52 protein-coding genes and 2 rRNA genes (1 of these 54 running past the window's edge) are annotated in these 57,671 nt (G+C 56.0%); 23 read left to right on the top strand and 31 right to left on the bottom strand.

Going from position 1 to position 57,671, the window contains the following annotated elements:
* Both ABRZ26_RS15805 and rrf read left to right on the top strand, forming a co-directional pair.
* Positions 1 to 238 (top strand): 23S ribosomal RNA (locus ABRZ26_RS15805); the annotation flags it as partial.
* 106 nt (positions 239 to 344) lie between these two features.
* A 5S ribosomal RNA gene (gene rrf, locus ABRZ26_RS15810) occupies positions 345 to 460 on the top strand.
* 346 nt (positions 461 to 806) lie between these two features.
* Here the strand turns inward: rrf and argD are convergent.
* The 6 genes from argD to ABRZ26_RS15840 form a co-directional block, all read right to left on the bottom strand.
* Positions 807 to 2,033: a bifunctional acetylornithine/succinyldiaminopimelate transaminase gene (gene argD / locus ABRZ26_RS15815; RefSeq protein WP_319605113.1), complete on the bottom strand. Its 1,227-nt coding sequence runs from the start codon at positions 2,031 to 2,033 to the stop codon at positions 807 to 809.
* A gap of 104 nt (positions 2,034 to 2,137) precedes the next feature.
* Positions 2,138 to 2,728 carry an aminodeoxychorismate synthase component II gene (locus ABRZ26_RS15820; RefSeq protein WP_319605114.1) on the bottom strand — a complete coding sequence of 197 codons (591 nt, stop codon included), beginning with the start codon at positions 2,726 to 2,728 and terminating at the stop codon, positions 2,138 to 2,140.
* Positions 2,729 to 2,903: 175 nt separating this feature from the next.
* The gene (locus ABRZ26_RS15825; RefSeq protein ID WP_319605116.1) at positions 2,904 to 3,665 is read right to left on the bottom strand and encodes an amino acid ABC transporter ATP-binding protein; all 762 of its coding nucleotides are present in this window, start codon (positions 3,663 to 3,665) and stop codon (positions 2,904 to 2,906) included.
* A gap of 8 nt (positions 3,666 to 3,673) precedes the next feature.
* Positions 3,674 to 4,768, bottom strand: coding sequence for an amino acid ABC transporter permease (locus ABRZ26_RS15830; RefSeq protein ID WP_319605117.1), 1,095 nt, complete (start codon positions 4,766 to 4,768; stop codon positions 3,674 to 3,676).
* A 9-nt stretch (positions 4,769 to 4,777) separates the two neighbouring features.
* Complete coding sequence (locus ABRZ26_RS15835) at positions 4,778 to 5,956, bottom strand: amino acid ABC transporter permease (protein WP_319605118.1); 1,179 nt, start codon at positions 5,954 to 5,956, stop codon at positions 4,778 to 4,780.
* Positions 5,957 to 6,024: 68 nt separating this feature from the next.
* A complete protein-coding gene (locus ABRZ26_RS15840) occupies positions 6,025 to 7,050 on the bottom strand; it encodes an amino acid ABC transporter substrate-binding protein (protein WP_319605119.1) in 1,026 nt (341 codons plus the stop codon).
* A gap of 608 nt (positions 7,051 to 7,658) precedes the next feature.
* On the opposite strand from ABRZ26_RS15840, the gene ABRZ26_RS15845 reads away from it, so the two are divergent.
* The 6 genes from ABRZ26_RS15845 (at position 7,659) to ABRZ26_RS15870 (ending at position 14,967) form a co-directional block, all read left to right on the top strand.
* Positions 7,659 to 9,197 (top strand): ABC transporter substrate-binding protein, encoded by a 1,539-nt coding sequence (locus ABRZ26_RS15845; protein WP_319605120.1) that lies wholly within the window; start codon positions 7,659 to 7,661, stop codon positions 9,195 to 9,197.
* Positions 9,198 to 9,268: 71 nt separating this feature from the next.
* Positions 9,269 to 10,186, top strand: coding sequence for an ABC transporter permease (locus tag ABRZ26_RS15850; protein WP_319605121.1), 918 nt, complete (start codon positions 9,269 to 9,271; stop codon positions 10,184 to 10,186).
* Positions 10,187 to 10,204: 18 nt separating this feature from the next.
* Positions 10,205 to 11,089 carry an ABC transporter permease gene (locus ABRZ26_RS15855; protein ID WP_319605122.1) on the top strand — a complete coding sequence of 295 codons (885 nt, stop codon included), beginning with the start codon at positions 10,205 to 10,207 and terminating at the stop codon, positions 11,087 to 11,089.
* Entirely contained in the window at positions 11,086 to 12,765 is a 1,680-nt protein-coding gene (locus tag ABRZ26_RS15860) for a dipeptide ABC transporter ATP-binding protein (protein ID WP_319605123.1), read from the top strand. The genes ABRZ26_RS15855 and ABRZ26_RS15860 overlap by 4 nt, the downstream gene beginning before the upstream one ends.
* A gap of 36 nt (positions 12,766 to 12,801) precedes the next feature.
* Positions 12,802 to 13,623 (top strand): phosphosulfolactate synthase, encoded by an 822-nt coding sequence (locus ABRZ26_RS15865; RefSeq protein ID WP_319605124.1) that lies wholly within the window; start codon positions 12,802 to 12,804, stop codon positions 13,621 to 13,623.
* 24 nt (positions 13,624 to 13,647) lie between these two features.
* Positions 13,648 to 14,967: a CapA family protein gene (locus ABRZ26_RS15870; RefSeq protein WP_319605125.1), complete on the top strand. Its 1,320-nt coding sequence runs from the start codon at positions 13,648 to 13,650 to the stop codon at positions 14,965 to 14,967.
* Positions 14,968 to 15,069: 102 nt separating this feature from the next.
* Here ABRZ26_RS15870 and gutQ read toward each other — a convergent pair whose 3' ends face one another.
* From gutQ to srlA, 7 genes are all read right to left on the bottom strand, one after another.
* Positions 15,070 to 16,035: an arabinose-5-phosphate isomerase GutQ gene (gene gutQ / locus ABRZ26_RS15875; RefSeq protein ID WP_319605126.1), complete on the bottom strand. Its 966-nt coding sequence runs from the start codon at positions 16,033 to 16,035 to the stop codon at positions 15,070 to 15,072.
* Positions 16,028 to 16,801, bottom strand: coding sequence for a glucitol operon DNA-binding transcriptional repressor SrlR (gene srlR, locus ABRZ26_RS15880; protein ID WP_319605127.1), 774 nt, complete (start codon positions 16,799 to 16,801; stop codon positions 16,028 to 16,030). Before srlR ends, gutQ begins: the two co-directional genes overlap by 8 nt.
* Before the next feature lie 100 nt (positions 16,802 to 16,901).
* Positions 16,902 to 17,264, bottom strand: coding sequence for a transcriptional regulator GutM (gutM, locus tag ABRZ26_RS15885; protein WP_319605128.1), 363 nt, complete (start codon positions 17,262 to 17,264; stop codon positions 16,902 to 16,904).
* A gap of 58 nt (positions 17,265 to 17,322) precedes the next feature.
* On the bottom strand, positions 17,323 to 18,102 hold the full coding sequence (srlD, locus tag ABRZ26_RS15890) for a sorbitol-6-phosphate dehydrogenase (RefSeq protein WP_319605129.1): 780 nt from the start codon (positions 18,100 to 18,102) through the stop codon (positions 17,323 to 17,325).
* Between the two features lie 20 nt (positions 18,103 to 18,122).
* Entirely contained in the window at positions 18,123 to 18,485 is a 363-nt protein-coding gene (gene srlB / locus ABRZ26_RS15895; protein WP_319605130.1) for a PTS glucitol/sorbitol transporter subunit IIA, read from the bottom strand.
* Between the two features lie 17 nt (positions 18,486 to 18,502).
* A complete protein-coding gene (gene srlE / locus ABRZ26_RS15900) occupies positions 18,503 to 19,504 on the bottom strand; it encodes a PTS glucitol/sorbitol transporter subunit IIB (protein ID WP_319605131.1) in 1,002 nt (333 codons plus the stop codon).
* A 14-nt stretch (positions 19,505 to 19,518) separates the two neighbouring features.
* Positions 19,519 to 20,067 carry a PTS glucitol/sorbitol transporter subunit IIC gene (gene srlA, locus ABRZ26_RS15905; protein ID WP_319605132.1) on the bottom strand — a complete coding sequence of 183 codons (549 nt, stop codon included), beginning with the start codon at positions 20,065 to 20,067 and terminating at the stop codon, positions 19,519 to 19,521.
* Positions 20,068 to 20,257: 190 nt separating this feature from the next.
* On the opposite strand from srlA, the gene ABRZ26_RS15910 reads away from it, so the two are divergent.
* From ABRZ26_RS15910 to ABRZ26_RS15920, 3 genes are all read left to right on the top strand, one after another.
* A complete protein-coding gene (locus ABRZ26_RS15910) occupies positions 20,258 to 20,566 on the top strand; it encodes a beta/alpha barrel domain-containing protein (protein WP_413556271.1) in 309 nt (102 codons plus the stop codon).
* A 191-nt stretch (positions 20,567 to 20,757) separates the two neighbouring features.
* A complete protein-coding gene (locus ABRZ26_RS15915; RefSeq protein ID WP_319605133.1) occupies positions 20,758 to 21,510 on the top strand; it encodes a response regulator transcription factor in 753 nt (250 codons plus the stop codon).
* Positions 21,507 to 22,865: an ATP-binding protein gene (locus tag ABRZ26_RS15920; protein WP_319605134.1), complete on the top strand. Its 1,359-nt coding sequence runs from the start codon at positions 21,507 to 21,509 to the stop codon at positions 22,863 to 22,865. The genes ABRZ26_RS15915 and ABRZ26_RS15920 overlap by 4 nt, the downstream gene beginning before the upstream one ends.
* Here ABRZ26_RS15920 and ABRZ26_RS15925 read toward each other — a convergent pair.
* The 12 genes from ABRZ26_RS15925 to msrP form a co-directional block, all read right to left on the bottom strand.
* The gene (locus ABRZ26_RS15925) at positions 22,862 to 24,826 is read right to left on the bottom strand and encodes a TonB-dependent receptor domain-containing protein (protein WP_319605135.1); all 1,965 of its coding nucleotides are present in this window, start codon (positions 24,824 to 24,826) and stop codon (positions 22,862 to 22,864) included. The two genes, ABRZ26_RS15920 and ABRZ26_RS15925, sit on opposite strands and share 4 nt — an antisense overlap.
* 213 nt (positions 24,827 to 25,039) lie before the next feature.
* Positions 25,040 to 25,336, bottom strand: a complete 297-nt coding sequence (gene fis / locus ABRZ26_RS15930; RefSeq protein WP_005975342.1) for a DNA-binding transcriptional regulator Fis — start codon at positions 25,334 to 25,336, stop codon at positions 25,040 to 25,042.
* Between the two features lie 23 nt (positions 25,337 to 25,359).
* Positions 25,360 to 26,325 carry a tRNA dihydrouridine synthase DusB gene (dusB, locus tag ABRZ26_RS15935; RefSeq protein ID WP_319605136.1) on the bottom strand — a complete coding sequence of 322 codons (966 nt, stop codon included), beginning with the start codon at positions 26,323 to 26,325 and terminating at the stop codon, positions 25,360 to 25,362.
* Positions 26,326 to 26,703: 378 nt separating this feature from the next.
* Positions 26,704 to 27,444: a carbonic anhydrase gene (locus tag ABRZ26_RS15940; RefSeq protein WP_319605137.1), complete on the bottom strand. Its 741-nt coding sequence runs from the start codon at positions 27,442 to 27,444 to the stop codon at positions 26,704 to 26,706.
* Between the two features lie 232 nt (positions 27,445 to 27,676).
* A complete protein-coding gene (gene prmA, locus ABRZ26_RS15945; RefSeq protein ID WP_319605138.1) occupies positions 27,677 to 28,558 on the bottom strand; it encodes a 50S ribosomal protein L11 methyltransferase in 882 nt (293 codons plus the stop codon).
* Between the two features lie 17 nt (positions 28,559 to 28,575).
* Positions 28,576 to 30,027, bottom strand: a complete 1,452-nt coding sequence (gene panF / locus ABRZ26_RS15950) for a sodium/pantothenate symporter (RefSeq protein ID WP_319605139.1) — start codon at positions 30,025 to 30,027, stop codon at positions 28,576 to 28,578.
* Positions 30,017 to 30,259 (bottom strand): YhdT family protein, encoded by a 243-nt coding sequence (locus tag ABRZ26_RS15955; protein WP_319605140.1) that lies wholly within the window; start codon positions 30,257 to 30,259, stop codon positions 30,017 to 30,019. The genes panF and ABRZ26_RS15955 overlap by 11 nt, the downstream gene beginning before the upstream one ends.
* Positions 30,260 to 30,410: 151 nt before the next feature.
* Complete coding sequence (accC, locus tag ABRZ26_RS15960; protein ID WP_319605141.1) at positions 30,411 to 31,754, bottom strand: acetyl-CoA carboxylase biotin carboxylase subunit; 1,344 nt, start codon at positions 31,752 to 31,754, stop codon at positions 30,411 to 30,413.
* Positions 31,755 to 31,765: 11 nt separating this feature from the next.
* Entirely contained in the window at positions 31,766 to 32,236 is a 471-nt protein-coding gene (gene accB / locus ABRZ26_RS15965) for an acetyl-CoA carboxylase biotin carboxyl carrier protein (RefSeq protein WP_319605142.1), read from the bottom strand.
* Between the two features lie 24 nt (positions 32,237 to 32,260).
* On the bottom strand, positions 32,261 to 32,713 hold the full coding sequence (aroQ, locus tag ABRZ26_RS15970; RefSeq protein ID WP_319605143.1) for a type II 3-dehydroquinate dehydratase: 453 nt from the start codon (positions 32,711 to 32,713) through the stop codon (positions 32,261 to 32,263).
* A 231-nt stretch (positions 32,714 to 32,944) separates the two neighbouring features.
* Entirely contained in the window at positions 32,945 to 33,544 is a 600-nt protein-coding gene (gene msrQ, locus ABRZ26_RS15975; protein WP_319605144.1) for a protein-methionine-sulfoxide reductase heme-binding subunit MsrQ, read from the bottom strand.
* A 32-nt stretch (positions 33,545 to 33,576) separates the two neighbouring features.
* On the bottom strand, positions 33,577 to 34,578 hold the full coding sequence (msrP, locus tag ABRZ26_RS15980) for a protein-methionine-sulfoxide reductase catalytic subunit MsrP (protein ID WP_319605145.1): 1,002 nt from the start codon (positions 34,576 to 34,578) through the stop codon (positions 33,577 to 33,579).
* A gap of 364 nt (positions 34,579 to 34,942) precedes the next feature.
* Here msrP and csrD point away from each other — a divergent pair, with 364 nt between their 5' ends.
* From csrD to ABRZ26_RS16035, 11 genes are all read left to right on the top strand, one after another.
* Complete coding sequence (csrD, locus tag ABRZ26_RS15985; protein ID WP_319605146.1) at positions 34,943 to 36,880, top strand: RNase E specificity factor CsrD; 1,938 nt, start codon at positions 34,943 to 34,945, stop codon at positions 36,878 to 36,880.
* Between the two features lie 318 nt (positions 36,881 to 37,198).
* Positions 37,199 to 38,242: a rod shape-determining protein MreB gene (gene mreB / locus ABRZ26_RS15990; RefSeq protein ID WP_009114770.1), complete on the top strand. Its 1,044-nt coding sequence runs from the start codon at positions 37,199 to 37,201 to the stop codon at positions 38,240 to 38,242.
* A 372-nt stretch (positions 38,243 to 38,614) separates the two neighbouring features.
* Positions 38,615 to 39,592, top strand: a complete 978-nt coding sequence (mreC, locus tag ABRZ26_RS15995; RefSeq protein WP_319605147.1) for a rod shape-determining protein MreC — start codon at positions 38,615 to 38,617, stop codon at positions 39,590 to 39,592.
* Positions 39,589 to 40,077 carry a rod shape-determining protein MreD gene (gene mreD / locus ABRZ26_RS16000; RefSeq protein ID WP_319605148.1) on the top strand — a complete coding sequence of 163 codons (489 nt, stop codon included), beginning with the start codon at positions 39,589 to 39,591 and terminating at the stop codon, positions 40,075 to 40,077. The genes mreC and mreD overlap by 4 nt, the downstream gene beginning before the upstream one ends.
* 8 nt (positions 40,078 to 40,085) lie before the next feature.
* Positions 40,086 to 40,679, top strand: coding sequence for a Maf family protein (locus ABRZ26_RS16005; RefSeq protein ID WP_319605149.1), 594 nt, complete (start codon positions 40,086 to 40,088; stop codon positions 40,677 to 40,679).
* On the top strand, positions 40,669 to 42,138 hold the full coding sequence (gene rng, locus ABRZ26_RS16010; RefSeq protein WP_319605150.1) for a ribonuclease G: 1,470 nt from the start codon (positions 40,669 to 40,671) through the stop codon (positions 42,136 to 42,138). Before ABRZ26_RS16005 ends, rng begins: the two co-directional genes overlap by 11 nt.
* 222 nt (positions 42,139 to 42,360) lie before the next feature.
* The gene (yhdP, locus tag ABRZ26_RS16015) at positions 42,361 to 46,185 is read left to right on the top strand and encodes an AsmA2 domain-containing protein YhdP (protein WP_319605151.1); all 3,825 of its coding nucleotides are present in this window, start codon (positions 42,361 to 42,363) and stop codon (positions 46,183 to 46,185) included.
* 113 nt (positions 46,186 to 46,298) lie between these two features.
* Positions 46,299 to 47,744 (top strand): metalloprotease TldD, encoded by a 1,446-nt coding sequence (gene tldD, locus ABRZ26_RS16020; RefSeq protein WP_319605152.1) that lies wholly within the window; start codon positions 46,299 to 46,301, stop codon positions 47,742 to 47,744.
* A gap of 449 nt (positions 47,745 to 48,193) precedes the next feature.
* Complete coding sequence (locus ABRZ26_RS16025; protein ID WP_319605153.1) at positions 48,194 to 48,481, top strand: hypothetical protein; 288 nt, start codon at positions 48,194 to 48,196, stop codon at positions 48,479 to 48,481.
* On the top strand, positions 48,474 to 50,072 hold the full coding sequence (locus tag ABRZ26_RS16030) for a methyl-accepting chemotaxis protein (protein WP_319605154.1): 1,599 nt from the start codon (positions 48,474 to 48,476) through the stop codon (positions 50,070 to 50,072). Before ABRZ26_RS16025 ends, ABRZ26_RS16030 begins: the two co-directional genes overlap by 8 nt.
* Before the next feature lie 142 nt (positions 50,073 to 50,214).
* Entirely contained in the window at positions 50,215 to 52,428 is a 2,214-nt protein-coding gene (locus ABRZ26_RS16035; RefSeq protein WP_319605155.1) for a bifunctional diguanylate cyclase/phosphodiesterase, read from the top strand.
* Between the two features lie 100 nt (positions 52,429 to 52,528).
* Here the strand turns inward: ABRZ26_RS16035 and yjgA are convergent, their stop codons facing one another.
* Complete coding sequence (yjgA, locus tag ABRZ26_RS16040; protein WP_319605156.1) at positions 52,529 to 53,077, bottom strand: ribosome biogenesis factor YjgA; 549 nt, start codon at positions 53,075 to 53,077, stop codon at positions 52,529 to 52,531.
* 222 nt (positions 53,078 to 53,299) lie between these two features.
* On the opposite strand from yjgA, the gene pmbA reads away from it, so the two are divergent.
* Positions 53,300 to 54,640 carry a metalloprotease PmbA gene (gene pmbA, locus ABRZ26_RS16045; protein WP_319605157.1) on the top strand — a complete coding sequence of 447 codons (1,341 nt, stop codon included), beginning with the start codon at positions 53,300 to 53,302 and terminating at the stop codon, positions 54,638 to 54,640.
* Positions 54,641 to 54,682: 42 nt separating this feature from the next.
* On the opposite strand, the gene npr is transcribed toward pmbA, so the two are convergent.
* The 5 genes from npr to rpoN all read right to left on the bottom strand — a co-directional run.
* A complete protein-coding gene (npr, locus tag ABRZ26_RS16050) occupies positions 54,683 to 54,955 on the bottom strand; it encodes a PTS phosphocarrier protein NPr (protein WP_319605158.1) in 273 nt (90 codons plus the stop codon).
* 2 nt (positions 54,956 to 54,957) lie between these two features.
* Positions 54,958 to 55,809, bottom strand: coding sequence for an RNase adapter RapZ (rapZ, locus tag ABRZ26_RS16055; RefSeq protein ID WP_319605159.1), 852 nt, complete (start codon positions 55,807 to 55,809; stop codon positions 54,958 to 54,960).
* Positions 55,810 to 55,960: 151 nt separating this feature from the next.
* Positions 55,961 to 56,434 (bottom strand): PTS IIA-like nitrogen regulatory protein PtsN, encoded by a 474-nt coding sequence (ptsN, locus tag ABRZ26_RS16060; RefSeq protein WP_319605160.1) that lies wholly within the window; start codon positions 56,432 to 56,434, stop codon positions 55,961 to 55,963.
* Positions 56,435 to 56,530: 96 nt separating this feature from the next.
* Positions 56,531 to 56,818, bottom strand: a complete 288-nt coding sequence (hpf, locus tag ABRZ26_RS16065; RefSeq protein ID WP_319605161.1) for a ribosome hibernation promoting factor — start codon at positions 56,816 to 56,818, stop codon at positions 56,531 to 56,533.
* Positions 56,819 to 56,840: 22 nt separating this feature from the next.
* Positions 56,841 to 57,671, bottom strand: the 3' portion of a protein-coding gene (rpoN, locus tag ABRZ26_RS16070) for an RNA polymerase factor sigma-54 (RefSeq protein ID WP_319605162.1). Its footprint extends 603 nt past the window's final position; the window shows 831 of its 1,434 coding nt (coding positions 604–1,434); its start codon lies off the right edge, out of view; it ends in the stop codon at positions 56,841 to 56,843.

Here is a 57,671-nt window from a genome sequence, read left to right on the forward strand (position 1 = left end):
CGGAGTGAACGCACCACTGGTGTACGGGTTGTGATGCCAATTGCATTGCCCGGTAGCTACGTGCGGAAGAGATAAGCGCTGAAAGCATCTAAGCGCGAAACTTGCCTCGAGATGAGTCTTCCCTGGGCACTTGATGCCCCTGAAGGGCCGTTGAAGACGACGACGTAGATAGGCTGGGTGTGTAAGTGCAGCGATGCATTGAGCTAACCAGTACTAATGACCCGAGAGGCTTAACCTTACAACACCGAAGGTGTTTTGGTGAGAGAGACGAAGAGTTTTAGCTTGTTCATGGATTGGTTCTGATGGTTGTGTGATAAGCAACGGTTAGGATGAAACAGAATTTGCCTGGCGGCGATAGCGCGGTGGTCCCACCTGACCCCATGCCGAACTCAGCAGTGAAACGCCGTAGCGCCGATGGTAGTGTGGGGTCTCCCCATGTGAGAGTAGGGAACTGCCAGGCATCAAACAGAACGGAAGGCTCAGTCGAAAGACTGGGCCTTTTGTTTTGCCTGTAATTTGTCGGCGAGGCGCTCTTTAGTAGGACAAATCCGCCGGGAGCGGATTTGAACGGTGCGCAGCAGCGGCCCGAAGGGCGGCCCACAGGTATGTGGGCCGTAAACTGCCAGGCATCAAATAAAGTAAAAAGCCTCATGCGCAAGCATGGGGCTTTTTGCTTTATGGGACTCAACGACAAATAAGACGTTGGTTGTTAAAACGGTAGAGAAGCAAAGCCCTGATTGTCAGGTCGGGACTTTGCAGCGATCGGAACGCGAAGGAAACCTCACTTCCGATCAGGGAGGGGCATATCAATCGGCTGATTTGACGACCTGTTTGACCGCCTTGGCAAACAGCGCCATACCCTGCTCGATATCTTTGGGATCGATAACCAGGGACGGTACAAAGCGGATCACGTTTGGCCCGGCGTTCAAGATCATCACACCCTGTTCGGCCGCCGCGGTTAAGAAATCGCGCGCCCGCCCATGCCATTGCGGCTTCAGTTCGGCGCCAAGCAATAATCCCATACCGCGAACCTGCTCGAAAATGCCGTACTGCTGATTAATTTTTTCCAATGCGCTGACAAACTGGTTGTGACGCTCGGCTACGCCCGACAGCACTTCAGGTGTATTGATGGTGTCTAACGCGGCCTCCGCGACGGCACAGGCAAGGGGATTGCCGCCATAGGTGGTGCCATGTACGCCAACGCTCATGACCGAGGCAATCTCTTCCGTGGTCAGCATGGCGCTGATAGGGAAACCGCCGCCCAGCGCTTTGGCTGTGGTAAGAATATCCGGCTCAACCCCGTAGTGCATATAAGTAAACAGCTTACCCGTACGACCCATGCCGCATTGTACTTCGTCAAATACCAGCAGCGCTTTATACCGATCGCAGAGTTCACGCACGCCTTGCAGGAATTCCGGCGTTGCCGGCGTGATACCGCCTTCGCCCTGAATCGGCTCCAGTATGACGGCGCAGGTGTGGTCGTCCATCACGGCTTTGACGGCCGCCAGATCGTTAAAAGGAACGTGTACGATATCGGCTGGTTTCGGGCCAAAGCCATCGGCATATTTCGCCTGACCGCCGACGGATACGGTAAACAGCGTACGCCCATGAAACGCGTTATAAAACGCAATGATTTTGGTTTTATACGGGCTGTGACGTTTAATCGCGTAGTGACGCGCCAGTTTGAAAGCCGCTTCGTTTGCTTCGGCGCCGGAGTTAACAAAAAACACCCGATCGGCAAAGGTTGCGTTAATCAGCTTACTGGCCAGACGCAGAGCCGGTTCATTGGTGAAAACATTGCTGGTATGCCACAGTTTTTCTCCCTGCTCTTTTAATGCGGCAACCAGGGCCGGATGACAGTGTCCCAGCGCGGTAACGGCTATCCCACCCGAGAAATCAATGTATTCTCGTCCCTGCTGATCCCACACCCTGCTCCCTTTACCTTTTACCGGCACAAACTGCGCTGGTGCATAAACCGGCAAAATAACTTTGTCGTGAGTTTCCCGCGTTACTGCTTTTTTATCTGTTGTCATTTGCCTGCACGCTCCGATATCAACAACCATTGAATGAAAATATAGTCAATAAATATGCATAAAAAATCAATCTCAGGCAATATTTAATCACCCTGAAAGAAAATTTATTTCCTATCTGATTCTATTTTAAGAAAATTATCTAAAAGTTGGTGTCCTTGCTGACTGAGAATACTTTCAGGATGAAACTGAACGCCTTCCAATGGAAGCGAACGGTGCCGAATTCCCATTATTTCGTCATGTTTGCCGTCACGCTCGCTCCAGGCGGTCACTTCAAAGCAGTCGGGAAGAGATGCGGACTCCAGCACCAGCGAGTGGTAGCGCGTCACCGTCAGTGGCTGCGCCAGCCCGGAGAAAACCCCGGCATTATTATGTCGTATGGCTGACGTTTTGCCATGCATGACCTGCCGGGCTCGAATGACGCGGGCGCCGAACGCTTGTCCCATGGCCTGATGTCCAAGACAAACCCCGAGGATAGGCAATTTGCCGGCAAAATGACGGATAGCGGCCAGTGAGATACCCGCTTCATCCGGCGTACAGGGGCCGGGCGAGATCACGAGCCGCGACGGCGACAGACGCTCAATATCATCCAGATTTAGCTCATCATTACGTTTGACCAGTACTTCAGCGCCCAGCTCACAAAAATACTGATACAGGTTATAGGTAAAAGAGTCATAGTTATCAATCAGTAGCAACATGTATCACCCAATATTTTAATTTGCAGGTTTACTGGCAACTGCAAGCCGTCAGCTTCAACGTTATGGCGCTGAATTGGATTTTATCATCGAACGGTCCCGATGCGTCGGGCAGATAAGGGCGAGATCGGCGGGAAATGAAAGAAAGCCCGCCGGAAACGGCAGGCTTTCTCTTCGATTAATGCAGGATTTGGGACAGGAACATCTGGGTTCGTTCGGAACGCGGGCTGGTGAAGAAAATATCCGGCGCCGCCTGTTCGACGATTTCTCCCTGATCCATAAAGATGACGCGGTCGGCGACGGTTTTCGCAAACCCCATTTCATGAGTGACGCACAACATCGTCATCCCGTCTTCCGCCAGCCCCAGCATGGTATCCAGCACTTCTTTCACCATTTCAGGATCGAGCGCCGAGGTCGGTTCATCAAACAGCATGATTTTGGGTTTCATACACAGCGAACGCGCGATGGCCACTCGCTGTTGCTGTCCCCCGGAAAGTTGACCGGGAAATTTGTGCGCATGAGCGTCAATACGTACGCGTTCGAGATAGTGCATCGCCAGCTCTTCCGCTTCTTTTTTCGGCGTATGGCGTACCCAGCAAGGCGCCAGGGTGCAATTCTGCAAAACCGTCAAATGAGGAAACAGATTGAAGTGCTGAAACACCATGCCGACTTCAGTTCTGATTTTTTCAATATTGCGTAAATCGTTATTCAGCTCGATGCCGTCAACCACGATCCGCCCTTGTTGATGTTCTTCCAGATGATTGATACAGCGTATCGTAGTGGATTTACCGGAGCCGGAAGGGCCGCACAGCACGATCCGTTCACCTTGCTTCACCTGCAAATTAATGTTTTTCAGTACGTGAAATTGTCCATACCACTTATTCACATCCTCTAATGTGATCATGTGATCGGCAGATTGCGTTAAAGAATTCTGATTCATGGCTGGCCTCAATGCGACTTATGTCCGGTGTTAAAACGATTTTCCAGATGCTGGCTGTAGCGCGACATGCTGAAACAAAAGATCCAATAGATCATGGCGGCAAAAACATAGCCTTCGGTAGACATACCGAGCCACGCCGGATCGACGGTTGCCTGCTGGATACTGCTGAAGAGATCGAACAACCCGATAATGATCACCAGGCTGGTGTCTTTGAATAGGGCGATGATGGTGTTGACCAGGCCGGGGATCACCATTTTCAGCGCCTGCGGCAGGATAACCAGTCCCTGCATCCGCCAGTAACCCAATCCCAGCGATTCCGCCGCTTCGTACTGGCCTTTCGGCAGCGCCTGCAAGCCGCCGCGAACGACTTCGGCCACATAGGCGGACTGGAAAAGAATAACGCCGACCAGCGCGCGCAACAGTTTATCGATGCTTGTGCCTTCCGTTAAAAATAAGGGCAGCATAACGGATGACATAAAAAGCACGGTAATCAGCGGCACGCCGCGCCAGAACTCAATAAAAATCACTGAGAGTATGCGAATGACCGGCAGCGACGAACGACGTCCCAGCGCCAGTAAAATACCCAGCGGCAGCGCGCCCGCGATACCCACGGAGGCGATAATCAGCGTCAGCGTCAGTCCGCCCCATTGACTGGTTTCTACCAGCGTGAGTCCGCCAAACCCGCCGTAAAGCAGCCACCAGACGACCAGCGGATAGACCACCGACCAGCCGGCGATATAGCGTCCCCGGCGTGGCAGCGCGCGCCAAAACATCGGCAGGATGCTGAGCAGCCCGATGATCAGCGCGAAATTAATGCGCCAGACCTCCTTGGCGGGATAGAGTCCGTACATGAAATGGCTGAATCTGGCATGGATAAACACCCAGCATGCCCCCTCTCTGGTACAGTCGTTACGGGTTGTTCCAATCCAGTTGGCCTGAAAAAACGCCCAGTTCAATAACGGGGGAATGGCGATCCAAAGCAGCCATAGGCTCAGCAGCGTCAGCAGGCTGTTGGTGATGCTGGAGAAGAGATTACGTCGCGCCCAGTCGATCGCTCTGAAAAGCGAGGCTTGACGGTTCTGTGTATGCGGAATCATCGTCATGAAATCCTCTTAGCGCTCAATCAACGCAATCTTGCGGTTGTAAAGATTCATCAGCAGAGAAATCAGCAGGCTGATAATGAGATACACCGACATGGTCATGGCGATGGTTTCTATCGCCTGACCGGTCTGGTTCAACACCGAACCTGCAAATAGCGACACCATATCCGGATAGCCGATAGCGGCGGCCAGCGATGAGTTTTTAACAACGTTGAGATACTGGCTGGTCAGCGGCGGGATAATGACGCGCAACGCCTGGGGAAGAATCACTTTTCGCAATGTGATCGGATTCGGCAGGCCAAGAGAGTACGCCGCCTCATGTTGACCGTAAGAAACGGATTGGATCCCGGAGCGAATAATTTCGGCGATGAACGACGAGGTATACACCGACAGCGCCACCGTCAGCGCGGCCAACTCGGGGATTAAGACCATACCGCCGCGGAAGTTAAAGCCTCGCAGCTGCGGTACGTTCCAATGCATGGCCGGACCAAAGATCAGATGGCTTAACACAAGCAATAGCGCCAGAACGCCTAATGCCGTCGGCCAGGTTTTTCTGAACCGGCCGGTGAGTACGTGGTAGCGTTTATTGCGACGCGCAATAATCAGCGCCGCAACCAGCGTGATAACAAGAGAAAAACAGAATGCGATAGCGCCGGGGCCGGCCTCGGGTGAAGGAATATAAAGGCCGCGGTTGCTCAGGAACGAAATATCGAAAGCCGTGATGGCTTGCCGCGGACCCGGCAGGTTGCGCAGTACCGCAAAATACCAGAAAAAGATCTGCAACAGCGGCGGAATATTGCGGAAAATCTCAATATAGAAGGTTGAGATTTTGCGCAACAGCCAATTGTCGGACAGGCGCGCCAGACCGACGACCAGACCAAGTATCGAGGCAAAGACAATACATAAGGCCGAAACCAATAATGTATTGCATAACCCGACAAGGAAAACACGGCCATAGCTGTCGCCTTGTTGGTAGTCGATCAGATGCTGAATGATGCCAAAGCCTGAGCTATTGTTCAGGAAGGCGAATCCGTATGTGATCCCTCGCTGCGCAAGGTTGGTCACGGTGTTGTGTAACAGGTAAGCGGCGGTAGCCAATACGGCGATGACAACGATTATTTGGTACAGCCAGGCGCGCACCGCCGGATTAGTCAGTGATAAATCACTTTTCACGGTTGGGCGTTGTTGCATATTGAAGCCTCAATAGCGGGGATACAGAGGGCGCGGCAATCCTGCCGCGCCCGTATTTCAACTGGCGATTAACGTACGGACGGCGCGTACTGAATCCCGCCTTTATTCCATAATTCGTTGAGGCCGCGTTTGATTTTTAATTCGCTGCCCATCCCGACATTGCGTTCGAAGATTTCGCCGTAGTTACCGACTTGTTTGATGATTTTATGCGCCCAGTCGTTAGATAATTTCAGGTCTTTGCCGTAGTTGCCTTCATGACCGAGCAGGTGGGACATATCCGGGGTGGTGGGGTTGGCGGCTAACTGATCGACGTTTTGCGACGTCACGCCCATTTCTTCCGCGTTCAACATGGCGAACAGCGTCCAGCGAACAATGGAGAACCACTCTTCATCGCCGCGGCGCACGATCGGCCCCAGCGGTTCTTTAGAGATCACTTCCGGCAGCACGATAAACTCGCTTGGGTTGCTCAGCTTGATGCGCAGCGCATAAAGCTGAGACTGGTCGGAGGCCAGCGTATCGCAGCGGCCTGATTCCAGCGCTTTGGCGCTTTCGTCAGAGCGGTCGAACGTAACCGGGGTGAACTGCATTTTATTGGTTTTAAAGTAGTCGGCCACGTTCAGTTCGGTGTCCGTACCGGACTGAATGCAGACCGTTGCGCCATCCAGCTCTTTGGCGCTGGTTAATCCGGCTTTGTTGTGGGTCAGGAAGCCGATGCCATCGTAATAGGTGACGCCGGTAAACAGCAGGCCCATGGCGCTATCACGCGAGGAGGTCCAGGTCGTGTTGCGCGACAGGAGATCGACTTCACCGGATTGCAGGGCGGTGAGGCGTTCTTTCGCCGTCAGCGGCGTGTATTTTACTTTGTTCGCGTCGCCGAATACGGCAGCCGCCACGCCTCGGCATACATCAACATCAATGCCGGTGAATTTACCGCTGGCGTCAGCATAAGAGAAGCCAGGCAACCCATCGCTGATGCCGCACTGCACGAATCCTTTTTTCTGGATCGCGTCCAGCGTCGCGCCCGCCTGGGCCTGACCAACCGCGGCAAACAGGGAGGCGCCGGCAACCAGGGAGGAAATAATCATGCTTTTCATATTCATCCTTGTAATTAAATTGTTATATCTTGTTGTATTAAAAGTGCTAAATCAGATGCACCATACTTGCTCGTCGGCTCGTTGCCGCGCAACTGCTAAGCAATTAGGGTGCCAATTTTATATTTCGCTGATAAGAGAAAAGAAAATGACAAGCGATTGTTCCGCAGGAGGGCAGTTAACGAAATCGCTTGCACCAAAATAAGGAAAGCAGCGCTGGCGCGCCCTGATGTGGTGCGTGAGGCGCGGTGATGTTAACGATCCCGCTCCGTTAGATAAGCGCGGCTTAAGCGATGGCGGAAAGGGGATAATGGCATCGGCAATCGGCCACATCTATATGTTTTATCTGGATATCCATATCCAATCGTTTTATTTGTATACAAAAGTCTTCCATTGTATTTTCACTGGCGATGGGTAAATCGTCTTCCTGGACTCAATAAATATTCGCCATCTCCTTTATTTCCAGCCCATGTCGAGTGCGTCGCTCATCACAAGAAAGCCGGCAAACTGCGGCGGCTTAGCGACAAAGGTTATGGGCTTGATTATCGATAACGAAGACAGTTAGCCACTTATTCCCGCGCGGACCGCCATGATTACCGGAGCCATTTTTAATGAAAAAAATTATCACCCTTGCCGCCGCGATAATGATCGGCCTGGCAGGAACGGGGACATCGTTGGCAGGCAAAAAAGACGATACGCTGACGGCTCTATTATCGCGAGATATCTATACGGTTGATGGCCTCTATTCCACACGCACGGAAAATTCATTGATCGGCCAATTGACCGACGACACCTTATTCATCATTCAGGACGATGGCACGATAGGCCCCAATTTGGCGGAGAGCTTTCACTATCGGGACGATAAAACGCTCGATGTGGTACTGCATGACAACGTCAAATTTCACGACGGCAGCGTGTTAACCGCAGAAGACGTCGTCTATTCGCTCAATTATCTGCTGGATAAAAATGCGAAAACCGCGTTCGGTTCGCAGGTCCGGGAGGTTGTGGCCGACGTGCGCGCCACCGGGCCGTTGCAGTTGCAGATTCGATTCCATAAAACGGACCCGCTGGCGCTCAACATCCTCGCCGTTCGGGGTCTGATCCGCAAGGCCCACACCTACGACGGGCCGGACGGCGCTCTCAATACCACGGCGCAGAATCAGACGCTGAACGGGCTGGGGCCGTACCGGATAACGCGTTTCGTACCTGGGCAGACCGTTGAACTGACGCGGTTTGCGGACTATCGCCAGGACGGGCCGAAAGGTTCGCCGGCCATCGGCAAAGTCGTTTTCCGCGCCGTAGCCGAAGAGGGGACTCGCGCCGCGGAGCTGGCGTCGGGCAACGCTGAATGGACGTACTATATCGCCGACGACGCGACCGCCGCGCTGAAGGCCGCCGGGCGGGTGAATGTCGTGCAAAACCTGTCTTCGCGCGTGGCTTATCTGGTTCTTGATGCGCAGGGGGGCGTCGCCGGCAATGAGAACGGGCCGGTGACGAAAAAACTCGTCCGCCAGGCGCTCTCTTATGCCATCGATAAGCCGTCTATTGTCCAGAGTCTTACCGGCAGCGGCACGCTGGCGCTGGATTCGCTCTGCGCTCCCGCCATGTTCGGCTGTTCCCGGGAGGTGGCGAAATATACCTATGACCCAAAGAAAACCAGGGCGCTTTTGGCGGAAGCGGGCTATCCGCAGGGATTCTCCATTACCTTGCAGAGCACGCGCGACCGCCCGGCGCTGGAAGCCATCGTGGAGCAGTGGCGTCAGGCGGGGGTCGATGCCCGTTTGAGTTTCGTACCCAGCGCGGTACAGGCGGAGATGCGTAGAAACAATCAGGTGATCGCCTTTTATCAAACGTGGGGAACGGAAGGACGGCAGGATGCGGGTACTTTGTTGGGCAACACCTTCGTCGGCTCCAATCGCAATCTGACCGGCGACAAACGGCTGGAGCCGCTGGTGCGTTCCGCGCAGGAAACCTTCGATCCGCAGGCGCGCAGCGACGCGTACCAGCAGGCGTTGTCGATTATCGCGGAGGAGGCCTACCTGATCCCCTTGTTTCAACTGGCTGAAAACTGGGTGATCTCTCCGGAACTGGATATTAGCGCGGGTACTGACGGGCTGCCCCGTTTCTATCGCGCGCGCTGGAAAGAATAACCCGGGCTAATCGGTCTCGGTTCGTCAATCAGTACGCGTGTCGCAGGATGCGCGTACGGAAGGAATTTACTGTGGCGAGTTATTTGCTTCGCCGTCTGGTCACCGCGTTGATGGTGACGCTGACGATTTCGGTTATCACCTTTGTCCTGTTGCATGGCGCCGCCGATCCGGCGACCGCGATCGCCGGCAATGAGGCCACCCCGGCGATGATCGCCGAGGTGCGTGCCAACCTGGGGCTCGATCGGCCTCTGCCGGTGCAATACCTTCACTGGCTGCGCGATCTGGTCCATGGCGACATGGGGATGAGCTATCACGTACATGAGCCGGTCGCCACGCTGATTGCGCGTCATATCCCGGCCACGCTGATCATGGCGTTCAGCGCGATTCTGGTGACCTTGGCGATCTCGCTGCCGCTGGGCGTCGTCGCCGCGCTCCGGCCGAATGGGTTGTTCGATCGCATCGCGTTGATGATCGCCGTCGCCGCCCAGGCGATACCGAATTTCTGGCTCGGCCTGCTGTTGATCCTGATTTTCGCGGTCATCTTTCCGCTGCTGCCGGTCTCCGGCGACGGTACGTGGCGGCATTTTATTCTGCCGGCCGTGGTGCTAGGCACCAGCTCGGTGCCGACGGTGACCCGGCTGGTTCGCGCCGGTCTGCTGGATGTTCTGCAATCCGACTATATCCGCACCGCCCGCGCCTATGGCTGGCGGGGCGGCCGTCTGATGTGGCAGCACGCGCTGAGGAACGCGGCTCTGCCGGTGGTGAGCGTGCTGGCGATTCAACTGGGCAACAAACTGGGCGGATCGGTGGTGACAGAGGCGGTGTTTGCCGTCAACGGGTTGGGCGGACTGACGCTGCGCTCGATTCAGATGGTGGATATTCCGACGATTCAATCGCTGGTGGTGCTGTTTTCATTAATTTTCGTCGTGATGACGCTGCTGGCCGATGTGCTGAACGCCTGGCTGGATCCGCGCGTTCGATTAAGCTAAAACGACCGGGGAAATCGCATGACCCTATCCGTATCGCTCGTCCGTACCGCGGGGAAAAAGCATTTTCTTCACGCCGCCTTGCGCCACCCCAACTTTGTTATCGGTACGACGATTCTGCTGGTTTTTATCCTGCTGGCGCTACTGGCGCCTTATCTTTCGTCTCAGGATCCCTTCAGCCAGAACCTGATGAATCGTCTGAAGCCGCCGTTCTGGAGCGAAGGCGGTTCACTCGTCTGGCCGCTGGGTACCGACCATCTCGGCCGCGATTATTTCAGCCGACTGCTGTATGGCTGCCGTATTTCTCTGGTTGTGGGGTTCGGCGCCGCGACGCTGGGGGCGCTCATCGGCGTGACCCTGGGCGTCTGCGCGGCCTATTTCGGCCGTAGCGTCGATGCCGCGATAGGGTATCTGCTGTCATGCCAACTGGCATTGCCGAATATGGTGCTGGCCATGACGCTGGTGTTTTTGATCGGTCCTTCGGTCGGCGTGGTTATCGCGGTTATCGGCTTTCTGCACTGGAATTATTTTCTGGTGGTCAGCCGCTCGGTCAGTATGCAGATCGCCCGACTGGAGTACGTTCAGGCCTCGCGGGCGGCGGGCAGCTCGTCCTTTCAGGTTATCCGGTATGACATTCTACCCAATATCGTTCAGCACATTATCGTCATTTTTACCCTGGAGGTCGGACTGGCGATCCTGGCCGAAGCGTCGCTGTCGTTTCTCGGCGTCGGCATACCGTCGCCGATGCCGTCATGGGGATTGATGATCGCCGAAGCCAAAAACGCCATTTTCACTTCGCCGTGGCTGATCGTGCTGCCGGGGCTGCTGCTGTTTACGCTCGTGGTCGCGACCAACCTGGTGGGCGACGCGCTGCGCGATTTGATTTCTCCGGAGACGATGCGATGACATTCCAGCCACCGAACGCCAATGCGGCGTTAGTGAGCGTCGAGGGGCTCAATGTGCATGTGCCGACGGCGGCGGGGTATCATCCGGTGGTCAACGACGTCAGCTTTGAGCTGGCGCCGGGCGCGACGCTGGGCGTGGTGGGCGAATCGGGATCGGGAAAATCCATGCTGGCGCTGTCTTTGCTGCGGTTGACGCCGCCGCAGGCGCGCATCGGCGCCCGTCGTCTGGTGGTCGGAGGAATAGATATTCCGTCGGCCAGTGAAAAAACGCTGGCACAACGCCTGCGCGGACAGGCGGTGACCTGCGTGTTTCAGGATCCGATGACGTCATTGAATCCGGTGTACAGCATCGGCCATCAGTTGATCGGCGTCATGCGGGTACATCGGCGGATAGCGCGTAAAGAGGCGACCGAACGCGCCCTTGATCTGCTGCATCGGGTCGGCATCGCCGATCCGGCGCGGCGTTTTCACCACTATCCGCACCAGTTTTCCGGCGGGCAGCGGCAGCGGATCATGATCGCCATGGCGTTGGTGAACCGCCCGCAGTTGCTGATTGCCGATGAGCTGACCACCGCGCTGGATGTTACCGTGCAGCGGCAGATTCTGGATCTGCTCCAATCCTTGCAGGACGAAATGGGGATGGGCCTGCTGATGATCTCACACGATCTGGCGGCGATCGCCCAGATATGTGAACGCGTCATGGTCATGAAAGACGGGCAGATCGTGGAACGGGGAAACGGCCGCGAGATTTTCCGCCGGCCGCAGCACCGCTATACCCAGAGGCTGGTGTCCTGTCTGCCGCGCCCATTTGGCGAGCTGGTTTCGGACGCCCCGCCTCCGGCATCATCTTCGGCGCCGATGGCGGTGAAACTCTCCGACGTCAGCTGCCGTTTCCCGCTCGGCGGCGGACTCTGGCGGGCAAAGGGCTTTATCGACGCGGTCAGCCATGTGTCGCTCGAACTGCGCAAGGGCGAAAGTCTGGCGCTGGTCGGCACGTCGGGCAGCGGCAAATCGACGCTGGCGAAGCTCCTGACCGGTCAGCAGAGGCCGACGGCGGGGAAAATCGAGCTGCTGGGCCGTGAAGTGGGCGGCTATGCGCGTCTGGCGCTGTCGCAACGGATCCAACCCATTTTTCAGGATACCTATTCATCGCTCAACCCGCGCCGCACCGTGGGGGAGATCATTCGTTATCCGCTGGATCTGCATCAGAGAGGCGCCGCCGGGCGGCAGAGCAAAGTGGAGGAGATGATGGCGAATGTGGGTCTGGATCCCGCCGTTTTCCTGCATCGTTATCCTAACCAACTTTCCGGCGGGCAGCGCCAGCGCGTAGCCATCGCCCGCGCGCTGATTCTGGAACCGGATATCGTGGTGTGCGACGAGCCGACTTCGGCGCTGGATGTTTCCATCCAGATGCAAATTCTGCAATTGCTGGCCGATCTGCGACGGCGTCTCGGGCTGACCTACCTGTTTGTGACCCATAACCTGCATACGGTGCCGTATGTGGCCGATCGCGTGGCGGTGATGCACAAAGGCAGGCTGGTGGAAGTCGGACCCGTCGCCGATGTGTTGACCCGGCCGCAGCATGATTATACGCGCCGCCTGCTGAACTCGGTCTTAACCATCGACGAGGCGGACGGCGAACGCAACAGCATGATTCATCGGGCTTCGTCGTATTAAGCGGCGCGGCGATTGTTAGACCTAAGGGGAAAGTGAATGACTCGCGCACTGGATTTTATCACCATCGCACCGCGCAGCGTAAAGCCGCGCAAGGCCGGCTATACCATCGCCCGCGACCTGGGACTGGGCTATGAGCGTATTAAAAACTGCCTGGAAGATGTCGCGCAGTTTGTGGATTTTATAAAGATCAGACACATTTCGGCGCTGAAAATGACCCATGCCAAGGACGATCCGGTGCGGCGTAAAATCGATCTCTATCTCCAGAATGATATTCAGCCGTTCGCCGGCGGGATCGTGTTCGAACTGGCCTATGCGCAGGGACAGGCGGAGAGGGTGATCCCGTCGCTGGCCGATTTAGGCTTTACCGCCATCGAACTGTCGGAAAATTTTATTCAACTCACCAGCGCGGAGCGGGAAAAATATATCTCCCTGGCGAAAAAGGCCGGACTGTTCGTTTTTTCCGAACTGGGCGGCAAGTATCCGGAGCAGGTTTTATCTGTCGCGCCGATCGTCAAAGACATGAAAGAGGTATTGTCGATGGGGGCGGATCTGGTCACGCTGGAGGGCGGGGAGCTGGATAACGCGCTGGGTAAACAGGCGGAGAAGGAAACCGGACACCTGATTCTCGAGCTGGTCGATCAGGTCGGTTATGAAAATATTACCTTCGAAGCGGAAGAGATGAAACAGCAGGCCTGGCTGGTTAACAACATTAGCCGCGAGGTGAATATCGGGCCGAATCTGGATATTCACGAGCGCGGCATCGTCATGCTGGAACCGATTCGGCTCGGGTTAAGCACCGGCTATGTTTATCTCACCGATCTGTTGCAGAAAAACGCGGCGCAAGCCAATGACCGCTAACCTTTCTTCCACCTGGTGACAACAATGACGGAACGCGCCGCATCCCGAATGACATTCGCCGTCACCGGCGAATCGTTATGTACCCGCAGGCACAGTTGCTATCGCGACGCGCCTTTCCTGCAACTGGTCGAACTGCTGCGTCAGGCGGATGTGGCGCAGACCAATCTGGAGACCCGTATCCATACGTTCCGCGGTTATCCGATGCCGGTCGATACCATGGGCGCCAGCCAGTCTTACCAGCAGGCCGATCCCTTTGTGGCCGACGAACTGCGCTGGATGGGATTTAATATGATTGCCCGCTCCAACAACCACGGTATGGACTACGGCCCTGAAATGGTGCGGGAAGAAGGCGAAATTCTGGATGCGGCCGGGCTGGTTCATGCCGGCGCGGGCGTCAATCTGGCTGCCGCGACGCAGCCCGTCTGGCTGGAGACGAATAACGGCCGTGCCGCGCTCATCTCGCTATGCACCGATTTCCCCCCCCATTGTCCCGCCGGAGAACAACGACCCGATATGCAGGGGCGGCCGGGCATTAACGCGCTGCATTTCGACGTCGATTATCCGCTTGAAGGTGATGACTTCGCCGCGTTGCAACGTATTGCGGAACGGCTGGGGCCGGGACATGGCGTGCGCGGCGATAAAATTCTGGCTTTCGGTCAGGTATTTTTCCGCGCCGGGCAAACCGCCAGCCGTTATACCGCCCGGCAAAGCGACGTACAGCGCAACGTTCGGGCCATCGGCGAGGCGAAACGCGCCGCGGATTTCGTCATCGTACATATTCATCACAGCACCCGCACCGGTCATCGACCCGCCGAGCGCATCCAACAGCTGGCGCGAGCGCTGATTGACGCCGGCGCCGATATTATCGTGGGCGACGGGCCGCATGTCCTGCAAGGTATTGAGATCTATCGCGGGCGACCCATCTTTTACAGCCTGGGCAATTTCTTTTATCAGAGCGAAACCATCAAGCGTTTTCCGGCGGATTTTTACGAGCGCAGCGGTCTTGACGCCACGGCGACGCCGCAGGATGTGCTGGATGTGCGCGATGCCATTCGTTCCGGTAAACGTCTGGTGGACAAGGTGCAGCCTACGCGCACGGGCGATGCGTATATGAAATGGTTTGAAGCCTTGCTGGGGCAAGTAGTTTTTGACGGGGACAAACTGGCGGAAATCGTGCTGCATCCGATCTGGAACTACCACGAGCGTCGTTCTCAACGGGGGCTGCCGCGCTTGGCGCCGGAGGAACATGCGCAACGTATTTTGCACAATATCGCGGACTACTCCAGGGAATGGGGAACGCGGATCGCCATCGACGGCAATCGCGGACGTATCCTGTTGCGTTGAGCGGCAACGGCGCGGGCGATGGCGCAGGGGAGAGTGCCGCCGGCCGCGCCATCGAGTGACCGATTCAGCGCGGCGTCTCGCTGAACATGCATTAAACGCGCCTCAGGCGACGCCGGCCGCGTGCAGATCGTGCAGATTTATCGCGCCGACCAGTTTGCCCTCGCTGTCGACCACCGGCGCGGCGGAGATATGCTGCTCATGCAGCGCTTCCAGCGCCGCCGCCGCCCGCCACTCCGCGGGCAACTGGTAGCCGGGGCTGGTCATGGCCCGGGTGATGACGGTATCCAGCGCGTTGCCTTTGACCAGCCAGCGACGCAGGTCGCCGTCGGTAAACACGCCGGCTACCCGGTTTTCATCGTCGCAGACCACAATCAACCCCAGCCCGGTGCGGCTCAATTCCAGCATGGCGTCCATGACGCTCGCCGTTTGTTCAACGCGCGGCAAGCGATCGCCGCTGCGCATAATATGGTGGACGCGGTTGAGCAACCTGGCGCCCAGACTGCCGCCGGGGTGCGAGCGTGCAAATTGCTCTGCGCTGAAGCCCCGATGACGCATCAGCGCCATCGCCAGCGCATCGCCCATCATCAGCGTGTTCACCGCGCTGGAGGTGGGCGCCAGCCCCATCGGACACGCCTCGCGCGTGACGCCGACATCCAGCACGCAGCTGGCGGCCAGACCGAGGGGCGACTCGGCGTTGCCGGTCAGGGCGATAACCGGTATGCGGCTCTCGGCCAGCAGCGGCAGCAGTACATTCAGCTCCTGCGCCCGGCCCGAGTAAGAGATAAATATCACCACATCCTGCGGGCCGATCATGCCCAGGTCGCCGTGCAGCGCTTCCGCCGGATGAACAAAAAACGCCGGCGTGCCGGTGCTGGCCAGCGAGGCGGCGATCTTCTTGCCGATATGGCCGGATTTTCCCATGCCCGACACCACGACTTTCCCCGCGCATTCCAACAGCAGTTTGCAGGCGTCGACAAAGCGGGTATCCAGCCGTTCCAGCATGCGCTGGGCCTCGGTGATTTCTATCTCCAGGGTTTCGCGGGCAAAGGTCAATAAACGCTCATTCATCGCCGTCTCCTACCACGATTACATTAATGTTTTTTTCTCTGAGCGCAGCGAGATAGTCGGGGTTGATGCCGTTGTCGGTAATCAGGATATCGACGGCGCTGAGCTCGCAGACCACGTTCGGGCTTTTACGTCCGAATTTAGAGGAGTCCACCAGCAGGATAAGCTGCTGCGCGGCGCGGCACATGGCCTGGCTGACGGCATGCAGCTCATTGTAGGTGGTGACGCCGGCATTCAGATCCACGCCGTCGGCGCCGATAAACAGCTTATCAAAACTGAAATGGGAAAAAGCGGCCTCCGCCAGACTGCCGTGAAACGAGGCCGAGGTTTTACGGTAGGTTCCGCCCGGCATCAGGATGGTCTGATCGTTATCCAGTTCAACCAGCTCATTGACGATGCTCAGGCTGTTGGTCATGACGGTAATGTTGTTGAACTGCGTCAGCCACGGCACCATTTGCAATACGGTGCTGCCGGCGTCAAAAATCAACGAGTCGCCGTCATTAATCAGCGTGGCGGCCTTGCGGGCTATCTGCTTTTTTTGGGTGGTATTGATGTGTGTTTTACGGTCGATAGGCTGATCGCCTTCCTCCCGATTGGGCATTACGCCGCCATAGGTGCGAATAACCGCGCCTTCTTCCTCCAGCGCGGTTAAATCTTTACGAATTGTGGTTCCTGTCGTATTAAAGCGGCTGACCAGGGTTTCCACGGACGTTTTGCCATAGGTGCGCAGATATTCCAGGATTGCCGCCTGACGCTGTTTCGGTTTCATTACGCGATTTCCATCCGATATGCCCATTTCTTCCCTACATGATTGGCGGACGAGAAATACTGCCAAATGAAAGGAATTATCTTTTAAAATGAAAATATCATTATTTCGCTTCAATCGCCAATGAAAGCGCGGCCCGACAGCTCGGTTCTATGGGAAAGATCACACTTGGCGCTAGCTGCTCTCTTTTCAATCCGATTAATGCTTTCATCTGACGCGGTCGGGCGAAAACCGTAAGTCCGCGCATGATAAAGCCGTCCTGTACGCGATCCTGTTCGTCGAACGCCAGCGCCACGATCACTCTGGCTTTGAATCTGCCGGCGGAACGACCGACGCCGACTTTACATCCCTGTCGATACAATGCGTCAAACGCCTGATTGAAGCGGCGCAATTGCCACCAGCCGAGGGCGATTTGCAACAGCCAGGCGCCTATCGCGCATGAAATCAGTAACGATGCCGGCGTCATCCTGTACCTCCTGAGTGCCTCCGGTATCCGTAGCCGTCTACCGGAGGCGTTGGTTTTATCAAAACATGACCTGCCCGCCGGTGATATTAATTGACTGACCGGTGCAGTAGGAAGCCTTGTCGCTGGCGTAGTATAAAAGCGTGTTCAGCACATCCTGATAATCGCAGCCGCGTTTTAACGGCACTTTATCAATGTAATACTGCTCCACTTCTTCCGGCCGGATGCCCAGTTTTTGGGCATATTGCGGCAATAACGACTGGAACATGGGCGACTTCAGCAGGTTGCCCAGCATCAGTGAATGGACGGTGATGCCGTACTCCGCCAAATCCAGGGCCAGCGACTGGGTCAGCCCCACACCGCCGAACTTGGCCGCGCTGTAGCCGGAATTGTGCTTGCTGCCCACCTTCCCCGATTTAGAGTTAATCTGGATAATACGCCCGGCGACGCCGTCGCGGATCATCAGCTTGGCGAACTCGCGGGCGCACAGGAAATAGCCCACCAGATTCACCTGTAAAGAGAGATCGAAGTCGTTGAGCCGGAACTGCGTAATGGGCGCGGCTTTGGCTATCCCCGCGCTATAGACCATAAGATTGACCTGGCCGAATTGGGCGTCGACCGCCTGCGCCAACTGTTCAACCTGCTCTTCGCTGGTGGCGTCGGCGCCAAAACCGCAGGCGTATCCCGCGCCGTATTGCGCATTAATCTTTTCCGCTACCTGCATGGCGTGTTGAGCGTTCAAATCAACAACCGCTACCTGATAACCTGCATCAGCCAGACCTTCACACAGGAACGCACCGAGGGTTTGCCCCCCGCCGATGACGACCGCAACCTGTTTCATATACATCTCCCACCCAAGGTTTAAGAAAAAATCGTTAATTTGCCGCCGACTTTGATATCGGTCGGCGTCGTGCCTGCAACATGCAATGAACCGGGAAATTCCGCCTCGGTCGCGCCATCGAAACGGATGGTGACATGACCCAATTCGCGCAAATTTTGTGTCGCCACCGAGCCGACCGCCGTAATCGGATAGACTTTATCCTGTAACATCAGTGAGTTGCCCGCGCGTAGTTCGCCGCGCAGATCGCCATGCTGGTGGATAAAGCAGAAGGACTCGATGTCTTCGGGCGCCCCTTCGCGAAAGGTGATCATCATGTCTTCGGTCAGCGCCTCAGGGGCGTTGTCGCCAATACGGGTAAATATCGTTTGAAAAACCGTGTTCATACCGACTCCCACAACCGCTATTGATAGATAAAACCGGATACGACCCAGGCCAGCAGTACGGTCGGCGCGCCGGTAAGAAAGCGGCCCACCAGTACGGAAGGCACCCCGACGCGCACGGTGTCCTGCTTCGCTTCCGCCAGCGACAGACCGACGGGGATAAAATCGCAAGATGCCTGGGCGTTAATCGCGAACAGGGCGGGCAGCGCCAGCGCGGGAGGAATGTTTCCCTGTCCAATCTGTACGCCGACCAGCACCCCGATGACCTGGGCGATCACCGCGCCCGGCCCGAGAAACGGAGACAACAGGGGGAAGGAGCAAATCAACGCCAGCGTGACCAGCCCGATCGGGCTGTTTGCCAGCGGCGTCAGGCTGTGCGCGATCACGTCGCCTAATCCCGACGCCATGATGATGCCGATCAGCGCCGAGACGAAGGCCATAAACGGCAGAATCGTCTTCAGTACCGTATCGATGGTTTCCCGTCCCGCCTGGAAAAAGACGGCGACCACCGACCCCATGCCCATGCCGATTTTCGCCAGCAGGCCATCGCTCTGCTCGGTAATTTTCTTGCTGCTGTCGTAGTCCCGGACGAGGCCGGGGGCGGATGAACCGCTCTTCGTGTTTTCTTGCTGCGATGGGGCAGCGGCCGCAGGCGCATCCACCCGGTGGATATTCTTCTCACGCACGCCGGAGACATAAATATCTTCCACGATGAACTGCGCCAGCGGGCCGGATTTGCCGGTCGAATGAATGTTGATCGTCGGGATCCGGCGCTTGGGATAAATGCCGCAGCGCAGCGTGCCGCCGCAGTCGATCACGGCGACGCCGATCTCTTCCGCCGGCGGTTCGCCGTCTTTAAAGCCATCAACGGCCGGCCAGCCCGTCAGTTCGCTCAGGCGATCGACGATGGCCGGGCGCGTTCCCGCGGTGATATAGACGATTTTTTTACCCGGTACGGCTTCAATCAGCAGGGGGCCGCCCCAGCCGCTTTCGCCTTTTTCGATACGAATCACGTTACTCATGATGGTGTTCCCCGTTAAAGCTGAACCTGACGGTCGAGCTGGATGCGCATCTTGCGTTCAAATAGCGTGGTGGTCAGATCCGTGATCCAGCCGCGGAAAAAGTTGCTTACCATACCGACCAGCAGGTAGCTCACCGCCAGCGGCCCCAACGGCAGGCCAAGCGTAGTCAGACCATTGGCGATACCGAGATAGACGAACAGTTCCCCGGGATTGATGTGGGGGAACAGACCGTTCATCGAGTGACAGCTATAAGACGCGGCGGCGTAGTAACTGGGTTTGTACTTCTCCGGCATAAAGCGGCCCAGGCTTAAGGTCATGGGGTTACAAAAGACGAAGGTGCCGATAACCGGCAATAACAGATAGCGAGAGATCGGGTTGCCGGCACAGCGTTGCGCCAGGCGTTCGATCCGATCCTGACCGACGAATACGATCAGGGCATTCATAATAACGAGCAGGCTAATCAATAAGGGCAATATGCCGGTGACCATACCGACAAACACTTCCCCGCCTTTTTGAAACAGGCCGATGAACCACTCAGCCCCGTGGGTGATGATGTCTATCATTATGTGCTCCTGTTTCCTCTGGTTGGTGCCGCAGGACGCTAAACCGCGTGTTGTTTGTTTTCGTACTATCAAAATATATCCAAATGTGTTTTTTAAATTTTAAATTGATCACATTTTGAAAGTTATTTCGTTCATTGTGAAATATAAGTGAGAAATGATTGTTGAACGCATTGCGTGGAGGAAGAGAGCAATGAAGATTTATCTCGATACGGCGGATATCACCGTCGTTGAACGACTGGCGCGTATCTTGCCGCTGGCCGGCATCACGACGAACCCGAGCCATCGGGTAAACCGCTGCATGAACCGTTGCCGGCGTTGCATCAGGTTCTGGAGGGAAAAGGGGAGGGTGATCGCCCATCGGGCAGAGGATATGGTTAAAGAGGCCTTGCTGATGCGGCAACACGTTGGCGATTTGATTATCAACGTTCCCGCTACCGCAGCGGCGCTGGCGGCGATAGAAAAATTTGATGCTGACTGGCAGAGGATTTTGCCGGTATGAGGTTATAATCTGGTGAAACTTTCAAAATAAAAGAAAATCCCGGCCTGATGGTGCGGCGCACAGCATGGCGATAATGAAAAATATAATCAAATGAGATATGTTCTTTTTTACCGGCAACGATTGTTTTGGGGCGGCGCGATATGCTTGCGCGGCCGTTTTCCCCAGATTCAAACAGTATGGCAGGGAGATTTATGAACGCCGCCGAGACGGTTGCTACTCCGCGAGTGCTGGTGGTGGACGACCATCGCAAGATCCGCGAGCCTTTGGCTGTTTACCTGCGCCGCTATGGGTTTGATGTGCGCACCGCCGAGCATGCGGCGGCGATGTGGCTGATTTTAAAACAGCAGCCGTTCGATATCGTCATCCTGGACGTGATGCTTCCCGACGGGGATGGCATGGAACTGTGCCGCCAGCTGCACCGGCGTTTTAATATGCCGGTCATTCTTCTGACGGCGCGTGACGCCATGGACGACCGTGTCCGGGGATTGGACCTGGGGGCGGATGACTATGTCGTCAAGCCGTTTGAACCTCGTGAACTGGTGGCGCGCATCCATAGCGTTCTGCGTCGTCTGGGGGCGGGTCGCGCGGCCGACGCGGTGCAACGCGATGACAAAGCGCTGCTCAAGTACTGTTTCGCCGGTTTGCAGTTTATGCCGGCGACGGGCGTACTCAGCGACGTCAACGGCGTCGGCGTGCAATTGAGTACGATGGAAGGACGCCTGCTGTGGGCCTTTCTGCAATATCCCAATGCGGTGTTGAGTCGCGACCGGCTGATCGACCTGTGCGTTCGCCCCGGCAACGATGTATTCGATCGGGCAATCGATCGGCAGGTCAGTCGCCTGCGCAGTAAGCTCGCGCATTTCCTGCACGATAGCGAATTGTTGATTACCGTCTGGGGCAGTGGCTACCTGCTGGCGTCCGACGTGAGCGTACACCCGCGATGAGCTGGCTGCCCAGGCGTATGGCCAACCAGTTGGCGCTGCTGCTGGTGGCGGCGTTGGCGGCGTCGAATCTTATCGCCATGGCTTACGTCCAGCTGACGGGGGTTTTGCTCCACCCGGTGTCGCGCACTCTCGCGCTGGAGCGCTTAACCATCGCCTATCAGGCCGCTCACCGCTTATCGCCCTCCGACGCCGACCAACTGCTGGTTTCCATGAACGCCAATGACGCCCGTTTCTGGATGGACGCTCACCCCGAAATTACGCCTTTCGACATGCGGGAAGAGGAGCGCCGGTTGATGGCGGATCTGAGCTCGCGGCTGCCTGCGGCGGCGGACATGAGTATTGTCATGCAGCTTGAACGTACCGACGGCGGACTGGCGCGCGGCCACTTTTTCAGCCCGATTCGTTGGGATCCGCTGCGGCTTCGCACCAGCATCCGGTTGCCTGACGGGCGCTACCTCAATGGGGTGCAACATCCGCTTCAGGCATACGAATGGAGCCGTTTACTCTCCTATTCGCTGCCCGTGACCAGCGTACCGGTATTGTTGATTGTCGTATTTTTCATGCGGCGGGTGGTGCATCCCGTCAAGGCGTTGGCCGCGGCGACCGAACGGGTTAGTCGGGGGGAGCGGATGGCGCCGTTGCCTTTGTCCGGCCCCCTGGAAGCGCGCGAGCTGACCCAGGCATTCAACGTGATGCAGGAACGGATTGCTCGTCACATCGAGGGACGTACCCGCATGCTTGCCGCCGTCAGCCACGATCTCAATACGCCCATCACCGAACTGCGTTTGCAGGTGGAGTTGCTGGAGGCCGGCCCAACCCGCGACGACATGCTGGAAAGCCTGAACGAATTGAGCGCCATGGCGCGCGAAACCCTTAAATTCGTGCGCGGTGACGCCATGCAGGAGCAAACGAGCAGTCTGGCGCTCACCGCCATGCTTGACGAGTTGGTCCGGCGATATCGCACCATGGGACGGCGGGTGCAATGGACGGGCGCCGAACCGATTGAGATCCGCTGTCGTCCTCTGGCGCTCAAGCGCGCGCTGACTAATCTGATCGATAATGCGTTGATCCATGCGGGCGACGCCACGCTTAGTCTGCAGCGCGGGCCTGAGGGCGTGTGTATTGAAGTGCGCGATCACGGCCCGGGGATTGCGCCTTCCGCCCTTGAGCAGGCTTTCGAACCTTTTGTGCAACTGAACCCGTCCCCGGCGCACGACGGTGCGGGGATCGGCGCCGGGATGGGATTAGGGCTGTCCATCGCCCGCGCCTGTATTCATGCGCACGGCGGCGAGCTGATCCTGGAGAATCGCCCGCCCGCCGGGTTGTGCGCCGTCGTGCGGTTGCCGCTCGGCTAGAAAGCGATGGTGGTGCCGAACCAGAACGTGCGGCCGTAATTGACCGTACCGTAAGTTTCGTTGTCCAGACGCTTGTCGTTCAGGTTGTAAATCGCCGCGTTGAGCGCCACGGCGCGGGTCAGCTGATAAGAGCCGCCGATGTCCGCCGTGGTGTAAGCCGGCGACGGTTCATTATTGATGGTATTCCCGAACTCTTTACCGTAGTAGTTCACCGCCGCCCAGGCCTGAGCCCGATCGGAAATATCCCAGTCAGCCCGCAGGTTGGCCTTGTTCTTGGGAGTCAGGGCCAGAGGGGCGCCGGCGTTCGTACCGCTTCTCTGCTCCGAGTCGGTATAGGTAAAGTTGCCTTTCAGCGCCAGCGAGGGGACGATCTGCCAGCGTCCGTTAAGCTCCACGCCTCTGATCACCGCCTTGTCGATGTTGATGCGATCCATGATGATGTAACCGTTCCAACGTTCGTCAGTGGTCAGCGTCGAGAGCTTATCCTTGAAGTCGTTGTAGAAAACCGTGGCGCCGGCCGAGAGATCGTCGCGGTTGGACCACAATGCCGATAGCTCATAGTTGGTGCTGCTCTCAGGTTTGAGGTTCGAATTGCCGAACATAACGTAGGTGTTGCGTCGCAGCACGGCGTAGTCATCGACGACGGCCCGCAGTTCGGGAGCCTTGAAGCCCCGGGCGACGCCGCCTTTGACGGTCCATTCATCGTTCAGATGCCACACCCCGTAAAGGCGGGGATTGAAATGACTGCCGTATTGCTCATGGTGGTCGAGACGAAGGCCGGAGGTAAGCGCGAAACTGTCGGTGATGCGCCATTCATCCTCGGCGAACAGGGCTTTTTGCACCACCTCGAATGTGTAGTTTTTCCGATCGCCGAGGCCCTGGTTCCAGTCTTTGAGCGAACTCTGGTTCCATTGCACGCCGACGCTGGTGATGTGGTAATCGGTCGGGGCGACCAGTTTGGCGTCGAACACAGTGTTCCTGATTTCCGGTTTGCGGCCCAGCACGTCCGTCTGGCTGGCGCTGGCGACGCCCTGACGGCTGGTTTTCTCCTGCGACAGCGCAACGGTCGATGTGGCCCAGCTCCAGCGTCCTTCGTGGGACACCGACCAGTGATCGCGGTTGTTTTCCTGTTCTCTGGTGGCCCAGTTGCGGCTGACGCCGTCGCCGTTCTTCAGACGCGTGGCGCCCGCTTCCAGCAGTATGTCGTGATTCGCCGTGGGGGTGAACGCCAGGCGCGCGGTCAGATCTTTATGGTCGGCTTGGGTAAAGCCATTGGTGGTTTGCACATCATCGTCGCCCTGGCGATTAAGATAGCGCCCCCACACCTGCAAGCCCAGCACGTCCTGGGCGAGAGGGCCGCTGAGGTAAAACTGGGTCTGGTTCGCGTTGCCCTGATCGCTGTGCTGACGGGCTGAATAATCATAAGAAACCGAACCGCCCCATTGGCGGGAGACTTTGCGCGTAATCACATTGATCACGCCGCCGATGGCGTCCGAGCCGTAGAGTGAAGACATGGGGCCGCGGATCACTTCGATACGTTCGATGGCGGCGGCGGGCGGTACGAAGCTTTGCTCATACCCGGCGTTGCCGTTGACGCGGGAGTCGCGCCCGCTCTGGCGTTTTCCGTCCACCAACAGCAACGTGTAATCGCCGGGCATGCCGCGGATGGAAATATCGGTTTCATTGGCGCCGCCGTTGACCACCACGCCTTCCACATCACGCACCGCATCGCCCAGATTCTGCATGGATCGCTTGCGCAGATCTTCGCCTTTGATCACCGTGATTGAGGCGGGAGCGTCCTCCTGGTTCTGTTCATAACCGGCGGCGGTGACCACCAGCGTTTCCGGTTCCGTTGCGGCGTTCAGGTCGCCAGTGTGTTCTTCGGCATAGGCGGCGACAGGGCAGAACAAAGCCAGTTTAACGATAACGGCCAGCGACCGTTGGTGAAAGCGGGGTTGCATAATGGGAAATGTCTCTTGAAATATATACGGAATGCAAATCATACGCATCCGCATTATTAAAGGTTGGACAAGGTGTGACAGACGGAACTGGATTGGCGGGAATGGGTAGACGGAAAGAACGGGGATCGATTGGGGCGGCCGAGCGCGCGGTAAATAAAAAACGCCTGCCGTTGCCGACAAGCGTCTTTCAAATCAACTAAATACCAGCGTGAATCAGTTCATGCCGTATTTTTTCAGTTTCTTACGCAGAGTACCGCGGTTGATACCCATCATCAGTGCGGCGCGGGTTTGGTTGCCGCGGGTGTATTGCATCACCATGTCTAACAGGGGTTGTTCAACTTCAGCCAATACCAGCTCATACAGGTCACTCACGTCCTGACCATTCAATTGGGCAAAATAGTTCTTCAGTGCCTGTTTAACCGAGTCGCGCAGGGGTTTTTGGGTTACCTGTGCCTGAGAGTTTACGGTGGAAACGGTCAGTACGTCAGAATTCACGCGTTGTTCGAACATAGTTCTGTCAGCTCTTTTTCTGTTTACGCAAGATTTTCAAAATATGCCTCCAACGCCTCCAGCTGCTCGCCGGCATCCTCAATGGCGTTGAATGTGCGCCTAAACTGGTCGTTTGGGGCGTTCTCCCGGAGATACCAGGATACGTGCTTACGAGCAATACGGAATCCCTTGCCTGGACCATAAAAGTCGTGCAATTCCCGTATATGCTTGATCAGCAAGCGCTTGACCTCTGCCAACGGCATAGGCGGCAGCAACTCCCCTGTGTCCAGATAATGCTGGATTTCCCGAAAGATCCAGGGTCTTCCCTGAGCGGCTCGTCCTATCATCAGGGCATCCGCCCCGGTGTAATCAAGAACCGCTCTGGCTTTATGCGGGTCAGTAATGTCGCCATTCGCAATAATGGGAATGGAAACGGCCTGCTTAACTGTCCGAATACTGTCGTATTCCGCCGAGCCATTGAACAGGCACGCTCGCGTGCGTCCGTGAATGGTCAGAGCCTGAATACCACAATCTTCAGCCAATCTGGCAATCTCTACACAGTTACGGTGCTCCGGCGCCCAGCCGGTACGGATTTTTAGCGTTACCGGTACGTCTACCGCTTTCACTACCGCCGAGAGGATCTGTTTGACCAAATCCGGATACTGCAATAACGCAGATCCTGCCATCTTGCGGTTCACCTTCTTTGCCGGACATCCCATATTGATGTCGATGATCTGCGCGCCGAAATCCGTATTGACTCTCGCCGCGACAGCCATTTCATCCGGATCACTGCCGGCTATCTGCACGGCCCTGATACCGGGTTCATCGCTATGTACCATGCGCAAACGCGACTTATCCGAACGCCAGACTTCCGGATTGGAAATCAGCATTTCGGACACGGCCATTCCAGCGCCCATCGAATGGCAAAGTGCTCTGAATGGGCGATCGCTAATGCCTGCCATCGGCGCGGCTATCAGGCGATTTGTTAGCTGAAATTGTCCAATGCGCATAGACAAAGAGTGACCATACTGTGTCTGCAAGGGCGCGTATATTACGCATTTTTTACGTGATATGAAAGGCCAAACTTTGACCAATTTGCCGAAGACGATCAAAGAAAATGTGTTTCATTCTTCCAGATGAAAATATTATCTATATTTAACAATAGGTTTTATCTATTTGTGAGTTTTTTTTGTGCAGGAAAATATTCCTGGCGCATCGCAATTTATCTGTAATTTGCGCTGATTTAAGCAGGAGTAACGATGATATTCAGTATTCGCAGGGGATTGCATTGTCAATAAACAAACAACAGCGATAAATTTTTGCACCATAACGCAGCAAGCGCAGGGCTTCCGGTGTGAATCGGCCGGAGCCCAGGCGAAGCGGTAAGATTAATTAACGATAACGCGGCCGTTTAGCGGCTGCACCGGGCGATTATTGGCATGATGCATGGCCGCGGCGAATTTGGCCGTCTGCGCCGCCGAAATCGTGGCCGGTTTATCCAGCACCAGCCAGCGAACGCCTTCTGAACAAGGCGGCGTGGTGAGCGAGCCGCTGAAACGGTAGTAGTTCAGCCGTTCCGCCGACGGGATCAGCGCGCCGATATTCAGCGGCGTGGTTAACAACGCTGAACTATTGAGCGTTAACGGCATCTGGCGCCAGGCATTTTCCAGTTCCTGATTGGCCTCGCCTTGTTCAAACATCAGCGCCATGACCGTCAATGCGCCCTGTTGGTCTTTGTAGACAAAATGGGCTTCCAGCGGAAAGGTTTTGCCGTCGATCTCGTTCTCGCTGGGGGCGTGGAAATGGAACTGCTGGAGAGTGAAAGTATCATTATCAATGGTTAGCGTATTGCCCGCGCTGACGTCCACCTGGATGGTATGGCCATTGTTGACGATATGCTGCGTCCCGGTCTGATAAGACAGTTTTAAGTCATCGTGGGCGGTTTTCAGCGCGCCGTGGATATCAATGGGAGACTGGTTCTTACCGTTGTCACACAGAGAAAAATCGGGCGAAAGCTTGCCCCAGTGCGCAGGCGACCCTTGTCCTTCATAGCTCCAGTGGGCGTGTTCCGATGCTTGCAGTGAAAAACAGGCGGTAAAAGCCAGGGCGGCCAGTAGTTTGTACTTCATTTTATGATCCATTTAAACGATATGATGATTCAACTCAACGGCTTGAGCGACCGATGATGTTTTACGAGGCTTGAGGATACACCTACATTTTAAATGGTTAAGGCGCTGATGAAAAAATCGGTCAGAAACGGATAATTCCGATCTTTAAAGGGGAGATGGCGGGACGTTTTCTCTGCCGCCGACGCAAGCCCTCCCACGGGCAGGGGAGGGAGAGCACGGCGGGGTTGCTGCCTTACTTACGGATACCGGTAATCCGGCACCATTCCTCTTTTTCCGCGATCGGATCAAGCTGGAATTTGTCCTGATAGGCTTGCGCGACGCTGGCCGCCTGCGTGGCCAGCACGCCTGACAGGCCAAGATGTCCGCCGGATTTCGGCAGTACGCTGATTAACGGCGCCAGTTCGCGCAGCGGGCCGGCCAGAATATTGGCGACCACCACGTCGGCGCTGAGGTTGTCCGGCTGATCTTGCGGCAGGTAAAGCTCCAGACGGTCGGAAACGCCGTTTCTCTGCGCGTTGTCGCGGCTGGCCTGGATCGCCTGCGGGTCGATGTCGATGCCGATAGCGCGGGCGGCGCCCAGTTTTAACGCGGCGATAGCCAGGATGCCGGAGCCGCAGCCGAAGTCGATGATGGTTTTTCCCTGTAAGTCCAGCCCATCTAACCATTGCAGACACAGCGCGGTGGTGGGGTGGGTGCCGGTGCCGAAGGCCAGACCCGGATCGAGCATCACATTCACCGCCGTCGGATCGGGGATGTCGCGCCAGCTCGGGCAGATCCACAGCCGCTCGCCAAAGCGCATCGGGTGGAAGTTATCCATCCATTCGCGCTCCCAGTCCTTATCTTCCAACTGTTCGATTTTATGCTGGAATCCGACGCCCAGCAGGGGTTCCCGCTCCAGCGCCGCAATGACGTCCGCCATCTCGGTTTCCGCGTCATATAAGCCGATGACATCGGTATCGCCCCACAGGCGGGTTTCGCCGGGCAACGGTTCGAAGACGGGCGTATCGTGCGTATCCTGGAAGGTTACGGACACGGCGCCGCTCTCGACCAGTGCGTCACCCAGTTGTTCGGCATTGCTGCCGGAGGTGTTTATTTTCAGTTGAATCCACGGCATAGCAGTCTCTATTACATTTAAAGTGAATGGGGAGCGGTAACCGGTTCTGGTACGCGATGTCCGAACCGGTTGCCGATAATAAACGCCAGCAGGCTTAACGTCAGCGCCGGCACGATAGGATGAAAGCCCGCCAGATGCAGATTAAAGCTGGCCAGCGCCGTATAACAGCCCGCGCCGCTGAGCATCGCGCATAATGCGCCCGTGGCGTTGGCGCGCTCCCAATACAGCCCAAGCACCAGCGGCCAGAGGAATACGGCTTCCAGTCCGCCGAAGGCCAGCAGGTTTAGCCAGATAATCATCTCTGGCGGCCGCCAGGAGGCGATAAGCACCAATAAGCCCAGCAATAGGGTGGTCATGCTGGAAAGGCGCTTGATATGCCTTTCATTGCGAATTTGCTGCGGGCGAACGCTGAGATAAAGATCTTTTATTATGGTGGCGGAAGCCTGAAGCAGATGGGCGTTGATATTGGACATGATCGCCGCCATCGGCGCGGCGAGGAATATCCCGGCCACCAGCGGCGGCAGAACGGAGACCATCAGCGCCGGCAATACCTGATCCGGAATGGTCAGATCGGGCATAATCGCCCTACCCAGCGCGCCGGACAGATGCATGCCCAGCATCAGGATGCCGATCACGATGGTGCCGATAATAATACCGCGATGCAGCGCCTGACTGTTGCGATAGGAGATGCAGCGCACGGCGGTGTTCGGCAGGCCGATGACCCCGAAACAGACCAGCACCCAGAACGAGGTCATAAACGGCATCGACAGGATCTGATTGCTGCCCTGCGGCGTGACCAGCGCCGGGTCGATGGCGTGGAGTTTATCCACCGCGCTGTGCAGACCGCCGGCGGCGTGAACCACGCCCACTAATAAGATGATCGTCCCCAGCAGCATCACGATGCCCTGCATGGCATCGTTCAATACGCTGGCGCGGAAACCGCCGAATGCGGTATACAGCGCAATGGTGACGCCGAAAATAAGCAGGCCGATATCGTAGGGAATATTGGCCGCGGTCTCCAGCAGACGCGCGCCGCCAATGAACTGTACCGCCATGGCGCCGATAAAGGCGACCAGCAGACTAATGCTGGCGAACCAGACCAGCAGCCGGCTGCCGTAGCGGGCGTACAGCATATCGTTGAGCGTGATGGCGTTATAACGTCTGGCGAGAATCGCGAATTTTTTGCCCAGAATACCCAGCGACAGCAGCATGGTGGGCAACTGGATCATGGAAAGCAACACCCAGCCCAGGCCGTACTTGTAAGCCGCGCCGGGGCCGCCGATAAACGAACTGGCGCTCACATAGGTGCCGATAAGGGTCATCGCCAGCACGAAGCCGCCCATGGAGCGGCCGCCGAGAAAATACTCATTCAGAAAGTTGCCGGCCTGCCGACGACGGTAGGCGTAGACCGACAGCCCGAACACCAACAGCAGATAGCCCAGCAGCGGCAGCAGCACTTCACTTTGCATCGTCATTCTCCAGTGAGATATCGTGGAAGATGAAGCGAACCATCAGCCAGCACAGCAGAGTGAAGACCAGAGGCAGCAGCAGGCAGGCCATTTCAAACCAGTGAGGAAGCCCGGTAATGCCCTGAGCGTTGTCAGGCAGATAAGCAGTAAGAATCCAGGCAACCAGATAAGCCAGCGTCAGGCCCATCGCCCAGCGGGCTTCCCGGTGAGCCTGAAGAAAACGAATGTCCATTTTTCCCCCATAGTCAGGCCGGCGTCATAGCGAAACCGGCAAATTTTACTCTGTGTCGTCGGGTCGCCCTGCCTGAACTGATAAAAAAGCAAAAAGGCCGGTTTTCACCGGCCTTTTACGATCATAACGGCAGGGACCGCAGTCGTGGTATTTACTGTAACCCGAGTTTTTTCTCCAGATAGTGGATATTGGTTCCACCTTTCTGGAAGTTCTCGTCGTCCATGATCTTCATCTGAAGTTCGACGTTGGTTTTGATGCCGTCGATGATCAGCTCCGCCAGCGCATTTTTCATGCGCGCGATCGCCACTTCACGGGTTTCGCCGTAAGTGATCAATTTCCCGATCATGGAATCATAATACGGCGGAACGGTGTAGCCGGCGTAGATATGGGATTCCCAACGCACGCCGAAGCCGCCCGGCGCGTGGAAACGGGTGATTTTACCCGGGCTCGGCAGGAAGGTATTCGGGTCTTCGGCGTTGATGCGACATTCCACCGCATGGCCGCGAACGTGAACGTCTTCCTGCTTGATGGACAACGGCTGACCGTCGGCAATGCGCAATTGCTCCTTGATCAGATCCACGCCGGTAATCATTTCGGTCACCGGGTGTTCCACCTGAATACGGGTATTCATTTCAATAAAGTAGAACTCGCCGTTTTCGTACAGGAATTCGAACGTACCGGCGCCGCGATAGTTGATATCGATACAGGCTTTCGCGCAGCGTTCGCCGATAAACTTACGCTGTTCGCTGGTGATGCCGGGCGCGGGCGCTTCTTCCACCACTTTCTGGTGACGGCGTTGCATGGAGCAGTCGCGTTCAGCCAGATAAATGGCGCCGCCCTGACCGTCGGCCAATACCTGAATTTCCACGTGACGCGGATTTTCCAGGTATTTTTCCATATAAACCATGTCGTTATTGAAAGCCGCTTTGGCTTCCGCACGGGTCATGTTGATGGACTGTTCCAGCTCTTTATCGCCGCGCACCACGCGCATGCCGCGACCGCCGCCGCCGCCGGAGGCTTTGATGATCACCGGGTAGCCGATACGTTTGGCAAAGGCGCGGTTTTTATCCATGTCGCCGTCCAGCGGGCCGTCGGAACCCGGCACGCAGGGGACGCCGGCCTTTTTCATGGCGTTGATGGCGGAAACCTTATCGCCCATCAGGCGGATGGTTTCGGCGCGCGGACCAATGAAGGTAAAGCCGGAGCGCTCGACCTGTTCGGCAAAATCGGCATTTTCCGACAGGAAGCCATAGCCGGGGTGAATCGCGGCGGAACCGGTGATTTCCGCGGCGGAGATAATCGCCGGGATATTCAGGTAGCTTTTGGTGGACGGCGCCGGACCGATACACACGGTTTCATCCGCCAGCAATACGTGTTTCAGATCGCGATCCGCGCTGGAGTGAACGGCGACGGTTTTGATGCCCAGCTCTTTACAGGCACGCAAAATACGCAGCGCAATCTCCCCGCGGTTGGCGATAACGATTTTATCTAGCATGGTAAGCCCCGTTATTCGATGACAACCAGCGGCTCGTCAAATTCAACCGGTTGACCATTGTCGAGCAGAATCGCTTTGACGACGCCAGCTTTGTCAGCTTCGATTTGGTTCATCATTTTCATGGCTTCAACGATGCACAGCGTGTCGCCGACATTAACCTGCTGACCCACTTCAATAAACGCTTTTGCATCCGGGCTCGGGGTACGATAGAAAGTACCAACCATTGGAGAACGAACGATGTGACCACTGATGGCCGCCGGCGCCGCTGCGGTTTCCGCGACGGCGGGCGCAGGCGCGACAGCGGCGGACAAGGCCGGCTGTTGCTGCATCATCGGCGCATAGGCCTGTTGCATCACAGGGTAGCTTGGCGTTGCCGGGGCACGACTGATACGTACTGATTCTTCACCTTCAGAAATTTCCAGTTCGGCGATGCCGGATTCTTCAACCAGTTCGATCAGTTTTTTGATTTTACGAATATCCATTGATGTGGTTCCGTACTCTTTTGTTTAATTGGAGGTAGACAGGCGTGTTACCGCTGTCTGTAAAGCATAGTTATAACCATCTGCGCCAAGGCCGCAAATCACCCCTACCGCGACATCAGACAGGTAAGAATGATGGCGGAAAGGTTCTCGTGCATGCACGTTGGACAAATGAATTTCGATAAACGGGATTGCGACCGCCAGTAAGGCGTCGCGCAGCGCGACGCTGGTATGGGTAAATGCCGCCGGATTAATTAAAATAAAATCCGTATTTCCCCTGGCCTGATGAATTCTATCGATCAGCACATGCTCCGCATTGGATTGCAGATGAGAGAACCGCACCCCCAGCGACTGCGCCTGTGTTTCCAGATTGCTAACAATCTCCGCCAGCGTTGTCTTACCGTATTTATCCGGCTCACGGGCGCCCAGCAGATTCAGGTTAGGGCCATTCAAGAGCAAAATGTGAAACTTTCCGGCCATTGTGCTGCGATCTCCCGCGATTAACCCAGATTGCAAAACAGTGTCGCACAAAATAGCGCGAAGCTATTCGTTTGTCACCTTTCACGATGCAAATTGTCCGGTGGTGCGAAACAAAGTCGAGCATTATAACCATTTCGTCGCAATTAGCAGCCAATTACTGGTCTTATCTGCGGAGATATTCAACCGGCGATCGGTCGGGGCCGGTGTTTGCCGACTCCGCGAGTCGGCGGCTTATCGCCGCCACTGACGGAATTTTCTATAACGTAACAGCAACAAGAGCAGCGCCAGCAGCGCATAGAGAATAGGCTGGGGTGAGAGCGTTTTGACTGACCAAAGATAGTGGATTGGCGCAAGGATTGCGACCAGATAGACCAGGTTATGCAGTTTTTGCCAACGGGATCCCAACTTGCGCATCATCGCCTGAGTCGATGTCAGCGCCAGCGCCAGCAGAATCAGCCAAGCGATCATTCCCAGCGTTAAATACGGGCGGGAAAGCAGCGCTTCTCCCAATAAGGCCAGATGGTTCAATCCCAGTTCCAGCAGCGCGTAGCTCGCCAGATGCAAAGTCGCCCAGGCAAAACACCATAGCCCGAGCAGGCGGCGACAGCGAATCAGCAGCGGTTGTTTGCCGTAGCGGGCCAGCGGGGCGATCAGCAGCGAGCCCAGCAGCAGTTTCAGCGCCATGCGGCCGGTAAAGTGCTGAATATCTTTTGCCGGATCGGCGCTGAACCAGCCCTGGTCGACGGCCAGTATCAACCATAACAGCGGTAAAAATGCCGCCAGATGAAGAATGATTTTCAGCCATGTCAGGCGTTGAAGCGTCAGTCGCATACAGCAGTTATCCTGGAAATCAGCGCGGTTAATCAGAAATTTTTCCGTAGGTCCAGGCCACGATACAGCGAAGCCACCCGATCGGCGTAACCATTGAACAACTGGGTCGGCTGCCGTTGCACATGCAAAATACCGCCGGACCCGATGACTCGCTCCGTCGCCTGCGACCAGCGGGGATGATCTACCTGCGGGTTTACATTGGCGTAAAAACCATATTCATCGGGCGCCGCCAGATTCCAGGTCGACGGCGGGCGTTCGCGGGTAAAGCGGATTTTGACAATGGATTTGATGTTCTTAAAACCGTATTTCCACGGCGTGACCAACCTGATCGGCGCGCCGTTTTGCGGCGGCAGCGTTTTTCCGTACACGCCGACGGCCAGCAGCGAAAGGGAATTCATCGCCTCATCAAGCCGGAGTCCTTCAACATAGGGATAGTCAAGGCCGCCGCCTATAAAGCGGTCTTTCTGGCCCGGCATCTGCTCCGGATCGTAGAGCGTCTGAAAGGCGATATAGCGGGCATGGCCGGTCGGCTCGGCAAACTTAATCAGTTTCGCCAGTTCGAACCCGACCCAGGGGACGACCATCGACCAGGCTTCCACGCAGCGTAAACGATAGATTCTCTCTTCCAGCGGGAAACGCTTAAGCAGGTCGTCGATATCCAGTGTGATGGGTTTGGCGACTTCTCCCTCGATCTGAATTTGCCAGCCCGCGGTTTTCAACCCGCCGGCGTTGGCGGCCGGATCGGCCTTATCCAAGCCGAACTCATAAAAATTGTTGTAGCCGGTGACTTTATCCTCCGGCGTAAGCGGCGCGTCCAGCCGCCAGTCCTCCGGCCGGGCGAAGGATAATGGCCTGCCCGGCGGGGCTTTGGGACGATCGCCGCTTTTAAACCAGGCGAGCAAATCCGCCTGCGCCGACAGCGGCAACGTCAGGGACGCGGCGGTGACGCCCAGCGCTTTTAACACGCGGCGACGTTGGTGGAAAATGGCTTCCGGCGTGACATCCGCCTCCGTCAGCTTGCGATTTTTCTGCATAGATATTTTGCCTGTTGGGTAAATAAAGGTTCTTCAGTTAATTTATAGATGAGTTAAAGGGGAAACCGCGAGCGGACAAAGGAATAGTTTTTTGCAGAGTGTTACAGGTTCATCCGTAGCGCCGCAACGCGCCCGGCGGCCCGCGCTCCGTGTCGGCGAGATTGATCCGCATCGAGTTCACGGATTTGGGTCGCAGTGAGAGCATTCCCCTATTCGGAAACCAGATCCTGCATGTATGATCGGTCGGGTCAGGATTAAAAGGCGCGTCACTGTCTGGCGACTCTATTTAGAGCCGGCGGCATACGGGCTGATAAAAAAACAATAAATCTTCAGCAACAACATTTATCAGGGGTAGAACGCAGGGATGGGATTTACGACCAGATTCACCATACGTATGACGCTGCTGGCGGTATTAACCGTCGTCTTAATGCTTTTCAGCAGCGTTTTCAGTCTCTTCTATTATAGCCAGCAACGATCGACTCAACAGTTGAGCGAGATTGCGGCCAGCATCGATCAGGCGCTGTTGGTGCAATCGCCCGAAAACATTCAGTACTGGCTGCCGGCGATGATGAAAACCGCGGGCATTGTCGCGTTGGAGATCCGCAATGCCGACGCCGTGCTGTATTCGGTACGGTTGCCGGAAGCGGATGATAAGCGCGTCTATGTGTACCACGATACCCGACTCCCGCTGATGCATCATTTGGATATGGAGATCGACGCCATCTATCCCGATCCCTTGATTGGGGTGTCGCACTTCCTTTTGTCAACGCTGTCGGTGTCATTGGCGATCTGTTTGTTGGCGCTGATGCTGTATTTGGCCATTCGCTGGTTGCGTCGCGAAGCCGCCGGACAGGAGGAGCTGGAGGCGCGAGCCAGGCTTATTCTGAACGGCGAACGCGAATCCGTGATGCATGGCTCCGCGCGCGAATGGCCGGTGAACGCCAGCGGCGCCATCGACCAACTGCTGGCCGATTTGATTGAGGCGCGGGAGGAGCGCAGCCGGGTCGATACCCTGATTCGGGCTTTTGCGGCGCAGGATGCGGAAACCGGTCTGAATAACCGTCTGTTTTTTGATAACCAACTGACGACGCAGTTGGAGGATATTGAAAACGTCGGCACCCACGGCGTGGTGATGATGATTCGTCTGCCGGACTTTGAAACCTTGCAGGAAACGCACGGCTACGGCGGCGAAATTCAGGAATACAGCTTCACCATGGTGAATTTGCTCTCGACGTTTGTGATGCGCTATCCGTCCGCGCTGTTGGCGCGTTATTTCAACAGCGATTTTACGGTGTTATTACCGCATTGCACGCTGAAGGAAGCGGATAATATTGCGGCGCAGCTGGTAAAAGCCATTGATATTTTACCGGCCATGCCGTTGATCGATCGTGAGGATATGCTTCATATCGGCATTTGCGCCTACCGCAGCGGGCAAAGTCCCGAACAGGTGATGGAAAGCGTGGAGGACGCCACGCGCAACGCGGTGCTGCAAGGGGGCAACGGCTGGTGCGTATTTGACCGACAGGTGCCGGATAAAGGCCGCGGCAGCGTGAAATGGCGTACGCTGCTGGAACAAACGTTGGCCCGCGGCGGTCCGCGACTGTATCAAAAACCGGCGGTGACCCGGGAAGGGGTGGTGCATCATCGTGAAATGATGAGCCGTATCTATGACGGTACGCAAGAGTTGCTGGCCGCGGAGTTTATGCCGCTGGTGCGGCAACTGGGTCTGACGGCCACCTACGATCGGCAACTGGTCTCCCGCAGCATCGCGTTGTCGGCCAGTTGGCCCGGCGAAACGTTGGCCATTCAGGTGAGTGTGGACTCACTTCTGCAAAAGACGTTCCTGAGCTGGCTACAGGAAGCCTTGATGCAATGTCCGAAAAAACAACGACAATGCATTTTATTTGAACTTGCAGAGGCAGACGTCTGTCAATATATCGGCCGTTTGCGCCCGGCGCTGAATCTTATTCTGGCCTTTGGCTGTCGTCTGGCGGTCAATCAGGCGGGATTAACGCTGGTGAGTACCACCTATATTAAGTCGTTACAGATGGAAATGATTAAGCTGCACCCCGGCCTGGTGCGCAGTCTGGAACGACGGCCGGAAAATCAGTTATTTGTACAAAGTCTGACGGAAGCCTGTAAAGGTACGCGGACCAAAGTTTTCGCCGCCGGCGTACGCACGAAAGCGGAATGGCGGACGTTACTGGATAAGGGCGTTTACGGCGGTCAGGGCGATTTTTTTGCCGCTTCGCTGCCGGTAAGCGATGAGCTGAAAAAATATTCACCGCACTATCGTGTTTAGTGTAAAAGTCCGGCTCGAATTGACGTAGAATGAGTCGTCCGTTGATTTAGTTAGTGTGTGCTCACATTAACGGCAATCCGGTTAAATGTCAGATTTTATGTCCTGTGTTAGTGCTATTCCGCGAGGTGGAAAGTGGTAATCTGCCTTGCTATTTAGAGAAGAGGCGTTCCAGATGGTATTCCTTTCTAAAACCGATGTGCGCGACACAGACTTTTTTCACCGAAGCAGAGCGTTGTCTTGCCTTGTCGCTGCTTTGTGTGGTTGGTAAAGTAGGCGAATTTATTTTTCGCCCCCAGCTTGCAGGATTATCCTTTAGTTATGTTTAAGAAATTTCGTGGCATGTTTTCCAACGACTTGTCCATCGACCTGGGTACCGCCAATACCCTGATTTATGTTAAAGGGCAGGGCATCGTACTGAATGAACCCTCGGTGGTCGCGATTCGCCAGGACCGCGCCGGTTCGCCGAAAAGCGTCGCCGCCGTCGGCCATGACGCCAAACAAATGCTGGGCCGTACGCCGGGCAATATCGCCGCGATTCGCCCGATGAAGGACGGCGTTATCGCCGACTTCTTTGTGACGGAAAAAATGTTGCAGCACTTCATCAAACAGGTACATAGCAATAGCTTTATGCGCCCAAGCCCGCGCGTGCTGGTCTGTGTGCCGGTGGGCGCCACGCAGGTCGAGCGTCGCGCGATCCGCGAGTCTGCCCAGGGGGCCGGCGCGCGTGAAGTGTTCCTGATTGAAGAACCGATGGCCGCCGCGATTGGCGCGGGTCTGCCGGTATCGGAAGCGACCGGCTCGATGGTGGTGGATATCGGCGGGGGGACTACCGAAGTCGCCGTGATTTCACTGAACGGCGTGGTGTACTCCTCCTCCGTGCGTATCGGCGGCGACCGCTTTGATGAAGCGATTATCAATTATGTCCGCCGTAATTACGGCTCGCTGATCGGCGAAGCGACGGCGGAGCGCATCAAGCATGAAATCGGCTCGGCATATCCGGGCGACGAAGTGCTGGAAATCGAAGTGCGCGGGCGTAATCTGGCGGAAGGCGTGCCGCGCGGCTTTAATCTGAACTCCAACGAGATTCTGGAAGCGTTGCAGGAGCCGTTGACGGGCATCGTCAGCGCGGTGATGGTGGCGCTGGAACAATGTCCGCCGGAGCTGGCGTCCGATATTTCCGAACGCGGTATGGTTTTAACCGGCGGCGGCGCGCTGTTGCGCAACCTGGACCGTTTGCTGATGGAAGAAACGGGCATTCCCGTGGTGGTGGCGGAAGATCCGTTAACCTGCGTGGCCCGTGGCGGTGGTAAAGCGTTGGAAATGATCGACATGCATGGCGGCGACTTATTCAGCGAAGAATAATCCGGCCGCGGAAAGGGGGCGCCGTATGGATGAATGCGTACATTTTTCATCCCGCTCGGCAGCCCCCTTTTTTATGGCGGGCCAACGCGGTGCGTTGTTGAAAATCGCTCCAGGCGATTTTTTACTCGTCTCATCCGTGAGACTCGCCCTGCGGGCCAACGCGGTGCGTTGTTGAAAATCGCTCCAGGCGATTTTTTACTCGTCTCATCCATGAGACTCGCCCTGCGGGCCAACGCGGTGCGTTGTTGAAAATCGCTCCAGGCGATTTTTTACTCGTCTCATCCATGAGACTCGCCCTGCGGGCCAACGCGGTGCGTTGTTGAAAATCGCTCCAGGCGATTTTTTATTGTTGTCGAGGAATACGCAAATTTTATGAAGCCGATTTTTAGCAGGGGACCTTCCCTGCAACTACGACTTTTCCTTGCCGTCGTTACCGCGATTTGTGTGATCATTGCTGACAGTCGGCTTGGCGCGTTCGTTCACATCAGAACCTACATGGATACCGCCGTCAGTCCTTTCTATTTTCTGGCCAACGGCCCGCGCCAGGTGCTGGATAATCTGTCTGAATCGCTGACCACTCGGGAGCAGCTGGCGTTGGAAAATACCGCGTTGCGTCAGGAGTTGCTGATGAAAAACAGCGATTTACTGTTGCTGGGTCAACTCAAACAAGAAAATGCCCGCTTACGTGAGCTGCTGGGTTCGCCGCTGCGTCAGGATGAGCAAAAAATCGTGACTCAGGTGCTTTCCGCCGGCACCGATCCCTATAGCGATCAGATGGTCATCGATAAAGGTCGGGTGAATGGCGTGTATGAAGGCCAGCCGGTGATCAGCGATAAGGGCGTGGTGGGCCAGGTGGTGGCCGTCGGGCAGTTCACCAGCCGGATTTTGCTGATTTGCGATGTTTCCCATGCGCTGCCCATTCAGGTACTGCGCAACGATATCCGCGTGATTGCCGCCGGCAACGGCTGTACTGACGACCTGCAATTGGAGCACCTGCCTAACAATACCGATATTCGCGTCGGCGACGTGCTGGTGACTTCCGGGCTGGGCGGGCGCTTCCCTGAAGGCTATCCTGTCGCGGTGGTTTCGTCGGTGAAAATCGATACCCAACGGGCTTATACCGTGATTCAGGCGCGTCCGACCGCCGGTTTGCAGCGGCTGCGCTATTTGCTGCTGCTGTGGGGCGTGGAAAAAAATGCGGGCGCCGCGCTGCCGCCGTCTGAGGTTCACCGGGTCGCGAATGAACGACTGATGCAGATGATGCCTCAGGTCTTACCTTCTCCGGATGAGATGGGGCCGCCGCCGCCGGCTGCCGATCCTGCCGTTACGCCGCCGGGAGTACGCCAATGAATCGCTACCGACGCCACGGCAATTGGATTATCTGGCTTTCTTTCCTCATCGCGATGCTGTTGCAGATTATGCCGTGGCCCGAGCAGATCTATATCTATCGCCCTTCATGGCTGACGCTGTTCCTGATTTATTGGGTGATGGCGTTGCCGCATCGGGTTAATGTGGGAACCGGATTCGTGCTCGGCATCATTATGGATCTGATTTTAGGCTCGACCCTGGGCGTCCGGGCGTTGGCTTTGAGCATCGTCGCTTATCTGGTTTCATTTAAATTCCAGCTGTTCCGGAATATGGCATTATGGCAGCAGGCATTGATCGTCATGCTGCTTTCGTTGTTGATGGATTTGATTGTGTTCTGGGCCGAATTTCTGGTGGCTAATATCGCCTTTCACCCGGAAACGTTCTGGAATAGCGTGGTCGACGGCGTGCTCTGGCCGTGGCTGTTCCTGCTAATGCGCAAAATCCGCCGTCAGTTTACCGTGCAATAAGGCTGCTCATGACTCAACTTTATCTGGCATCCGCTTCTCCCCGTCGACGCGAATTGTTGACGCTGCTCGACATTCCTTTCTCGCACCTGAGCGTGGCGGTGGAAGAGCGGCGAGCGCCAAATGAAGCGGCGGAGAGTTATGTTCGCCGGCTGGCGCATGAAAAAGCGGCGGCGGGCGTCGCGGTCGCGCCGTTGGATTTGCCGGTGCTGGGCGCCGACACTATTGTGGTATTGAACGGACAAGTACTGGAAAAACCACGGAACGAGGCTCATGCTGAACAGATGCTGACCCAGCTTTCCGGCCAGCGGCACCAGGTGATGACCGCCGTGGCGCTGGCCGATAAACACGATATTTTAAGCAGTCTGGTTGTTACTGATGTCGTCTTTCGCACACTTTCCCGCCGGGATATCGCCCATTATATCGCCAGCGGCGAGCCGATGGATAAAGCCGGGGCTTATGGCATTCAGGGCAAAGGCGGATGCTTTGTTAAGTCAATCAAGGGAAGTTACCACGCGGTGGTAGGATTGCCGCTGGTGGAAACTGAAGAATTGTTCAGTAATTTTGCTGCGCTGCGGATTGCAAGAGGAAAACATGACTGCTGAGTTACTGGTAAACGTCACGCCATCAGAGACGCGGGTCGCTTATATTGATGGCGGCATTTTGCAGGAAATCCATATTGAGCGCGAAGCCAAACGCGGCATCGTCGGTAATATCTATAAAGGCCGGGTGAGCCGGGTATTGCCGGGAATGCAGGCGGCCTTTGTGGATATCGGGCTGGATAAAGCCGCCTTCCTGCACGCGTCCGATATTATGCCGCATACGGAATGCGTGGCCGGCGACGAACAGAAAAACTTTCATGTGCGCGATATCGCCGAGCTGGTTCGCCAGGGACAGGATCTGATGGTGCAGGTGGTTAAAGATCCGCTGGGTACCAAAGGCGCCCGGCTGACGACGGATATCACCTTGCCGTCGCGCTATCTGGTTTTTATGCCCGGCGCCTCGCACGTCGGCGTTTCGCAGCGCATTGAGAGCGAAGTCGAGCGCGAGCGTTTGAAAAAAACGGTCGCGGATTATTGCGACGAGCACGGCGGTTTTATTATCCGCACTGCCGCCGAAGGGATCGGCGAGGAGGAACTAGCCCAGGATGCCGCGTTTTTAAAGCGGCTGTGGGGCAAGGTCATGGAGCGAAAAAAACGCAATCAGACCAAATATAAACTGTATGGCGAAGTGGCGCTGGCGCAGCGTGTGCTGCGTGATTTCGCCGGCGAGGCGCTGGATCGCATCCGCGTGGATTCCAAACTGACGTACGACTCGCTGCTGGAGTTTACCGCCGAATACATCCCGGAAATGACCAACAAGCTGGAACACTACGCCGGTAGACAGCCCATCTTCGATCTGTTTGATGTGGAAAATGAAATCCAGCGGGCGCTGGACAGAAAGGTTGAGTTGAAATCAGGCGGTTATCTGATTATCGATCAAACCGAGGCCATGACCACCATTGATATCAATACCGGGGCGTTCGTCGGCCACCGCAATCTGGACGAAACCATTTTCAACACCAATATCGAAGCGACGCAGGCGATAGCGCGTCAGTTGCGCTTGAGAAACCTCGGCGGCATTATCATCATTGATTTCATTGATATGAACAACGAAGACCACCGCCGCCGCGTGCTGCATTCTCTGGAACAGGCGCTAAGTAAAGATCGGGTAAAAACCAGTATTAATGGTTTCTCTCAACTAGGATTAGTGGAGATGACGCGTAAGCGAACCCGTGAGAGTATAGAGCACGTATTATGTAACGAATGCCCCACTTGCCACGGGCGCGGCACGGTGAAAACCGTGGAAAGCGTGTGTTACGAGATTATGCGTGAGATTGTTCGCGTTCATCATGCTTATGATACCGATCGCTTCCTGGTGTATGCATCGCCGTCGGTGGGCGAAGCGCTGAAAAGCGAAGAGTCGCACGCGCTGGCCGAGGTGGAAATTTTCGTGGGCAAACAGGTCAAAGTGCAGATTGAACCTCTGTATAGTCAGGAACAGTTCGACGTTGTCATGATGTAAACCAACTGGCGATGCATGTCGGCCCCGGCGCGCTTTTCCGAACGCGCGCGGGCAGCATAACTCCCCCTTATGATATTAAGCCCGGAGTTAGGGAAAACACGGCGATAAGCTTCCCGTCGGGACGCCTTGCGCCGTCGCCGTTCCCAGTATCCCGATCGTTGGAGATCGGCCTTATGAAAGCGGCTTTCGCTCGTCGTCGGTGACGAAAACAAGGAGAAATACGTGAGGCGACTGCCCGGAATATTATTCGCAACGGGCGCCACTCTTATCGTGATTGTTGCGCTGTTAGTCAGCGGCTTAAGATTGGTGCTGCCACAGCTCGATCGCTTCCGGCCACAGCTGGCGGCATGGGTTCAGTCCGTCACCGGGGCGCCGCTGGAGATCGGCTCGATCAAAGGCCGCTGGGCGTCTTTCGGCCCCTCGCTGGAAATTGAAAAGCTGCAAACCACCCTGCCTGAGTCCGATTGGCGGGTTGAGCGGATTACGCTGGCGCTGGATGTCTGGCAATCTTTACTGCATGGGCGCTGGCAGTTCCGCGATCTGACCTTCTATCAACTGCGGCTTAATCTCAACACTACGCTGACCGGGCAAAGCCGGGATGGCGATCTGATGCCGTCCGGCCGGTTGAACGACCTGTTCCTGCGTCAATTTGACCATTTCGATCTGCGCGACAGCCATATCTCGTTTCTTACGCCCTCCGGCTCTCGCGCTGAATTCAGCATTCCTCAATTAACCTGGCTGAACGCCGACCAGCGCCACCGGGCCGAAGGACTGATCAGCCTGTCGAGCTTTAACGGCCAGCATGGCGTGGTTCAGATGCGGATGGATCTGGATGATGCGCAGGGGCGGCTCAATAACGGCACTCTCTATTTACAGGCCGACAATATCGATATGAAGCCCTGGCTGAGTCGCTGGTTGCAGAATAACACCGGACTGGAAAGCGCGGATTTCAGCCTGGCGGCCTGGCTGAACGTGCGCGGGGGCGATATCCGGGGCGCGGACGTGTTTCTTAATCAGGGCGCCGCCAGCTGGCGCGAAGGCGAACAGACTCATCGCCTGAGCGTGAACGACATGGTGTTGCGCATTGGTCGTCAGGATAACGGCTGGCGGTTGGCCGTCCCCGCGCTGAATCTGGCGACCGATGACGTCGCCTGGCCGAAGGGCCAGCTCTCGGCACTCTGGCTGCCGAAGGGCGAAGATGCGCCGGGCGCGGACGACCAGGCAGAATTACGTATCCGGGCCAGCAACCTGGAACTGACGCGGCTGGGAAGCTTGCTGCCGCTGTTATCCACCACCACCCCGGCGCTGAAAGCGCATTGGGATGCCATGCGGCCCAAAGGCGCGCTCGATGCGCTGGCGCTGGATATTCCCCTGCATCAGACGGAAAAAAGCCGTTTTCAGGCGCGGTGGCGCGACGTGAGCTGGCAGGCGTGGCAGCATTTGCCGGGCGTGGAGCACTTTTCGGGGTCGGTACGCGGCAGCGCCGGGCGCGGACGTCTGCAACTGGCATTGGAAAACAGTCAACTGCCTAATAACGGTATGTTCCGCGCGCCGCTGGAAATCCGTCGGGCCGGCGGCGCCATTGACTGGCGTAACGATGGCGATGGCTGGGCGCTTTGGAGCCATGGGCTTGACGTGCAGGCCAAATCGCTATGGGTAAACGGTGATTTCCATTATCAGCAGCCTGCAACCGGCGAGCCAAGGCTGGATATTCTGGCCGGTCTGCGTTTGACGGACGCCGCGGACGCCTGGCGCTATTACCCGGAACCTTTTATGGGCAAGCGTCTGGTCGACTATCTGAGCGGCGCGTTAAAAAGCGGATCGGTGGATAACGGCACGCTGATTTTTGCGGGTAATCCACAGCATTTCCCTTACCTGCGCAATGAGGGGCAATTTGAAGTCTGGGCGCCGGTCAAAAATTCCACCTTTGAGTTTCAGCCGGGGTGGCCGGCGTTGACGCAGTTGGATATCAATCTCGATTTCGTCAATAACGGCTTATGGATGCTGGCGCCGCAGACCTCGTTGGGGAACGTGGATGGCAGAAACATCAGCGCGGCGATCCCTGATTATCACAAAGAACACTTGCTGGTCGACGGCGAGCTGGAAGGCGAGGGTAAGGACATCGGCGATTACTTCCAGCAGACGCCGCTGAAACCGTCGCTGGGGGCCGCACTTGAAGAACTGCAAATCGGCGGCGTGGTAAAAGGGTCGCTGCATCTGGATATTCCGCTGGCGGGGGGGCTGGTGCAGGCCGGCGGTAATGTCGCATTGAACGACAATAGCCTTTACATCAAACCGCTATCCAGCACGATAAAAAATCTGACCGGTCAATTCCGCTATGACAACGGCAATCTGCGCAGTGAAACGCTGCAAGGCAATTGGTTGAATCAGCCGATGACGGTGAATTTCACCACTGAGGAACAGGATAAAGCGTTTCTGGTTAATGTCGATCTTCAGGGCGCGTGGCAGCCTGCGCGTTTCCCCGGTCTGCCGAAGCTGGCGGCCGATAATCTCTCCGGCAGCGCGGATTGGAAAAGTACGGTGTCCGTGACGCTGCCTCATGGCGGCAAACCGACTTATCGCGTCGATCTGCTGGCCGCTCTCGATAAAGTAAGCAGTCACTTACCTGCGCCGTTGAGCAAATCCTCCGGCGAGAACCTCCCTTTGCAGGTGAAGGTTAAAGGGGATATGAACGGTTTTGATCTGCATGGCAGTCTGGGTAAAGACCATGCATTCAACAGTCAGTGGCTGCTGAAAGGCAATACGCTGGCGTTGGCGCGGGCCGCCTGGCGCAAAGGGGCGAAAACGCCGTCGTTGCCGGAAGCGTCGGCGTTGGTTCTCGATCTTCCCGCGCTGGACGGCGAACGCTGGCTTGGGTTATTGCCCGCCGCGCGTTCATCGATGAACAACGGCGCGGCAACCAGCCGCGTCGCTCTCCCCGCGGCGGTGACGTTGCGCACGCCGTCGCTGAATCTGCTGGGACAGCAATGGCACGATGTGTCGGCGAGTAGTGAAAGTCTCCTGAGTAACGGTAACCGGGTGCGGCTTAAGGGGCGTGAAGTCGACGCCACGTTGGATATCCCCGATCGCGGGATGTGGCGCAGCGATATTCATTATCTCTACTACAATCCGCAATGGAAAGGCGATGAGGCGACCAACCCTATCGCGCTGGCCGAGAACAAGTCGCCGCTGAATGAGAAAGGCATCAGCTTTGAGAATTGGCCTGCATTGCAGATAAATTGCCGTCAGTGTTGGTTCGTCGGGCAGAATTTCGGCCGGATTCAGGCAACGTTGCAGCCGGAAAAAGGGAAATTAACGCTCAGTGATGGCATCATTGATACCGGGAAAGCGCGCCTGACGGCGAATGGCAGCTGGCAGCAAAACGCCGAAGGCGTGCGCACCGCGCTAAAGGGGAGCGTATCGGGCGATAGCCTGATACAGAATGCCGAGTGGTTTGGCATTGATACGCCGCTGCGCGCCGGGTCTTTCCATGTCGATTACGATCTTTACTGGCGCGGTACGCCATGGGCGCCTGATATCGCCAGTCTGAGCGGCATACTGCATACCCGAATCGGCAAGGGCGAAATAGCCGATGCGGGTACGGGACAGGCCGGGCAACTGTTGCGTTTGGTCAGCTTTGATGCGTTGCTGCGCAAGCTTAAGTTTGATTTCAGTGATACCTTTGGTCATGGCTTTTACTTTGACTCCATTCGCAGCACGGCATGGATTAAGGACGGTATTTTGCGTACCGACGATATGCTGGTGGATGGGCTGGAAGCGGATATCGCCATGAAGGGGGACGTCGATTTGGCGAATCGCCAGATCAATATGGAGGCGGTGATCGCGCCGGAAATCTCCGCGACCGTGGGGGTGGCGACGGCGTTTGTCGTCAACCCGGTGGTGGGCGCCGCGGTGTTTGCCGCCAGTAAGGTGTTGGCGCCGTTATGGAATAAGATTTCGCTGATCCGCTATCAGATTTCCGGTAGCCTTGATCAGCCGAAGATTCAGGAAGTACTGCGTGAACCGAGTAACAATAAAGCTAAGTAGCGCCATGCCGGAGAGATAGCGGCAAACCTTATCCCCTTTTCCCTGATGGAAAGCGGCAGAGAGGGTTAGCGCGGTTCGTCCACCCGATTTCATTGAATAAAGAGTGAAAAAATATGAGTCTGTCTTTTGTCAGTGAGCAATTACTCACCGCAAACAACTTGAGCCTTCAAGACCTGTCTTCTGTGTTGGGCCAGTTAAATGAACGTCGTCTGGATTATGCCGACCTCTATTTTCAGTCCAGCTATCATGAATCCTGGGTGCTGGAAGACCGTATCATCAAGGACGGCTCCTACAATATCGATCAGGGGGTGGGGATCCGCGCCATTAACGGCGAAAAAACGGGTTTTGCCTATGCCGATCAAATCACGCTGAACGCGTTGCACCAGAGCGCTCACGCGGCGCGCAGCATTGTGCGTGAGCAGGGCGACGGCCGCGCGCATACGCTGGGCGAAGTTTCTCATCGCGCGTTGTATTCTTCGCTTAATCCGCTGGATAGCCTGAGCCGTGAAGATAAAATCGCCCTGTTGCAACGCGCGGATAGCGTGGCTCGCGCCGCCGACGCCAGGGTGCAGGAAGTGACCGCCAGTCTGACCGGCGTATATGAACTGGTGCTGGTCGCCGCCACCGACGGTACGCTGGCGGCGGATGTTCGCCCGCTGGTTCGCCTGTCTATCAGCGTGCTGGTGGAAGCGGACGGTAAGCGTGAGCGCGGGGCCAGCGGCGGCGGCGCGCGTAGCGGCTATGACTATTTCTGGCAAGCGGCGGAAGGCGAAGCGCGCGTCGATGCCTGGGCGAAGGAAGCCGTGCGCATGGCGTTGGTCAATCTGTCTGCGATTGCGGCGCCGGCGGGTTCGATGCCGGTGGTGTTGGGCGCCGGCTGGCCGGGCGTGCTGTTGCACGAAGCGGTAGGACACGGCCTGGAGGGCGATTTCAACCGTCGCGGAACATCGGTCTTCAGCGGTCAGGTGGGGGAACGGGTGGCGTCCGAGCTGTGTACGGTGGTCGATGACGGTACGCTGGATGGTCGCCGCGGCTCTCTGGCGATGGATGACGAAGGGGTGCCGGGACAATATAACGTGCTGATCGAGAACGGCATCCTGAAAGGGTATATGCAGGACAAACTGAACGCCCGCCTGATGGGCGTCGACCCGACAGGCAATGGCCGTCGCGAATCCTATGCCCATTTACCGATGCCGCGTATGACCAATACTTACATGCTGGACGGAAAATCCACGCCGGAAGAGATTATCGCCAGCGTGGAGTATGGTTTGTATGCGCCGAATTTCGGCGGCGGCCAGGTGGATATTACCTCCGGTAAGTTCGTCTTTTCCACATCGGAGGCCTATCTGATTGAAAAAGGTCGGATAACCAGCCCGGTGAAAGGCGCGACGCTGATCGGCTCCGGTATTGAGGCGATGCAGCAAATTTCGATGGTGGGAAACGATCTGGCGTTGGATAAAGGCGTGGGCGTCTGCGGCAAAGAGGGACAGAGCCTGCCGGTGGGAGTGGGTCAGCCGACGCTGAAGCTGGACAACCTGACGGTGGGCGGCACGGCGTAAATCGACGACCGGCCAATCTGACGGCAGCCGTAATAGGCTGCCGTTTTTTTTATGGATAATTAAAAACGTTTGTCGGGTTATTTTCCCGAACTGTTATTATTTCCCTGTGGTGTTAAATCGTTTTTCTAAACCGATGTTCAACAGCATGGAAATATTATCCTTTATTCTTGCCATGCAACGATTTTTCTTCATGTTAAATTCGGTAATCGGTTGGCAATATTAAAATTTAATCGATGGCATTATTCTGCTATATGAAAATCGCCTATGAATTGTTTTCGGGCGATGAAATCGTACTAACAGCCGCTTTATAACGTTCGTATTGCTCCATCAATGAATACGATTTCATTATTATCCCATAAATACTCATCTCTCCCGCGCGGTTGATAATTCTCATTTTCATTTTCGGCTATGTATTTATTTGTTTTTCATTAAAAATCAATTAATTGTTTGTGTTTATCGTCCGGGGGGCGGAGGGCGCTATCTTTTTCTTTGGGGTGTCTTTGGTTTTTTTTCGCGATATTCAAATGATAAGTCAATTATTCCTTGTTGGGATTATTGCAATAACAAATAAAAATTATCTGATGCCTGCCGCTATTAATACGATTGGGTTCGGGATTATTGCCTTATTTTTTCTTCCATGTTGGGGGATTGTTTTAAATGAACTGTTTGCAATAAAGATTCGCCAGATCAGGACGATAGTCACCGGTGAAACTATTTTTGGAGGTGGAGATGTTTAAGAAAATAAAAATAAGTCTGGGGTTGACTATAATTATAGGGTTGTTCGGCCTTTCACTTATTGGCGTCAGCGTTTTTAGTATCAGCGCACTGACAAAAAGTAAAGATGCTTTGTATACCATAGACAGAATTGAAGGGGACCAGCTTAATCCGCTCCATGCGCTATATTCCGACTTATTAAGTGGAAGGATTGTTCTTTATAATCTGGCAATGGCCAAGGAAGATGGAAAAAACGTCGACGGCATGGGGGGCAAGGCGGACGGTTACCTGAATTCAGCGAATAAAAATATGGAGGCCCTGCACGCTATTGTTCCGGTGACGGAACGCGGGCGGCAGCTCCGTCTTGACATCGAGAAGGCCTACGATGCCTATATAAAAGAAGGTGTTACGCCCGCCAGGCAAGCGCTGGATGCGGGTAACCTGGATCTTTTTTATGAGTTGATAACTAGCGCGGTTTCGACAAAAGGAGAAGCGCTTCAGAAGAGCATTAATGAGTTTTCCGCTTTTGCCCGTGAACTCGGCGATCGGGAAATCGAACATTCGGTTGATTCTTATAAAATTAACGTGGGCGTGGTGATTGTCGCCATCATTTTAACTATAGTCTTGATCATATTATCAAAAATGTTGATGAGCGCGATTGTTTTCACCCCGATCAATGAGGCTAAGCATGTCTTTGGCTTAATCGCCAAAGGCGACTTATCGTTCGATATTCCGCACCAGCCGAAAACGGAAATGGGGGGACTGCTGACCTCGCTGGAGGATATGAAGCAGTCGCTGAAGGTCATCGTTTCCGATGTCAGAGAGTCTTCCGAAGTCATCTCCGTCGGCACCCGCCAGATTTCCGCCGGCAACCAGGATTTATCGTCACGCACGGAAGAGCAGGCGTCGTCGATCGAGCAGACGGCCGCCAGCATGGAGGAGTTGACCTCGTCGGTGAAGCAGAATAGCGAAAATACTCGACTGGTCACCGGCATGGCGGAAAACATGACTGGGTTGGCGCAAAAAAATGGCGAGAACATCACCAATATCGTTAACCGGATGCAGGCTATCTCCGAAAGTTCGGAGAAGATTTCCAGCATTATCGGCGTCATCGATACCATTGCCTTCCAAACCAATATCTTGGCGCTGAATGCCGCGGTTGAGGCGGCGCGAGCCGGCGAGGCGGGCAAAGGTTTCGCGGTGGTGGCTTCCGAGGTGCGCAATCTGGCGCAACGCAGCGCGACGTCGGCGAAAGAAATCAAAGAGTTGATTGAAGATGCCGGCCATAAAATACAGCAAGGCGCCGCGCTGGCGTCCGTATCCGGCAATGATATGGAAACCCTGCTGGCGGAGGTGAGTAAAGTGAAGGAATTGGTCTCCGGGATTTCATTAGCCTCGGAAGAGCAGAGCCAGGGGATCGAGCAGGTCAATGTTGCGGTAACGCAGTTAGAGCAGGTCGCGCAGCAAAATGCCGCGCTGGTTGAAGAAGCCTCGTCCGCCACCAGTTCTCTGGCCGAGCAGGCTGATTTGTTGGAAGCATCAATGCGCGTATTCACCTTATCAGGCAGGAATAACGATGCCGTCGAGGGCGGCCTCCTTATCGGAAAGGAATGAGCGTCGACCGGCGCTCGTATAACGGTTGGTCGGCAAGGGAATGTCAGCGGCTGATGTTTGACGTTGTTGCGCGCCAGGGGATTGGCCCCCGGCGCGGGTGCGCTCTCGATGATGGTTCTGTTTAGTGAAAGGAGTTCAATTGATGGAAAATTCTCCCTTAAAGGCGAGTTCTACTACAGAACCGGTCGAAGAACGGCTATTGGCCGCCGCCGTCAACGGCAGCGACAGTGCGATTCTTATTGCCCGTTACGTGAGCGGTCATCGGCGGACGACTTTTGTGAACGCCGGCTTTACGCGGCTTTTGGGCTATAGCCGGCAAGAGGCGTCGGGCCAGGAACCAGAAAAGCTTATCCGCTGTGAAACCGGGTTCGGTTGCCAGCCGGATAAGGATAAATTCCAGGCGTCGGACCATCGTTATCATGTCGAAACCCGGGTTTACCATAAATCCGGCTATCCGTTGTGGTGCTCTATTGTGTTCAATCATTTTTATGATAAGCCCAATGGTACGATGTATGCCGTCGGCGTATTTACCGAGATTACGGCAACCAAAATGTACGAGGTGCTGCAATTCCCGGTATTGGAAGCGCTTGCCCGCGACCGTCCGTTGGAAGAGGTCATTGAACTGCTGTGTCTGGAGATCGAGCGTATTGCTCCAGAAGTGGTATGCAGCGTGGCGCGCGTGGATAAGCTCGGCTATCTGCGGCCGCTGGCGGCGCCCAGTCTGCCCGCTTCTTACGGGCAGGCGCTGGACGGCGCGCCTATCGGCCCCGATGCCGGATCTTGCGGCACCGCGGCCTGGTTGGGCGCGCCGGTTCTGGTCGGCGATATCGCCGCTAATCCATTATGGGACGACTGTTGCGATCTGGTTTTATCGCAGGGATTGGTGGCCTGCTGGTCCAGTCCGGTTTTTTCCAGCCAGAACCAGGTTATCGGCACCTTTTCGTTCTATTTTCGGCGGGAGCGCGGCCCCAGTAAATGCCATCAGAATCTGGTGATGCTGAGTACCGGTCTGTGCGCCCTGGCGATCGAGCGGGATGAGTCCTGTGAAAAAATCAGGCAGTTGGCTTTTTTCGACCCGCTAACCGGGTTGCCGAACCGTGATTTGTTTCGCGCCAGCGCGGAGAACGCCGTGATTAACGCCTCGCGCCGCGGACACTCTTTGGCGGTGCTGATGATTTGTCTGGATCGTTTCAAGCAGGTCAACAGCTCCCTGGGCGTCGCGGCCGGCGACAAGCTGCTGCGCCATATTGCAGAGTGCCTGCGCCAGCAATGCGGCGCAGCCGATCTGGTGGGTAAACTTTCCGTCGATGAGTTCGCCATGCTGCTGAATGTCGCGGATGTCCGCAACATTGCCGCAACGGCCAAGCGGCTGCTGGCGATTTTGTCGAAACCGTTTTCCATCAATGGGATAGTGGTGACGCCTTCCGTCACCATCGGCATCAGTTTATATCCTGATAATGGCCGTGATGTGAGCGCCTTGATCAAGGGCGCGGATATTGCCCTGCATCAGGCAAAGTACCACCTGCGCGGGCGGTTGGGCTTTTTCAACAAGGAGATGAACGAGGTCGCCAGAAGGCGCTTGACGCTGGAAAGCGCGTTGAGAAAGGCGCTCGATGAATCCTCTTTGCAGCTCTATTACCAGCCGCAGATTAGTCTGAAGAGCGGTGATATTCATGGCGTCGAAGCGCTTTCCCGCTGGTTTCATCCTGAGTTCGGCGAAATTTCTCCGATTCGATTTATTCCGTTGGCGGAGGAGTGCGGGCTGATGGAAAAGTTGGGTGAATGGGTGCTTGCCGGCGCCTGCCGGCAGCTTGCCGATTGGCACCGGCGCGGCGTGAATGTGCCGATGGTATCGATTAATCTGTCGCCGACCAATTTCCACAATTCCGAGCTGCCGGCGCTGATTTCCCGCACGCTATCGCAAGCGTCGCTGCAACCCGAATACCTGACCATTGAAATTACCGAAGAGGTGATTCTGGATACCAATGCCGATACCATCAATATTCTGAATAAGGTGCGTGAACTGGGCGTCAGACTCTCCATGGATGATTTCGGTACCGGTTTCGCCAGCTTAAGCTACCTCAACCGTATCAGCTTTGATGAACTGAAGCTCGATCAAAGTTTCGTCCATAATATCGAGTCGCATCAGAGAAATCGCGTGCTTACCGACGCCGTGACCCATATTGGCGCCAGCCTGCATTTAAGCGTGGTGGCGGAAGGGGTGGAAAATGAAAAGCAGCGCGAAATACTGGCGCAGCAGGGCTATGATCTGGCTCAGGGATTTTTATTCTCCCGGCCATTGCCGCCTGAACAGTTGGAAAGCTGGTGTCATGACCACGGGCTGGCCAAACGCTGAGTCCGGCGGCGAGGTTTTTTCGCAACGGCGCCGCGTTTGATACGGTTCATCGACTCTGGCTTTGACAAAGTTGCCCCATTCCTGGGGCTCACTGCGTCTCTTATTCGCCGGCTTCCGCCAACTCGCGCAGATATTGAAAAATCTGGCGCAGGGATTTTGGCGGTTTGTTGGCGGCTTTTTCCTTCTGAGCGTTACGTATCAACGAGCGCAACTGCTGGCGGTCAGCATGGGGATAGAGCGCCAGCACGTCGGGGATCGCATCGTCGCCCTCGGCCATCAGACGATCGCGCAACTGCTCCAGCTTGTGGAAAAGCACCACCTGCTGATTATGGCGGTTTCTCAGTTTATCCAGCGCGGTCTGAATGGGTTCCGGATCGCGGGCGCGCAGCATTTTCCCGATGAGCTGTAACTGGCGGCGGCGGCCTTCTTTCTTGATACGCTGCGCCAGCTCGATGGCCGCGCGTAAATCGTCATCCAGCGGGATGCGTTCCAGCGCATTTTTACCCAGGTCGACCAGTTCCGCGCCAAGATCTTTCAGCGCTTCGGCATCGCGTTTTATCTCGCTTTTGCTGACCCAGATAATTTCATCATCGTCATCTTCATTATTGTCCGGGACGTCATCAAGCCAGTCTTCGGGTTTCTTATTCATGTCGGATCCTTATTCAACGGCGCGCAGCATATTGGCCCATAGGGCGACGGGCAAGGCGCCCGTGATAAAAAGAAGCTGATCCTAACAGGTTTGGGCTTTGTGCGAAATTGTCCCGAGATCCTGTTAGACTTAAGGACAAGATGTTACACCGTTTTATACCCGCCATACTTCAAGTCGCAGGTATATATTGGCTTCGGTTTTCTCACTCATTATGGCAGGACGATGACAATAATCACTCAGGTTGCACAACAGCGTAAGGCGCTGGAACAGGCGGTTGCTCAGGCTCTGGAGCTGGCGCGGGCGGGTTCGGATGCGGCGGAAGTCGCGGTGTCGAAAACGACAGGGATTGGCGTTAGCACCCGTTATGGTGAAGTTGAAAACGTTGAATTCAACAGCGACGGCGCGCTTGGCATTACGGTGTATCGCCAGCAGCGCAAAGGCAGCGCATCATCCACCGATCTTAGCCCGGACGCGATAGCCCGCACCGTACAGGCCGCGCTGGATATTGCCCGCTATACGTCCGTCGATCCGTTTGCCGGCCCGGCGGATAAAGATCTGCTGGCGTTCGAAGCGCCGGATCTGGATCTGTTTCATCCGTCGGCGTTGGATGCGGAGCGTGGCATCGAGCTGGCGGCCCGCGCCGAGCAAGCGGCGCTGCAAGCCGATAAGCGTATCACCAATACCGAAGGCGGCAGCTTCAACAGTCATTACGGCATCAAGGTGTTTGGCAATAGCCACGGCATGTTGCAGAGCTATTGCTCCAGCCGTCACTCCATGTCCAGCTGCGTGATCGCGGAAGTAAACGGGGACATGGAGCGCGACTACGCCTATACCATCGGCCGGTCGCTGGATGAACTGCGCACTCCGGAATGGGTCGGCGCGGAGTGCGCTCGCCGCACCCTGTCGCGTTTGTCCCCGCGCAAGCTGCCCACCATGCAGGCGCCCGTCCTGTTTTCCGCCGAGGTGGCGACCGGATTGTTCGGCCATCTGGTCGGCGCGATCAGCGGCGGCAGCGTGTATCGCAAATCCACTTTCCTGCTGGATAAGCTGGGACAGCAGATCCTGCCTGAATGGCTGACGATTGAGGAGTTGCCGCATCTGCGCAAAGGATTGGCCTCCACGCCGTTTGACAGCGAAGGGGTGCGCACCAGCCGGCGCGAAATAGTGAAAGACGGCGTGCTGCAAACCTGGCTGCTGACCAGCTACGCCGGCCGGAAACTGGGAATGAAGAGCACGGGTCATGCCGGCGGCATTCATAACTGGCGCATTGCCGGGCAGGGGCTGGATTTCGACGGCTTGCTCAAGCAGATGGGCAAGGGGTTACTGGTCACCGAACTGATGGGGCAAGGCGTGAGCGGCGTGACCGGGGACTACTCCCGCGGCGCTTCCGGTTTCTGGGTCGAAAATGGCGAGATTCAGTATCCGGTCAGCGAGATTACCATTGCCGGCAACCTGAAAGACATGCTGCGCAATATCGTGACGGTGGGGAATGACATTGAAACACGAAGCAATATTCAATGTGGTTCGGTATTACTGCCGGAAATGAAGATCGCGGGCGAGTAAGCGGCGCGGTTTAACGCCGATCAAGCCGGAGAGCGCAGCGCATTACTCTTCGTTAAATCCGGCTTCGAATAGCTCAACGACGGCGGCCAGCGCTTTCGCCTCATCCGGGCCGCTGGCTTCCACTTCGATCACACGGCCTTTGGCCGAGTCCAGCATCAGCATGGCGATGACGCTGCTGGCTTCCGCCTCGGTGCCGCCATCATTACGTAATTTCACTTCGGCATCAAAGCGTTGCACCAGTTCAAACAGTTGCATGGCGGGACGGGCGTGCATACCCAGCTTGTTTTTTATTTCAACGGATTGTCTGACGGTCATGATTATTTGCGTTTTTCCAGCGTGCGGTGGCGAGACTGGACATTCTTGCCGCGGGAACGGAAATAATCAGCCAGCTGTTCCGCAACATACACGGAGCGGTGTTTGCCGCCGGTACAACCAATGGCCACGGTCAGGTAGCTGCGGTTATTGGTTTCCAGCATCGGCAGCCATAGTTCCAGATAGCTGCGGGTCTGATAGATAAAATTATGGACTTCGGTATGTCGGTCGAGGAAGGCGGCTACGGGCTTGTCCAAGCCGGTCATCGGCCGTAATTTCGGATCCCAGTGCGGGTTTGGCAGGAAACGCACGTCAAACACATAATCGGCATCGATTGGAATGCCGTGTTTGTAGCCGAAAGATTCAAACACCATCGTCAGTTCGCGTTCCCGTTTGCCAAGCAGACGGGTGCGCAGCATTTCCGCCAGCTCATGCACCGACATCTCCGAGGTATCGATGATCAGGTCGGCGCGCGAACGCAGCGGCTCCAGCAGATCGTTTTCTTCATCGATGGCGCTTTCCAGCGACAGATTCTTGCTGGACAACGGGTGCAGACGGCGGGTATCGCTGTAGCGGCGGATCAGCGTATTGCGATCGGCATCCAGAAACAGCAATTGCGGCGAGAAGCTTTGCGGCAACTGCGCCATCGCGTGCTCGAATATTTCCGGCGACTCCGGCATATTACGCACGTCAATGCTGACCGCCGCAGAGATATTCCGCGCCGACAGCGTTTGAGCCAGTTCCGGCAGCAGAACCACGGGAAGGTTATCTACACAGTAGAATCCCATATCTTCCAGCGCGCGCAGGGCTACGGATTTTCCTGAGCCTGAGCGACCACTGACGATCATCAGCACCATCTGACCACTCCCCCCTGGCAACGTGATGGCGAACGAGCGTTGCCATTGTTCTTGTCATGATTGTTTCGGTAACGACGGTTTGTGCAATGAATGGTTATATCACGCTTATTACAGACTATGCCGACCTTTCTCATTGGTATCACCGCCGGACTTAACCGGCTTCCGTCATAATCTGATACAGTTCTTCATCGCTTTGCGCGGCGCGCAGGCGGCGACAAACGGTTTTATCAGCCAATCGTTTGGCTGCCAGCGCCAGCGTATGTAAATGGGTTTTACATTGTTCCGCCGGAACCAGCAAGGCAAAAAGTAAATCAACGCCTTGGTTATCAATGGCGTCGAACGCGACGGGCTGTTCCAACTGGATAAAGACCCCGATTGCTCCCAGCGCATCCTCTCCTTCCAGCTTGCCATGAGGGATGGCGATGCCATTTCCGATACCGGTGCTGCCCATGCGTTCACGAGTAAGCAAGGCGTCAAAAATAATCTGCGAAGACAGATTAAGCTGTTTGGCTGCCAGCTCGCTGATGATTTCCAAGGCCCGTTTCTTGCTCTGGCAAGGGACGGCGCTTCGGGTGCATTCGGGGCGTAACACGGTGCTGAGTTGCAAAATGGGCTCGTTGTTCATTTTATATTCACTTAACGACACGTTCACATCAGTTGAGCCGGGCCCATCGGTTTATGAGCCCGGTCTGTTCTCCGACCAAACGATCGGAGATGAAAATCAGTGCTGTTTGAGCTTGTCCTTATGCTTGTTCAACTGTCTGGCCAGTTTATCGATCAGTAAATCGATGGCGGCGTACATATCTTCCGCCTCAGATGTGGCATGCAGCTCTCCGCCATTAACATGGAGCGTGGCGTCGGCGATTTTTTGTACTTTCTCCACTTTAAGCACCACATTGACCTGGTTGATGCGGTCAAAAAATTGCTCCAACTTGGCAAACTTGGTATTCACGAAATCACGCAGAGGTTCGGTAAGTTCGATATGGTGTCCGGTAATGTTGAGCTGCATAGCGTCTTCCTTCTAGTTGAGATCAAACCAGCTGTTTACGTTGATTTGATGGTGGGATAGATAAAGACTCTCGATATTTCGCAACGGTACGCCGCGCCACAATAATACCCTGCTCGGAGAGCAGCGTGGTGAGCTTACTGTCGCTTAGCGGTTTGGCGGGGTTTTCCGCAGCGATTAACTTTTTGACCAGCGCCCGGATCGCCGTTGAGGAGGCTTCGCCCCCATTGTCGGTATTCACATGGCTGGAGAAAAAGTATTTTAGTTCAAAAATGCCGCGCGGACTGTGCAGAAACTTCTGCGTGGTCACGCGGGAAATGGTGGATTCATGCATATCCACGACCTGGGCGATATCAGCCAAAACCATCGGCTTCATGAACTCTTCGCCCTGATCAAAGAATGCCTGCTGCTGTTCCACGATGCAGCGGGTGACCTTGAGCAGCGTATCATTACGGCTTTCCAGGCTTTTTATCAACCAGCGGGCTTCCTGTAGATGGCTACGGATGAATTGACCGTCGCTGTCGCTACGCACGCTGTTGCCCAGCGCGGCATATTGCTGGTTAATCTGTAGCCGGGGAATGCTGTCGGTGTTCAGCTCAACCACCCAGCGGCCGTGAATTTTTCGCACCAGCACGTCGGGGATCACGTATTCCGACTCGCCGGTATTGATTGACTGGCCCGGACGCGGATCGAGGGACTGAATCAGCGCCAGCGCCTCTTTCAGCACCTCTTCTTTCAGCCGGGTGGCGCGAATCAGGCTGCGAAAATCGTGATTCGCCAACAGATCGAGGTGCTCGCTGACGATAAGCCTTGCTTCCGCAAGACGAGGGGTCTCGACGGCGAATTGGGAAAGCTG

The organism is Brenneria sp. L4-2C (assembly GCF_040240335.1).
Lineage (GTDB): Bacteria > Pseudomonadota > Gammaproteobacteria > Enterobacterales > Enterobacteriaceae > Brenneria.

Coding starts and splice junctions, on each gene's coding strand:
- panF (WP_319605139.1), bottom strand. CDS start 30,027: ATGCAAAGTGAAGTGCTGCTGCCGCTGCTGGGCTATCTGCTGTTGGTG.
- srlE (WP_319605131.1), bottom strand. CDS start 19,504: ATGAGTAACGTGATTCGTATCGAAAAAGGCGAAAGCGGCTGGGGCGGC.
- srlD (WP_319605129.1), bottom strand. CDS start 18,102: ATGAAACAGGTTGCGGTCGTCATCGGCGGGGGGCAAACCCTCGGTGCG.
- mreB (WP_009114770.1), top strand. CDS start 37,199: ATGTTTAAGAAATTTCGTGGCATGTTTTCCAACGACTTGTCCATCGAC.
- pmbA (WP_319605157.1), top strand. CDS start 53,300: ATGACAATAATCACTCAGGTTGCACAACAGCGTAAGGCGCTGGAACAG.
- argD (WP_319605113.1), bottom strand. CDS start 2,033: ATGACAACAGATAAAAAAGCAGTAACGCGGGAAACTCACGACAAAGTT.
- ABRZ26_RS15860 (WP_319605123.1), top strand. CDS start 11,086: ATGACATTCCAGCCACCGAACGCCAATGCGGCGTTAGTGAGCGTCGAG.
- ABRZ26_RS15825 (WP_319605116.1), bottom strand. CDS start 3,665: ATGAATCAGAATTCTTTAACGCAATCTGCCGATCACATGATCACATTA.
- tldD (WP_319605152.1), top strand. CDS start 46,299: ATGAGTCTGTCTTTTGTCAGTGAGCAATTACTCACCGCAAACAACTTG.
- ABRZ26_RS15820 (WP_319605114.1), bottom strand. CDS start 2,728: ATGTTGCTACTGATTGATAACTATGACTCTTTTACCTATAACCTGTAT.
- fis (WP_005975342.1), bottom strand. CDS start 25,336: ATGTTCGAACAACGCGTGAATTCTGACGTACTGACCGTTTCCACCGTA.
- accB (WP_319605142.1), bottom strand. CDS start 32,236: ATGGATATTCGTAAAATCAAAAAACTGATCGAACTGGTTGAAGAATCC.
- ABRZ26_RS15955 (WP_319605140.1), bottom strand. CDS start 30,259: ATGGACATTCGTTTTCTTCAGGCTCACCGGGAAGCCCGCTGGGCGATG.
- accC (WP_319605141.1), bottom strand. CDS start 31,754: ATGCTAGATAAAATCGTTATCGCCAACCGCGGGGAGATTGCGCTGCGT.
- mreC (WP_319605147.1), top strand. CDS start 38,615: ATGAAGCCGATTTTTAGCAGGGGACCTTCCCTGCAACTACGACTTTTC.
- msrP (WP_319605145.1), bottom strand. CDS start 34,578: ATGCAGAAAAATCGCAAGCTGACGGAGGCGGATGTCACGCCGGAAGCC.
- ABRZ26_RS15925 (WP_319605135.1), bottom strand. CDS start 24,826: ATGCAACCCCGCTTTCACCAACGGTCGCTGGCCGTTATCGTTAAACTG.
- ABRZ26_RS15865 (WP_319605124.1), top strand. CDS start 12,802: ATGACTCGCGCACTGGATTTTATCACCATCGCACCGCGCAGCGTAAAG.
- yjgA (WP_319605156.1), bottom strand. CDS start 53,077: ATGAATAAGAAACCCGAAGACTGGCTTGATGACGTCCCGGACAATAAT.
- gutM (WP_319605128.1), bottom strand. CDS start 17,264: ATGACGCCGGCATCGTTACTGATTTCATGCGCGATAGGCGCCTGGCTG.
- srlA (WP_319605132.1), bottom strand. CDS start 20,067: ATGATAGACATCATCACCCACGGGGCTGAGTGGTTCATCGGCCTGTTT.
- ABRZ26_RS16005 (WP_319605149.1), top strand. CDS start 40,086: ATGACTCAACTTTATCTGGCATCCGCTTCTCCCCGTCGACGCGAATTG.
- srlB (WP_319605130.1), bottom strand. CDS start 18,485: ATGAACACGGTTTTTCAAACGATATTTACCCGTATTGGCGACAACGCC.
- aroQ (WP_319605143.1), bottom strand. CDS start 32,713: ATGGCCGGAAAGTTTCACATTTTGCTCTTGAATGGCCCTAACCTGAAT.
- ABRZ26_RS16035 (WP_319605155.1), top strand. CDS start 50,215: ATGGAAAATTCTCCCTTAAAGGCGAGTTCTACTACAGAACCGGTCGAA.
- ABRZ26_RS15840 (WP_319605119.1), bottom strand. CDS start 7,050: ATGAAAAGCATGATTATTTCCTCCCTGGTTGCCGGCGCCTCCCTGTTT.
- rapZ (WP_319605159.1), bottom strand. CDS start 55,809: ATGGTGCTGATGATCGTCAGTGGTCGCTCAGGCTCAGGAAAATCCGTA.
- ABRZ26_RS15940 (WP_319605137.1), bottom strand. CDS start 27,444: ATGAAGTACAAACTACTGGCCGCCCTGGCTTTTACCGCCTGTTTTTCA.
- msrQ (WP_319605144.1), bottom strand. CDS start 33,544: ATGCGACTGACGCTTCAACGCCTGACATGGCTGAAAATCATTCTTCAT.
- hpf (WP_319605161.1), bottom strand. CDS start 56,818: ATGCAGCTCAACATTACCGGACACCATATCGAACTTACCGAACCTCTG.
- ABRZ26_RS15835 (WP_319605118.1), bottom strand. CDS start 5,956: ATGCAACAACGCCCAACCGTGAAAAGTGATTTATCACTGACTAATCCG.
- ABRZ26_RS16030 (WP_319605154.1), top strand. CDS start 48,474: ATGTTTAAGAAAATAAAAATAAGTCTGGGGTTGACTATAATTATAGGG.
- srlR (WP_319605127.1), bottom strand. CDS start 16,801: ATGAAACCGAAACAGCGTCAGGCGGCAATCCTGGAATATCTGCGCACC.
- prmA (WP_319605138.1), bottom strand. CDS start 28,558: ATGCCGTGGATTCAACTGAAAATAAACACCTCCGGCAGCAATGCCGAA.
- rng (WP_319605150.1), top strand. CDS start 40,669: ATGACTGCTGAGTTACTGGTAAACGTCACGCCATCAGAGACGCGGGTC.
- npr (WP_319605158.1), bottom strand. CDS start 54,955: ATGACCGTCAGACAATCCGTTGAAATAAAAAACAAGCTGGGTATGCAC.
- csrD (WP_319605146.1), top strand. CDS start 34,943: ATGGGATTTACGACCAGATTCACCATACGTATGACGCTGCTGGCGGTA.
- ABRZ26_RS15870 (WP_319605125.1), top strand. CDS start 13,648: ATGACGGAACGCGCCGCATCCCGAATGACATTCGCCGTCACCGGCGAA.
- ABRZ26_RS15910 (WP_413556271.1), top strand. CDS start 20,258: ATGAAGATTTATCTCGATACGGCGGATATCACCGTCGTTGAACGACTG.
- ABRZ26_RS15830 (WP_319605117.1), bottom strand. CDS start 4,768: ATGACGATGATTCCGCATACACAGAACCGTCAAGCCTCGCTTTTCAGA.
- ABRZ26_RS15920 (WP_319605134.1), top strand. CDS start 21,507: ATGAGCTGGCTGCCCAGGCGTATGGCCAACCAGTTGGCGCTGCTGCTG.
- ABRZ26_RS15915 (WP_319605133.1), top strand. CDS start 20,758: ATGAACGCCGCCGAGACGGTTGCTACTCCGCGAGTGCTGGTGGTGGAC.
- mreD (WP_319605148.1), top strand. CDS start 39,589: ATGAATCGCTACCGACGCCACGGCAATTGGATTATCTGGCTTTCTTTC.
- dusB (WP_319605136.1), bottom strand. CDS start 26,325: ATGCGCATTGGACAATTTCAGCTAACAAATCGCCTGATAGCCGCGCCG.
- ABRZ26_RS15855 (WP_319605122.1), top strand. CDS start 10,205: ATGACCCTATCCGTATCGCTCGTCCGTACCGCGGGGAAAAAGCATTTT.
- ABRZ26_RS15845 (WP_319605120.1), top strand. CDS start 7,659: ATGAAAAAAATTATCACCCTTGCCGCCGCGATAATGATCGGCCTGGCA.
- gutQ (WP_319605126.1), bottom strand. CDS start 16,035: ATGAATGAGCGTTTATTGACCTTTGCCCGCGAAACCCTGGAGATAGAA.
- ptsN (WP_319605160.1), bottom strand. CDS start 56,434: ATGAACAACGAGCCCATTTTGCAACTCAGCACCGTGTTACGCCCCGAA.